The following is a 55,156-nucleotide window of genomic DNA, read 5'->3' on the forward strand; positions in this document are numbered from 1 at the left end:
CCGGCGGCGCCGCGCCGGGTCGGCGCCGACGCGGCGCCCGGCGCGGCCGTTGCGCCCGGCGCCAGCGGATCGGCGCCGCTCGGCCGCCAGGCGGACCAAGCGGCGCGCCGGCCGTATTCGAGCAGGAACAGCGCGCCGGCGACACGGATCAGCCCCAGCAGCGCGACGTTGCCGGCCACCAGCCGGCCGACGCTGCTCACGCCGAGGCCGATCAGCAGCATGTCGCAAGCCATGCAGACGGCGGCGCACAGCAACACATGGCGTCCCTGCAAGCCCTGCTTGAGCAGGAAGGCGTTCTGCGCGCCGATGGCGACGATCAGACCGCCGCCCAGGCCGATACCCTTGATAAATGTGCCGCTCAACATGACGTCCCCTCGGTTTGACAGGACGCCAGCATAAGCAAGCGAGGTGGATTAGTATAATGAATGATATTCACTATTCATTCAAAATTCTAATGAGCCTCATCGATTATCGCGGTCTGGCCGCGCTCGACGCCGTGGTTGGCAGCGGCAGTTTTGAACGGGCGGCGGCCCAGTTATCGATCAGCCAGCCGGCCGTGTCGCACCGGCTGCGGGCCTTGGAGGAGGCGGTCGGCGCGCTGCTGGTGGTGCGCAGCCAGCCGCCGCAGGCCACCGAGCGCGGCCTGCGCCTGATCGCCCACTTCCGCCAAGTGCGGCTGCTCGAATCGGCGCTGGAGATGGGGCCGGTGCCGGCGCGGACGCCGCCGCAGCTGGCCATCGCCGCCAACGCCGACAGCGCCGCCACTTGGCTGCCCGAGGCGCTCGCGCCGCTGCTGACGCCGACCAGCTGCCTGATCGACGTGCGCATCGCCGACCAGGACCACACCCTGCGCCAGTTGCGCGAGGGCCGCGTGGTGGCCTGCGTCACCAGCTCGGCCGAGGCGGTGGCCGGCACCGTGATGACGCCGCTGGGCGTGATGCGCTACCACTGCGTCGCCGCGCCGGCCTTCGCCGCCCGCTGCTTCGCCGACGGCTTGACGGCCGAGGCGGTGGCGCGCGCGCCGGCGCTGGTGTTCGACCAGCACGACGCGCTGCATCGCAACTACCTGCGCCAGCAGCTGGGCTGGGACGGCGCCTTCCCGCAGCACGCCTTCGGCACTTCGGAGGGAATAGTGCGCATGCTCGAAGCCGGCCACGCCTACGGCATGCTGCCGCTGCCGCAGGCGCGGGCGGCGTTGGCGTCCGGCGCGCTGGTCGACCTGACGCCGGGCGCGCATTTCGACGTGGCGCTGGCCTGGCACTGCTGGAACGTGCAGACGGCGTTGACGCGCGCCCTCAGCGACAGCGTGGTGGCGACGGCGGCGCGCTGGCTGCTGCCGGCTTGAGCCGGCGCCAGGCCTTATCGCAGCGGCTTGGCCGGCCAGCGCGCCCGCGCCGGCCATGACCCCGGCGCAGACGCGGCCGGTGCGGCGTTCATTTGAGCGGCGGCAAATTGTCGCGTGGCAATTGCCGCACAATGGACCTTTCCGCCGGCCCCGGCGGACGCCAGCAGGAGCCGCCATGACACCGCACTACGCCGCCGGATTGTTCGACCGCCTGATCGACGACCAGCCGCACGCCGCCCCGCGCGGCGGCCGCGCCGGCTGGACGCTGGAGCAGTTGAAGGACGCCGTGGCGCGCGATCTGGAGGCGCTGCTCAACACCCGCGCGGCGCTGCCGGCCGGGCTGCTCGACGCCTATCCCGAGGTCGCCAAGTCGATCGTCAACTACGGCCTGATCGACTTCGCCGGCATGTGCCTGACCAGCAGCGAGGACCAGAAACTGATCTGCGCGGCGGTGCAGCGCGCCATCGAACGGCACGAGCCGAGGCTGTACGCGGTCAGCGCCGCACTGCGCGTGCGCGAGGCGCGCGTCAACCGGGTCGACTTCCTGATCTCGGCGCGGCTGAAGGTGGACGCGGCGGCGGAACTGGTGCGCTTCGACGCGGTGCTCAAGCCGTCCACGCAGCAGTACGCGATCCGCCAGGCCAGCGGCGCGGACGGGGACGCGCCGTCCTGAGGCCGGCGCGCACTGGCGCTGGTGCTGGCGCTGGCGCTGGCGCTGGCGGGTGCCGCTGGGCGGCTGAAGTTGGCCGATGGGCGAGCGAATTTTTTCTGCGGCGGTGAACTGCGCCAGCCATCCACTGGTATGCTCGGACACTTCGCTGCGCATCGCATCGCCGCGCCCCCGCCACCCAAAGGACCGCCCAGTATGTCGACCCTGCTCAAACCCGGTATTGCCCTCGCCATCGCGGCCCTGTTCTGCCACAGCGCCGCCGCCCAGCAGCCGGCCGCGCCGGACAGCGTGGTGCAGGCCCAGCTCGACGCCTACAACGAGCGCGATCTGGAGCGCTTCCTGTCCATCTACAGCGAGGGCGCCGAACTGTACGCCTTCCCGGCCGCGCTGCAGACCAAGGGCAAGGCGGCGATCCGCCAGCGCTATCAGCCGCGCTTCGCCGACGCCAAGCTGGGCGTCAAGCTGGTCAATCGCATCGTCCAGGGCAACATCGTGATCGACCAGGAGCGCGTCCACGTGACGCTGCCGGACGGCCCGGGCGTGATCGAGACCATCGTCATCTACGAGGTGCGCGGCGCGCAGATCGTCAAGGCCACGCTGCTGCCCGGCCGTACGCTGCAGGGCGAAAAACTCTGATCGGCGCTCAGGCCTGGAAGCTGCAACTGGCGGTGAAGGTGTAGCGCTCCGGGCGGATGTGGAAGGTCGAGTGGTCGCAGCAGTCGCCGTTGGCGAAGCGCGAGGTGCGCGTCATCACCAGCAGCGCGCTGCCGCTGCGCACCCGTAGGAGTCTGGCCTGCTGGCGCTCGGCCAGCTGCGCGCCCACCGCCACGTCGGCCCGCGCCACGCCCTGGCCGTCGAGGCGGCGCAGCAGCGCGTAGTTGGGCTGGCACTCGGTCTCGGCCCAACTCAGCGCCGCCGCCTGCGCCGGCAGATAGCTGCTGCCCAGCGCGATCGGCTCGCCGTCCACCAGATGCAGGCGGCGCAGCAGCAGGCACTCGTCCACATCGGCGCCGAACAGCGCGCGCAAATGCTCGGGCAGCGGCACCAGCTCCTTGGTCAGCAGGCGCATGTTCGGCCGCAGCCCCTGCAACAACAGCGAGTCGTGGAAGCTGCGCACCGCGTCGAGCGCGTGGCGCACCTGCTTGCCCGCCACATACGTGCCCTTGCCCTGTTTGCGCTGCACCGTGCCTTCCTGCGCCAACTGGTCCAGCGCCAGCCGCACGGTGACGCGGCTGACGGCGAAGCGTTCGCCCAACTGGGCTTCCGACGGCATTTTCCCCGATGGCTCGTAGAGGCCGCCGAGCGCCTCGTTGCGCAACTGGTGGGCGATCTGCTCATACATCGAGGTGATGTTCTTGCGCACCAGCGGCGCGCTGGCGGGGATGACTGCGTTCATGGTGGCGGCTTCCGGTGGGGCTCAAAAATGCGCGGTTGGCATGCCTCGATTATTCCCGATCCGGCCGTTTCGCGCGCCCAATCAATTCGAATATGGATATGCGAAAGGCTTCGTTCGGTATTTCAAATTTAATACGTAGTATGACAAGCTGACACCCCGCCAAGGCAGCGCCGGCCGGGCTCCGAACGCAGTTCAGACTTGATCGGCACACCATGTCCACTCAGCAGATGGCCCAGTTATCCGTCAACGGCGTCAACTTCGCCTATCCCAACGGGCACACCGTGTTCCGCGACTTCTCGCTGCAGGTGCAACCGGGCGAATTCGTCGCGCTGCTCGGCCCTTCCGGCTGCGGCAAGAGCACCTTGCTCAACCTGTTGTCCGGTTTTCAGCAGCCGCAGCGCGGCAGCGTCACCATCAACGGCGTCGCGGTCACGCCGGAGGCGCCGGAGCTGGGCTATGTGTTCCAGTCGCCGCAGCTGTTCCCCTGGCTGAACGCGCTCGACAACGTGCGCTTCGGCCTGCGCATGGCCAAGCGCATCGGCGCCGCCGAGCAGCGCGAGCGCGCCCGCCACTATCTCGAGCTGGTCGGCCTGGGCGATGCGGCGCAGAAGCTGCCGTATCAACTGTCCGGCGGCATGCAGCAGCGCGTCGCGCTGGCGCGCACCCTGGTGATGGAGCCGACCCTGCTGCTGATGGACGAGCCTTTCGCCGCGCTCGACGCCATCTCGCGCAGCAGCATGAACGAGGAGACGCTGCGGCTCTGGTCCTCGCTGGGCCAGACGGTGGTGTTCATCACCCACGACATCGACGAGGCGGTGTTCCTGGCCGACCGCGTGGTGGTGCTGGGCGGCGCGCCGGAGGGCATCCGCAGCGAGCTGTCGATAGAGCTGCCGCGTCCGCGCAGCCAACGCGCCACGCGCAAACTGCCGCGCTTCCACGAGTACAGCAGCGCGCTGATGGACTGCATCGCCGACGCCGCCCTGGCCTGAGTCCTTCCTTGTCGTCCCCGATTGTGTCGCACACCGAAAGCCGAATATGTTCAAGATCCTTGCCCTGTCCTTCGCCGTTCTGTCGCTCACCCCCGCTCTGGCCCAGGCCGACAGCAAGCCGCTGCGCATCGGCTGGGTGCGCGCGCTGGCCAACGCGCCGGCGCTGATCGCCGAGAAGAACGGCTACTACGCGCAGGAGGGTTTGAACGTCGAGTTGAAGGCCTTTGGCGACGGTCCCATCGTGCAGCAGGCGCTGTCCTCGGGCGATCTGGACATGGCCTACATCGGCGCGCCGCCGGTGTTCCAGTGGGTCGCGCGGGGCCTGAACAGCCGCATCCTGGCCAAGGTCAACTACGGCCAGGCGGCCTTGATCGTCAACGCCAACAGCCCGGTCAAGAGCGTGGCCGATTTGCGCGGCAAGAAGGTGGCCGGCCTGGCCAAGGGCAGCGGCATGGACCTGCTGTTGCGCGGTTACGTCGCTAAGGAGCTGGGCGGCCTGGAGGCGGACAAGGACGTCGACATCGTCAGCATGCCCGCCGCGAACATGAACGCGGCGCTGGAGCGCGGCCTGGTCGACGCCGCCTTCACCTGGGAACCCTTCGTCTCGAGCGCGGTGCTGCGCGGCAGCGGCAAGGTGCTGGTGGACCTGAACCGGAAGCTGCCGAACTACCCGTGGTATGTGGTGATGGCGGTGCCGCGCACCTTGGCCGAGCGGCCGGACGAGGTGGTCAAGGTGCTGCGCGCGCACCGCCGCGCCATCGCCTTCCTCAATCTGCATCCGGCCGAGGCCAACCAGATCATCGCCGAGGCCTTCGAGATCGCGCCGATCAAGACCGCCGCCGGCGTCACCATCGCGCCGGCCGCCATCGTGCAGGAGGCGCGCAAGCGGCTCGGCTGGTCGGACAAGATCGAGCCGACCGACCTGCGCTTCATCCAGCGCTTGATGGACTACTCGCTCAGTCTGGGCCTGTTGAACCGGCCGCTGACGGCGGGCCAGCTCGTCGACCCTAGCTGGCAGCAGCGCGCCGAACAGCCGGCGCTGGTGCGCAAATGAGCGCCGTCGCCAGCGGGGCGGAGCTGGAGGGCTTGAACCGCGCCCATCACCCCGCCGAACCGCGCGGCGCGAGCAGCGGGCAGGCTGGGCCGGCACAATCCGGCACGCCGCCGCACGCAGGGGCAAGGGCGGACGGCGCTGCGTCAGCCATTGCGCTCAAGGCGAATGCGCTGGCGGGCGGCGGCAGCGGCGTATCCGCCACCGCCGTGGAGGTTGTCGGCGCGTCCAGCGTCGCGGCCGCAGGCCCGCGCCTGCCGACACCGTCGTGGAGCTGGGCCGCGCTACCATTTCTGCTGCTGGTGTGGAGCGCCGTGGCCAGCCGCTTCCCGTCCTACGTCCTGCCGCAGCCGTGGGAAGTGGCGCAGGAGGGCTGGCGCTGGATCGCCAACGGCAAGCTGTGGCCGCAACTGGCGGCCAGCCTGCTGGAGGAGCTGGGCGGCTTCGGCGCGGCCATCGTGGTGGCGCTGGTGTTGGGCACCAGCGCCGGCATCTCGAGCCGTTTCCGCGAGTTCGTCACGCCGCTCAACGGCCTGTTCATGGCGATCCCGCCGATCGCTTGGGCGCCGCTGACGATGATCGTGTTCGGCATCGGCTACATGGCGATCATCGCGGTGATCTTCATCGCCGCCGTGTTCCCGATGGCGCAGGTGATCCAGGACGGCGTGCTGGCGATCCGCAGCGGCGAGGTGCGCGCCGCCCGCGTGCTCGGCGCCAGCCGCGTCCAGCTGCTGCTGCACGTCTACCTGCCGGCCTCGCTGCCGGCGCTGACCAGCGCGCTGCGCGCCGGTTTCAGCCAGGCCTGGCGGGCGCTGGTGGCGGCCGAGATGATCGGCGCCTCGCGCGGCATCGGCTGGATGGTGGCTATGGGCGGCCAGGTCGGCAACGCCGCCCAGGTCCTGCTCGGCATCGCCATCATCGGGCTGACCGCTTGGCTGGCCGAGCTGTTGGTGTTTCGCCGTTTGGAACGGCGCCACCAAGGCTGGCGCGGCCACTGAGGCGCGGCGTTCAATAACATAAGGCCACCTCGAATGCCCGTCATTCCGCATCGGCGGACCGCCGCGCAGGCGGGAATCCATACCGTGCACGCTCATTGGCTCAGCATGGGTTCCCGCCTGCGCGGGAACGACAGTTTGGTGGTTTTTCGAAGTGCCCATAACAAAGGGAGTAGAGCATATGAGCAAGCAAACAACACCATTGGCGACGGCGCAAAGCTACGCCGCGCTGCGCGAAAAACTCGGCAAGCACTATGCGCCGGAAGGCCTCTACCTGCAGAACAAGCAACTGCCGTTCGTCGGCCGGGTCAACTGCAACGTCGAGCGTCTGGAGACCGGTAGCTGGAACGAGATCGTCATCGACTACGAGGTCGGCGCGGCCGGCCTGGCCGACGGCGGTTGGTTCAAGGCCACCTTCAAGTTCTATTCCGACTGGGCGCTGTTCCAGACCAGCGACCCGACGGCGGCCAACTACATCAGCGCCGAGTACCAGTCCGGCAAGCTGGTGGCCGGACAAAGCGCGGCCAGCGTGCAGTCGCTCAGCGTGCGCTTCGACCAGAAGGGCCACGAGCGGCCATACCAGAAATCGATCATCGTCGACGTGGTGGACGGCTATCTGAACGCCGGCGACCACATCATCATCCGCCTGGGCGACCGGCGCGGCGGCGGGCCGGGCACGCGGGTGCAGACCTTCACCGAAGACCGTTTCCGCTTCCGCTGCTACGTCGATCCGCTGGGCACCTCGCGCTTCGCCGCCGTGCCGGGCGATATCGTCATCGACATGGCGGCCGGTGCGCCGGCGCGGCTGCTGCTGGCCGGCCCGCGCTTCGTCCGGCCGGGCGAGCGCGTGCCGTTCCGTGTCTCGGCGCAGGACCGCTGGGGCAATGTCTGCCAGGCCGCCGGCGGCGCGATCCGCCTGCGCGCCTATGCGGCAACAGCAGCGGGCGAGGGCGTCGCCGACGCGCCGCTCTACGACAAGCTGTTGCCCTTGCCCGAGCAGGGCTGGGCCAGCGTCGGCGCCGACGACCTGCCGGCCGACGGCGACCTGCGCGTCGTCGCCGAACTGGTCGACAGCCGCGATGTCAAGCCGGCCAGCGCGCTGCTCAGCGTGAACCGGCGCTTCGGCGCGCCGCGCTCCTTCTACGCCGACCTGCACGTACACGCCGGCGACACGGTGGGCACCAACAGCCCGGCCTACAACGCGGCGTACGCGCGCGACGTCGGCGGCATCGACGTGCTGGGCTACACCGCCAACGACTTCCAGATCACCGACGCCAACTGGCAGTTGGGCGTCGACACGGTGGAGGAGTTCAACCGTCCCGGCCATTTCGTCTGCTATCCGGTGCAGGAGTGGTGCGGCAGCTCGACCGCCGGCGGCGATCATAACGTGGTCTTCCTCGGCGACGCCGCGCCCGACTTCCCCTACAACAAACGCGGTGAGCACAATCGTACTTTCCTGTGGAACGAGGACATGAAGGGCGCCGCCGTGGAGACGGGACGCTGGCCGGTGGAGGAACTGTGGGCCGCCTACGTCGACGAGCCGGAGCAGCATCTGATCATGCCGCACGTCGGCGGCCGCCGCTACATCCCCGATTGGCACCACCCCGAGCTGGAACGGCTGGTGGAGATCGCCTCTAGCTGGGGCCACTTCGGTTGGTTGTACCAGGACGTCATCGAGCGTGGCTACCAGATCGGCGTGGCGGCCAGCGGCGACGAGCATCGCGGCCGCCCCGGTGGCGGCCCGCCGGGCACCCAGGTGTTCGGCGTGCACGGCGGCCTGACCGGCGTGCTGGCCGAGCAGCTCGACCGCGCCAGCATCGGCCGCGCGCTGCGCGCCCGCCACACCTGGGCCACCACCGGCGAGCACACCGCCTTGCTGGTGCAGGCCGGCCGCCATGTGCAAGGCGACGCCTTCCGTTCCGACGGCCCGCTGACGGTCGACTACCAATTCCTCGGCGGCGCCGGCTGGGACGAGATCGCCGCCTACGACCACACGGGGCAGATCTGGCGGCGCAACCTGCACCAGGAGCTGGGCTTTTCGGAGCGGCTGATCCGCCTGCGCTGGGGCGGTGCGCGCATCCCGGACCGCTATCGCTGGGCCTCGTGGAAGGGCCGCATCACGATCAGCAACGGCACCGTCAACCGCTATCAGTCGCACGGCTTCGAGCATGGCGAGGAGGTCTGCTGGCGCGACGGCCCGACCGGCATCGCCTTCCGCAGCGACACCTACGGCGACGCCGACAGCATCGATCTGGACGTCAGCAATCTGCGCCACTGCACCATCAAGGTCGAGGGCACCATCGACAGCTACGTCAAGGTGGGCGATCCGCTGCAGCGCAACCCCTTCGTCCATGCGCCGGAATTCAGCTGGGAGATCAGCGGCGCGCAGTTGTTGGCGGAGGGCGGCCTGCGGCTGGAGCTGGGCGGCGCCGAATTGTTCCTGGCGCTGGAGCGTCTGACCGAGCAGGCCTTGCCGGCCGAGGTGTCCGGCACGCTGGAGATCGCGCCGCACAACGGCCCCTTTGGCCACCGCCCGGTCTACTTCTTCGGTCGCCAGCAGGACGACAGCAAGGTCTGGTCGTCGGCGATGTTCGTCACCTTCGAGTAGCCAGCCGGGCAGCCAGCCGAGTAGGTAGCCGAGTAGGTAGCTGTTTAGCCTGGGCGGGATTGTGACGCCGCTTGCTTGCGGCGCCACTGCTCGATCGCCTCGAACAGCAGCATGCCGGCCAACATGGCGCCGACGAACAGCAACATCTTCGGCAGCCCCATGCCGACGCCGACCAGCGCCGGGCCGGGGCAGATGCCGGCGATGCCCCAGCCGATGCCAAACAGGCTGCTGCCGACGATCAGGCGGCGGTCGATGGCCTGTGCCGTCGGCAGCTTGATCTCGGCGCCCAGCCAGGTACGGCTGCGGCGTCGTGCCAGTGCGAAGGCGATCACGCCGACGCCGATGGCGCCGCCCATCACCAACATCAATGACGGGTCCCAACCGCCGGCCAGGTCAAGGAAGCCCAGCACCTTGGCCGGATTGGCCATGCCCGAAACGATCAGACCCCAGCCGAACACCAGGCCGGCCAACAACGCGCTCACGATCAACATGGATGGCTCCTTACAACGACAACAAATGACGGCCGACGAAGACGGTGGCGAAGCCAGCCGCCATGAACGTCGCGGTGGCGGCGAGCGAGCGCCAGGACAGGCGCGACAGGCCACAGACGCCGTGGCCGCTGGTGCAGCCGGCGCCGTAGCGGGTGCCGACGCCGACCAGCAGGCCGGCCAGTAGCAGTGCGCCGTCGCCGGCCGCGATGCTGACCGGCGGCAGCGCGGCAAACAGGCCGTAGACGACGGGCGCGCCGACCAGTCCGGCGATGAAGGCGGCGCGCCAGCCGATGTCGCCGCGCAGCGGCCGCAGCAGGCCGCCGAGGATGCCGCTGATGCCGGCGATACGGCCGTTGAGCAGGATCAGCAGCGCGGCGGCCAAACCGATCATGGCGCCGCCGAGCAGGGCGGGCCAGGGTGTGAATGCGTTCCAGGCGATGGTCATGGGGTTTCCTTGTGTAGCGTGAACGATGAACGATGAACGATGAACGATGAACGATGAACGATGAACGGTGCGCAGTGAGCAGTGAGCAGCGCGCCCATGGGAGACGATGCTGGCGCCGGTCGGTTGGTCGGTTGAACGAAGCGCCGAGCCAGCGGCGGCGCGGGCTACGCCGCCGCAGCGGCGGTGGCGCGGCAGCGACCGCGCACAACTCCTTATAGCACGGACTTGGCCAGCAGCGCCGCCGCGACGGCCGCCGACAACAGCGCGAAAGCCTGTTGCAGCAACGGCCCGGCCAGTTTTCCGGCGACCACGCGGCCGGCCAGCATGCCGGCCATTGCGCCGGCCGAGAAGGGCAGCGCCACGCCCCACTGCAAATGGCCGTTGGCGGCGCTGGCGGCGACGCCGGACAGCGACACCAGCGCGATCACCGCCAGCGAGGTGGCCACCACCGACTGCACGGCCAGGTCGGTGTAGCGCTGCAGCGCCGGGATCATGACGAAGCCGCCGCCCACGCCCAGCAGGCCGGACAGGCCGCCGGCGATCAGGCCGGACACTGCCAGCGCGCGGGCGCAGGGCGCCGTCCATACCAGCTTGCCACGACCGGCATCGAACCGGCAGGGCGGCGTGGCGCGGGCGGCGTCGCGCGTCGCGTGGGCGCTGGCCGCCGCCGCGTCGGCGGCCGCCGCGACGTGCGGATGGGCGCGGCGCCAAGCGCGCCAGGCGACGTACAGCAGCACCAGCGCGAAGATGAAACTGAGCGGCCGGTTGGGCGCGCGCCGCGCCAGCCACAGGCCGAGCGGCGAGCAGACGATGCCGGCGCCGGCGATCAGCAGCGCCGCCTTGTAGCGAACGATGCCGGCCTTCAGCCCCAGCAGCGCGCCCAGGCTGGCCGCCAGGCCGACGGCGAGCAGGCCGATGGGGCCGGCGTCGGCCATGCCCAGGCCGGCGCCGAACACCAGCGCCGGCACCGCCAGGATGCCGCCGCCGGCGCCGGTCAGTGCCAGCACCACGCCGACGGCCAAGCCCAGCGCGGCGACCGTCGGCGTGGCGGCGAGTGCGGCGCCGGCGGCGGGAGCGGCGCCGGCCGCTGCCGGGAGTGCCGCCGCGGCGAGCAACAGCCAAACCCGCAAACCTGGGCTCGGACCCCGAGGGGTCTGACCCCGGCTCTGCGCCGCCGGGGTTTGCCAGCTTCGCCGGCGTCTCGGCCGGTTGCTGTGGTGGGCGCTCATCGCTCGCTCAACTCCGGCGTGGCCAGCCATTCGCGGCCCTTGAGCATGCCTTGCCAATACAGCGCCGGCAGCATGCGCGCCTTGAGCAGCCAGGCCAGGCGCGACGGCCGGGTGCCGTCGATCAGCCAGGACGGCAAGTTGGGCGCCAGCTTGCCGCCGTAGGTGAACTCGGCCAGCACGACTTTTCCGCGCGCGACGGTCAGCGGACAGGCGCCGTAGCCGTCGTACTGCGCCGCGCCGTCGAGCAGGCCGAGCGCCGCCAGCACGTTGTGCGCCACCACCGGCGCCTGCTTGCGCGCGGCGGCGGCGGTCTTGGCGTTGGCCGAGTTGCCGGCGTCGCCCAGGCCGTGGATGTTGGCGTAGCGGCGGTGGCGCAGACTGCTTGGGTCGATGTCGACCCAGCCGGCGGCGTCGGCCAGCGGGCTGACCCGGATGAAGTCCGGCGCCACCTGCGGCGGCACCACGTGCAGCAGTTCGTAGTCGCGTTCGAGGATCTCCTTGCTGCCGTCGGGCAGGACGCGGCTGAAGCTGGCGCGCTTGCGCGGACCGTCGACCGCGCACAGCGTGTGGCCGAAGTGCAGGTCGATGTCGTAGGCCATCACGTAGTCCATCAGCGCCGGCACGTATTCCGGCACGCCGAACAGCACCGGGGCGGCGCTGTAGAAATCGATCCGCATGCGTTCGAGCAGGCCGCTGCGGCGCCAGTGGTCGGCCGCCAAATACATGGCCTTCTGCGGCGCGCCGGCGCACTTGAACGGCATGGCCGGCTGGGTGAATATGGCGCTGCCGCCGCGTAGCTTCTGCACCTGCTGCCAGGTGTAGGGCGCCAGATGGTACAGGTAGTTCGAGGTGACGCCCTGGCGGCCGAGCGACTCGGCCAGGCCGGGAATGGCCTGCCAGTCCAGCTTGATGCCGGGGCAGACCACCAACTGCTGGTAGCGCACCACGCGGCAGCCGTCCAGGATGACGGCGTTGCGCTCCGGTTCGAAGGCGGCCACGGCGGCCTTGATCCAGTGCGCGCCGCGCGGGATGGTGGCGGCCATGGTGCGCGCCGTGCTGGCCGGCGCGAACACGCCGGCGCCCACCAGGGTCCAGCCGGGCTGGTAGTAGTGCACCTCGGCCGGGTCGATCAGCGCCACGTCCAGTTCCGGGTAGCGCGCCAGCAGGCTGGCGGCGGTGGCCACGCCGGCCGCGCCGGCGCCGACGATGACGACGCAGTGCTCGGCCTCGGCGACTTCCAACGGCGTGCGGCCTTGGTTGACGATGCGCCGCACCACGCCCTGCATGTCGTAGCCGGCCTGGCCGGCCGCCGTGACGATGTCCGGCAGCGACAGCCGGTGCGCCTGCGACAGCGCCCACATCGTGGTCGAGCGCATGCCGCTGCGGCAGTAGGCCAGCACCGGCTTGGGCAGGCTGTCGAACAGCGCGCCGAAGGCGTCGCCCTGGGCGTCGCTGACCTTGCCCGATTCGGCCGGCAGGTAGTGCGCCTGCAGGCCCAGTTCGCGCGCCGGTTTGGCGATTTCGGCGAACAGCGGCTGGTCGGCCGCCTCGCCGTCGGGACGGTTGCAGACGATGGCGCGGTAGCCGGCCTGGTGCAGCGCGACGATGTCGGCCGGCTCGATCTGCGGCGCCACCGCCAGGCCCGGCGCCAGAAGCCGGAGGTCCAATGATGATTGCATGGGGCTCTTCACGTCAGACCGCGTTGAGCGGGATTTTCAGGTAGCGGATGCCGTTGGCCTCCGGCTCCGGCAGCCGGCCGGCGCGCATGTTCACCTGCACCGACGGCAGGATCAAGGTCGGCATGTCCAGCGTGGCGTCGCGCGCCTTGCGCATGGCGACGAACTGCGCCTCGCTGATGCCGTCGCGGACGTGGATGTTGTGGGCGCGCTGCTCGGCCACGCTGCTGACGTAGCGCAGTTCGCGCCCGCCCGGCTGGTAGTCGTGGCACATGTAGAGCAGGGTGTCGGCCGGCAGGCTGAGCACGCGGTTGATCGAGCGGTACAAGGTGCGCGCGTCGCCGCCGGGGAAGTCGCAGCGCGCCGTGCCGTAGTCGGGCATGAACAGGGTGTCGCCGACGAAGGCGGCGCGCTGGCGGCCGTCGCCGACGACGTAGCTCATGCAAGCGGGCGTGTGGCCGGGCGTGTGCATAGCGCGGCAGCTCAGGCGGCCGATATGGAATTGCTCATTGTCGGCGAACAGATGGTCGAATTGGCTGCCGTCCTGCGCCGTTTCCGGGCCGGCGTTGAACAGCGTGCCGAAGGCGTGCTGCACCTCGGCGATGTGTTGGCCGATGCCGATGGCGCCGCCCAGTTGCTGCTTCAGGTAGGGCGCGGCCGACAGGTGGTCGGCGTGGACATGGGTTTCGAGTATCCACTGCACGCTGGCGCCAAGTTCGCGCACGCGGGCGATCAGGCGGTCGGCGTGGCGGGTGTTGCTGCGGCCGGATTTGTGGTCGTAATCGAGCACGCTGTCGATCAGCGCGCATTCGCCGCTGGCGCTGTCGAGCAGCAGATAGCTGATGGTCCAGGTGGCGGGGTCGAAGTAGCCTTCGACCAGCAGGGCGCTGCTACTGCTACTGCTGCTGCTACTACTGATGCTGCTGCGGGACATGATGGAGCTCCTGTAATGCTTGAGGCAAGTGAGCTGCATATCGCAATATGTGTGCCAGAGCACGCCAGGGTCCGAGCGATACCATAAGCGCTTGATTTGGCGGGATGTTGTATCAGGATCGCAGCAGCCAAGGGCGGTGTCACTGCCATTTTCCTTGGCGGTGGCAGTAATTTGGCAGTGCCATTGACAGTGTGGCAGCGATGGCGCACAGTGGCGGGCATTGTCTGGAGAGTCCATGTCGCGCACCATCCCCATCGTCCCGGCCGCCGTCGCCCGCGCCGCACACGCCGCCCGCGCCAGCGCCGCCGGTCCGGCGGCTGGCTCGCCCGTGGGCGCCCAGTTGCAGGCGCTGCTGTCGTACCTGGAGCACGAGGCGCAGCCGATGATCGTGCTCGACACGGAGTACAACATCCTCGCCGCCAACACCGCCTATCAACGCCAGTTCGCCAGCGTCGACCAGCCCTACATCGGCCACAAGTGCTACCGCATCTCGCACCACTACGATCTGCCCTGCGACCAGGCCGGCGAACACTGCCCGATGACGCGGGTGCGCGAGTCGCACGGGCCGGACCGCGTGCTGCACATCCACCACACGCCGCGCGGACCGGAACACGTCGAGGTTGAACTGCGGCCGATCCTCGACAGCGCGGGCGCGATCTGCGCCTACGTCGAGCGGCTGGTGCTGGTGCGCAGCGCCTCGGCGCGGCCCAACGGCGCCGGCCTGGTGGGACGCTCGCCGGCCTTCAATCAGGCCATCGCCGCGCTGCAGCGGGTGGCGCCGGCCATGCTGCCGGTGCTGCTGTTGGGCGAGTCCGGCACCGGCAAGGAGCTGTTCGCCCGCGCCGTGCACGAGGCCAGCGCGCGCGCCGGCGGCCCCTTCGTCGTGGTCGACTGCTCCGGCCTGACCGAGACCTTGTTCGAGAGCGAACTGTTCGGCCACGAGAGGGGCGCCTTCACCGGCGCCAGCGCACGCAAGCAGGGCTTGGTGGAGACGGCCCAAGGCGGCACGCTGTTCCTCGACGAGATCGGCGACGTGCCGCTGGCGATGCAGGTCAAGCTGCTGCGCCTGATCGAGAGCGGCACCTACCGACGCGTCGGCGGCGTTGAGAGCCTGCGCGCCGACTTCCGTCTAGTGGCCGCGACCCACAAGCCGCTGCCGCGCATGGTGGAGGAGGGCGTCTTCCGCACCGACCTGTACTATCGCATCAGCGCCTTCCCCATCCACTTGCCGGCGCTGCGCGAGCGGCGCGACGACATCCCGTTGCTGGTCAACTCCTTTCTGCAGCATGTCGAACCGGGCCGGCGTGCGCTGGCCATCACGGCCGAGGCGATGGCGCAGTTGCAGCGCCACGCCTGGCCGGGCAATGTGCGCGAGCTGCGCAATGTGCTGGAGCGGGCGCGCCTGTTCAGCGACGACGGCGTGATCCGCAGCGCCCAGCTGCCGCCCTTGAGCGGCTTGCCGGTGCGGGCGGCGCCGGCCGTGCCGGATGCGCTGGCGCTGACGACGGCGCATCACAGCATCAACGGCGGCGCCGCGCTGGAGCAGGCGGTACTTGATTTTCGCGGCACGCGGCGCGCGCTGGCCGCACACCTGGGCCTGAGCGAGCGCACGCTGTACCGGCGCTTGAAGGCGCTGGGACTGGCCTGAGGCGAGCAGCGTATCCATCGAATTTTTAGAAGTGAAAGCGGACTATGACAATGATTGAACTGGAATTTCGGGCCACCACCGAGCAGGCCTGCGACTGGCTGGCGCAGCAGACCGCCACGCCGTGGACCCTGGCGCGGTTGATCGAGAGCGAATTGATCCCCTACGTCTGGCTGGACTACGACGCCGCCTATCCCGACCTGTTCGGCGATGCCAATGGCGGTTACGCGGCGCCGATTTTCTTCGAGGGTGACACGCAACGGCTCGCCGCCGGCAGTGCGGACGTGCTCATCACCACCACCAAGGACGCCTACAAGATCGTCACCAAGCTGCCGGAACCTGGCTTCCGCCGCGAGCTGCACGAGCTGCGCTTCCAGAAGCGCGACCTGGAGCGGCTGGCCGCCAAGCTCAAACGCGAGGCCGAGCCGGTGCCGGTGAAGGTCGAAGCGGCCAAGGAGTCGCAGGCCGGCATCAACCGCGAGCAGGTGCTGGCGGCCTTTGCCGGCATGGCACGGCTGGATCTGGAGCAGGCCTTGACCGATGCGCTGGGCATCTTCAGCGACGACGGCGCGCGGGTGAAAAGCAGCGTCAAGAAAACCAAGAAGAACGCGGTGTGGAATCCGATCACGCTGGCGTTGGGCTTGAACGACGTTTACCGGGTGCCGATCTCGCGGCTGAAAAAGGCCTTCCAGCAGCACGAATTCCTGCACGAGTGGGTGCCGGAGTGGGAACAGTCGCTGGCGCTGCTAGGCAAGTAGGGCGTTCGCGCCGCATTGATGGAACCGCGCGGCGGCCGCCGCGCGGAACACTTTGTTGAGAGGTTTACCATGGTTTTGCTTGAATTTTCAATGTCGCCGATGAGCCAGGGCGAAAGCGTCAGCCGCTACGTGGCGCGCTCGCTGGACATCATCGACAAAAGCGGTTTGCCCTACCAGTTGACGCCGATGGGCAGCATCATCGAAGGCGAATGGGCCGAGGTGATGGCCGTCGTCACCGCCTGTTTCGAGGCGATGGAAACGGACTGCGAGCGCATCAGCACGCAGATCAAGATCGACTACCGCGCCGGCCCGGCCGGTCGTTTGAAATCGAAGGTCGATGCCGTTGAAAGCATACTCGGCCGCAAGCTGTCGACTTGATTGTTATTAAAACTGAGTGACCTGATATATGGCCGCATCGAATAAGCCGTCGTTCCGCATCGGCGGACCGCCGCATCGGCGGACCGCCGCGTAGGCGGGAACCCATGCTGCGCTAAACAAGATGCGACGTATAGGTTCCCGCCTGCGCGGGAACGACAATTTGGCAGTTTTTCGACGTGTCTATATGCTCGGGAGTTCCGCGCTGGCCGCGCCGCTCAGGCCTTGACGGGCAGCGTCAACACGAAGCGGGTGCCCACGCCCTGGGTGCTGTCGACCTCGATCTTGCCGCCCAGCAGGCCGTAGACGATGTTGTAGACGATGTTCAGCCCAAGTCCCGAGCCGCCCTTGCCCAGCTTGGTGGTGAAGAAGGGGTCGTAGATCCGCCCCATGTTCTCCGGCGCGATGCCGCCGCCGTTGTCGCTGACGCAGACCTCGATCATGCCGCCGTCGAGCTGGCGCGCCGTCACCAGCACCTCGCCGCTGTCGTGGCCGTCGAAGGCGTGGCTGAGGGCGTTGTTGATCAGGTTGATCATCACCTGGCCGAAGGGGCCGGGATAGCTGTCCATCTCGATGTTCAACGGCACCTCCTGGCGCACCGTGATGCCGCTTTTCTTGAAACTGGGCAGCAGCACCAGCAGGATCTCGTTGACCACGTCGTGCAGTTGGAACAGGCGGCGCTGCGAGGTGGTGCGGTCGACCGCCACCTGCTTGAAGCTGGCCACCAGGTCGACGGCGCGGTGCAGATTGCGCAGCACGATCTCGCCGCCGGCGCCGACGCTGTCGACGAAGGCCAGCAGCGCGGAACGCTTGAGCCCCTCGGCGCTCTGCTTGGCGAAGCTGTTGGTCTGGTCGATCAGGGTGCTGACGGCGAGCAGGCTGTTGCCGATCGGCGTGTTCAACTCGTGCGCCACGCCGGCCACCAGCGCGCCCAGCGCGGCCAGCTTTTCGCTGCGCACCAGCTCGTCCTGCGCCAGTTGCAGCGTGGCCAGCGAGTCGGCCAGCTCGGCGTTGGCGTGCAGCGTCTGCTCGGTGCGCACCTGCACCAGCTCCTCGAGCCGGTCGCGGTACTGCAGCAGCTCGACCTCGCCCTTCTTGCGCTCGCTGATGTCGGTCGACACGCCGCAGATGGCCCAGCTCTGGCCGTGTTCGTCGAACAGGGGGAACTTCTCGGACAGGTAGGTCAGCGGCACGCCGGTGCTGTCGGGCACCACCTCCTCGTAGGTGACGGCCTGGCCGCTCTGGCGCACCTGGCGGTCGTTCTCCAGGATCACGCCGGTGCTGTCTTCCGGGAAGAGCTCGGTGTCGCGCCGGCCGATCGGCTCGGGCGTGCCGGGCGGCAGGATCTGGCGGAAGCGCTGGTTGACCAGCAGGTAGCGGCCGTCGAGGTCCTTGACGTAGATGATGGCCGAGGTCTTCTCGATGATGCTGTTGAGCAGTGACTGGCTGCGCCGCAGTTCGGCCTCGCGCGCGGCGATGGTGGCGAGCATGGTGTTGAAGGCTTCGGCCAGGCGGCCCACCTCGTCGTGGGCGACGACCGGGGCGCGCAGGTCGAAGCGCTGCTCGCGGGTGACGCGGTCGGCCACGCGCGACAGCGCCAGCAGCGGCCGGGTCACCAGGCGGCGCAGGCTGAAGGCGTGCAGCAGGCTGCCGACGAACAGGGTCAGCAGCACCACCGCCAGCACCAGGCCGTACTGGCGCAGGCGGGCGCCCAGCGGCGGCATGGCGTAATCCACCTCGAGGTAGCCGACCACCTCGCGCTCGAAGCGCACCGGCACCAGCATGGCCAGAAAATCGCCGTGGAAGCGGTGGCCGAGGTTGGCCAGGTCGGCCGGCCATAGGCAGGGCGTGGCGCCGCCCCGGCTGTACTGGGCGAACAATTGGCGGCGCGCGTCGAACAGGCAGGCGCCGTGCACGTCCGGGCTGCCGCGCAGCGCCGCCAAGGTGCGCTTGGCGGCGCCGCGGTCGCCGAAGTTGAGGTCGACGTCGAGGTTCAGCGTGACCAGTTCCATGCGGCTGGCCAGGTCCTGCACCAGGCGCGGCCGCACCGCCAGCACGTCGTAGGAGGCCAGGCTCAGCAGGGCGGCCAGCATGGCCAGGCTCGCCGTCAGCACCGACACCAGCAGCAGCTTGCGTTGCAGCGCCAGGTCGCGCAGCGGGACCAGGGCGGGCCGCCCGCTCATTTGGCGGCGCCGCCGACGACGCGCTCGGCCAGGCCGAGCACGCGCGGATTGAGGCCCATGCCGGAATGCTTGGCGGCCGTCAGGTTGACTTCGAAGCGGATGCTGCCGTCGACCAGCAGCAGGTTGATCATGCCGCCGTCGTTGAGGAAACCGGCCGAGTCGCCGATGGTGAGCACGGCCTGGTCGCGCAGGCGCGCCAGCAGGGCGGCCTGGCGCGGCTTTTCGGCGGCGCTGATGTAGAGGGCGTGGCAGGCGGCGGCCTCCTCGCCGCGCGAGATGGTGCGCAGCTCGAGCGGGCGGGCGCCGGCGGCGCGGCTGTGCAGTTCGCGGCCGATCTCGGCGCTGCCCTGGCCCAGCAGGCACACCACCAGCGGCGCGCGCGGGTCGGCGAAGGAGGCGGCCGGCCAACTGGCGTAACGGGTGAAGTTGAGGATGTAGGCGGCCTTGATCTGCTGCTCGGGCAGGGCGGCCAGCTCGTCGCCGCGGGCCGCCATGGGGGGCGCCGCCAGCGTCGCCGCCAGCAGCCAGGCCAGCGGCCCGGCCCTCGTCCGGTGCGCCACGGCGGCCGCGCTCATCGTGGGACGGCGCGGCGTTGCGGGCGTGGCGGGGCGGCGCCGTCGCGGCGCGCGGCGTGCGACGACAGCCTCGGCATCTTGCCCTCCCTTCACGCAGGACTCGGTTGGCGGCGTTGAAAATGCTTCTTGGCCGCAACTTACTTTAAAGATTCTAGCCGAATCGTCCAGCCGTGAGTGGACATTTTTGTCGGCCGGCGCGGGCGCGCCGCCGGTGTCGCAAATCGTTCCCAAAAGACACGACCGTGCTTGTGATGCGGCGCGAATTGGGGAATACTTTGTGCAGCGGACCGCAACCGGGGAGGGCGCGCATGGCGAACGGCACAGCAGGCAGGCAGACGGCGCGGGCGCCGCGGCGCCAGCCGTCGACGATCCCGCTGTGTCTGGCGCTGGCCGCGCTCCTGGCGCCGCCGGCGCGCGCCCAGCAGGAGGCCGACTTCGACCTCAGCCTGGAACAGCTGCGCAACGTCAAGGTGCTCACCGCCACCAAGACCGCCACCCCGCTGTACGCCACGCCGGCCGTGGTCACCCTGATCACCGCCGACGACATCGCCCGCTACGGCTACCAGAGCGTGGCCGAGGCGCTGTCCCACGTCGCCGGCTTCGTCGAGAGCGACGACCGGCTCAACCACAACTTCGGCGTGCGCGGCATCAACGCCGGCGCCCAGTCGGCCAGCCGTTCGATCAAGCTGCTGCTGGACGGCCAGGCGATCGCCTTCCGCAGCACGCAGCAGCAGTGGAGCGGCCTCGAACTGGTGCCGATGAGCATGGTCGAGCGCATCGAGGTGGTGCGCGGCCCGGTGTCGGTGCTGTACGGCGCCGACGCCTTGCTGGGCGCCGTCAACATCATCACCCGCCGCGACGGTGCCGCCCAGCGCCTGGCGCTGGGCCACGAGTGGGGCCGCGACGGCCGCTCGGCCACGCTGCTGTCGGGCAGCGGCACGATCCAGTTCGACCAGCACGCCGTGGCCTGGGGTTTCCAGGGCGCGCAGGAGGACCGCGCCGGGCTGGCCTTGCCGCGCATCTCGCCCGACTACGCGCGCTTCGCCAGGACGGCCGCCGCGCCGGAGGACGCCAGCGCGCCGCGCAGCCTGTATCTGCGCGACCTGTGGAAGGGCCGGCGCGACGAGCTGCAGACCAGCCTGTTCTGGCAGCGCCAGGACAGCGACAACGTCTTCGCCAGCCTGAACCCGCTGCTGCGTCCGCCCAGCCACGTCACGCTGGAGCAGGGCTTCGTGCGGCTGAACTACAGCCACGCGCTGAGCGAGCAGAGCACGCTGCGCGCCAGTCTCAGCTATGGCCAGGGCAGCCCGGCCGCCGGCGACCTGTTGCGCACCGGCGCCGCCGACTACTATCTGGTGCGCAGCTTCGGCTACAAGGCGCTGGACGGCGGCGCCGAGTGGTTGTGGCAGCCGGCTGCGCAGAGCAGCCTGCTGCTGGGCATCGACCTGCTGCGCGACCGCGAGACGCTGGAATCGTTCCAGCGCCACAGCCTGGTCGACGGCAGCGACTTCCAGCTCAGCGAGCCGGGCCGGCGCACCCTGCGCAACACCGGCCTGTACGCGCAGTGGCAGTTCGGCCTGGGCGCCAACTGGCAGGCGATCCTGGGCGGGCGGCAGGACCGCCACGGCGTCTACGGCAGCCAGCGCTCGCTGCGCGCCGGCCTGGTCGGCACGCTGCCGGGCCAGTGGGGCTTGAAGCTGCTGGGCGGCACGGCCTTCCAGGCGCCGTCGGCCGAACTGCTGTACCGCACCGCCGTGCAGCCGGGCGACCTGCGCGGCAACCCCGAGCTGGCGCCGCAGAAGTCGAAGACCCTGGAGGCGCAGCTGAGTACGCCGCCGTCGGCGCACTGGAACGCCACGCTGGCGCTCTACCACACCAAGGTCAGCGACCTGGTCACGCTGGAGCAGGCCTTCTTCAACGTGGTGGCGCGCAACAGCAGCGACAGCACCGTCAACGGCGCCGAGCTGGAACTGCGTTACCAGCGCGACTGGTTCAACGCCTACGCCAACCTGAGCCGCGCCAACACCCAGCGCGGCCTCAACCGCTACACCCTGGCGCCGCTGGCGCAGCGGCCGGGCGGCGAGCTGTTCCCCAGCAACAGCGCCAACTTCGGCGCCAGCGCCAGCCTGCTGGAGCAAAGGCTGACGCTGAGCATCGACAACCGCTATGTCGGCGCGCGGCCGGCCGCCACCGCCAACGTGCTGCTGGCCAACCAGGACTACCAACTGGCGGCCTATGTGGACACCACCTTGACGGCGCGCTGGAGCGTCGACAAGCACGCGCAGCTGCGCCTGCAGGTGCGCGACCTGCGCAACAGCCGCTACGTCGATCCCGGCGTCGGCGGCATCGACTATCCTTCGCTGGGACGGCGCTATGGGCTGCAATATGAATACCGTTTCTAGGGGCGGCCGGCGCGCCGTGCCGGTGCTGCTGGCCGCCTGCGCCCTCGCCAGCTGCGGCGGCGGGAGTGGCGGCGGCGACGCGACGACGCCGCTGCCGGCCAACCCGCTGCAGGCGATGCTCGATCCGAACGCCATCAACATCGCCTCGGTCGGCTGGCGCACCTCGACGCGCGACGCCTTCCTGCTGGCGGCCAAGCAGATCAACGAGGCCGGCGGCGTGCTGGGCAAGCGCCTCAACGCCATCGCCCTGGTGGCGCGCGACAACGCCGAGGCGCAGGACATGGGCGCCCAGCTGATCGCCGCCGGCGTGCCCATCCTCAACGTGTCGACCTCGACCCGCGTGCTCAACCTGCTGCCGCTGGCGCTGGCCAAGGGCGTGCCCATCCTCACCGAGTCGAGCTCCTCGCCGACGCTGACCACCCTCGCCGACGCCGACCTGGTGTTCCGCGTCGGCGTCTCCGACGTCGACGCCACGCCGGTGCTGGCCAAGGTGGCCTTCGACGCCGGCAAGCGCCGCGCCGCGGTGCTGGTCAACGAGGGCGACGCCTTCGGTGCCGGCCTCAACAGTCTGTTCACGCCGGCCTTCCGGGCGCTGGGCGGGCAGGTGGTGGCGACGGTGGCCATCCCCTTCGGCCTGAAGAGCGGCTTCGCGCCGTATCTGCAGAAGGTGTTCGACGCCAAGCCGGACGTGGTGCTCAACGGCATTCTGGCGGCCGACATCTCGGCCAACGTGCTCAACGAAGCCTTGCCCTACCAGTACGCCGGCCTGTGGCTGCTGCCCGGCACGGCGGCCGGCAACCAGACCTTCATCGACAACCTGGCCGATCCCGGCAAGGTGGCCGGCGCCGCCAGCGGCTCGGCCGCCACCATCGGCCTGTACGGCAACGCCTCCTACCAGTTCTTCCGCCGCAGCTATATGGCGCAGTACGGCGGCGAGCCGCAGGACTTCACCGCGCCGACCTACGACATCGTGATGGTGATGGCGCTGGCGATCGAGCGCGCCGGCCTGGTCAACGGCAGCAAGAACCCCAGCGGCGCGATGATCCGCGACAGCCTGCGCCAGGTGATGAACGCGCCGGGCCGGAAGGTCGGGCCGGAGGACATCGCCGGCGCGCTGAGCCTGGTGCGGCAGGGCCAGGACGTCGACTACGCCGGCGCCTACGCCGACATCGACTGGGACGAGCACGGCGACATCGTCGGCCAGGTGCCGTTCACCGTGTTCCGCCTGGACGCCGCCGCGCGCCTGTGGGACGCCTCGCGGCAGATCGTCATCGGCCTGCCGCGCTGAGGCCGGGATCAGAAGAAGGGCAGCGGGATCTGCGCCATGCTGGTGCGGCTGGCCAGCGCCTTGTTCTTCAAGCCCAGCAGTTGTTTGACGGCGGTGGTGTCGCGGTTGACGCCGAAGCGCACCGCCACCACCTCGAATTTCTTGCGCTCCTGCCCCATCGGGTTTTTCGTGTCGGCGACGACGATGTCGTAGATGCCATGGCTGACGCTGCCGCTGCGCGCCTCGCGCATGAAATGGATGGCGAAGGGCAGGCGGCCGTCGAACTCCTCGGTCGATTCGCGCCGGCAGGTGTTAAGCAAGTGCAGCATGAAGCGGTTGAGCAAATACGCCTTGCCGAAATACGCCTCGCGGCAGAACAATTCGACCCTGCCGCCGCCATCCGGTTTCACACCGGCGGCCACCGCCCGCCGCACGCAATAGTGCATCGCCAGGCGCTGCGCCACCTCGCGGCATTGACTGTCGATCTGCCGCCAGATGTCGTGGCTGGCGCTGGGTAGGGTCCAGGTCGATTCCAGGCGGTGCTGCTGCTCGATCGACAGCAGGTAGGCGTACTCGCGTTCGAGCAGCACGCGCACGGCGTGGTCCTGCTTGAGCGCCTCGATGAACGCCAGCGGATGGTTGAATATGCTCAGCACGCGGAGGAAATCCTGCATGGCGCCGTCGCCGCCGCCAAAAATGCCGACCTGTTTGGTGTTCACCGCCGGTTGCCAGAGCGTGTCGTCCTTCCAGAACTTGATGCCCTCGACGCCCTCGACCAAGGTGCAGTTCTCCCGGCCCATGCCGGCGGCGAGGATGACGAAATCGGGCCGGATGTCGACGTCGGCGACGCTGCCGTCGGGCCAATGGCGCGCCGCCTTGAACTGCCCGGCCAGCGGCTTGCGCCCCTTGATGAAGGCAAGGACATACTGCCTGACCTGCGCGGCGGGCAGCGCCATCAAGAACTCCGGGTGCGGCTGGGCGGGCGTGGCCGGCGCGGCCAGCCGATCGCGCAGCCAGGTGTCGAGCTTGTCGGCCAGCACGTTCGAGGCCATCGGTTCGAGGGCGCGCCAACCGAACTCGGTGCGGAAGAATTTCGACATGGTTTTCGCGTCCGGCCAGTCCAGCGGCGGGAAGTGTTGCAGCTCGCTGAAGGCGGCCGGCCATTCGTACATATACGGTCCGACATAGCGGTGCGCGCTGACGTGTTGAAGCTGGAACGGCCGCTCGTTGCGGTCGACGCACACCACGCGGATCTCGTGTTTGGCCGCTTCCACCGCGGCGCAGGCGCCGGCGATGCCGGCGCCGACGATGAGGATCTCGCGGCAGGGTTCTTTGGAATGGACCAGATCGCGGATCAGCAGTTTGGCCCGGACCATTTGATCGCGGATGCTGACGTTGCTCAGGCCGGAAGACAGGTCGAAGGTGTTGTAGGCGCATTTCAACGCTAGCAGGGACAGGGTATTCATCGTTTATTCGAACTCTTCCAGCGCGGCGTCCAGGGTCAGGTCGAGGTCTTCCTCGCTGTAGGCAAATAGGATGGGGTGGGCCAGCACCTCGCCCAGGCCCGAGCCGCCGTCGCCGTCGCCGGCGCCGCCATCGGGTGGGCCGGGGGGCTGGTTGCCGGGCGGCGCGGCGCCCAGCGCGACGACGCCGTCGTTCAGCCATATGACCTTGAGGTCGGCCAGTTCCTGCATCAGTGGCGCCAGTTTTCGCTCCAGAGCATGGATGGCCTCCCGCTCGAACTGGTCGTCGCGGGCTCTCGTCACCGGCAATTTCCCCGGCTCGCCTTCGCCGGCGAGCAGTCGCCGCGCCAGCTCTGGCAGCGCGACGGGCCGGCCATCAAGCCCGGCCAAGAGGCGCAGGATGCCGACGATGTAGCTCTTCGATTTCATACGCCATCCATGTATCAATTGATTATCTTGCCAATTATCCATGAAAAATCCAACATTGCTGGAAATTGTGCCGGGGCCAGGTGGCAGCGATCATATGGTGATTTGATGTGGATCAAATACAACGCCCTTGCGCAATCGTCATAATGGATGCGTATCAAGTTGGCGCCGGGCGGATCGTGTCTTGCCGCCGCGCCCGATTGGCCGGAGCGTGTTCCGGCCGCCCCCTTGAAAGCAGCCAATGAGCACCACCACCACCATGCATGCCGCCGTCGTCGAAACCCTGGGCCAGCCGCTGGCGCTGCGCGAACTTCCCATCCCCGCCGTCGGTCCCGGCCAGATCCTGGTCAAGACCGAGGCCTGCGGCGTCTGCCACACCGACCTGCACGCCGCCAATGGCGACTGGCCGGTCAAGCCTGGCCTGCCCTTCATCCCCGGCCACGAGGGCATCGGCCTGGTGGTGGCCTTGGGCGAGGGCGTCACGGCCGTCAAGCTGGGCGAGCGCGTCGGCGTGCCTTGGTTGTTCTCCGCCTGCGGCCATTGCGAGCATTGCCTGACCGCTTGGGAAACCGTCTGCGGCGAGGCCCAGTTCGGCGGCTACACGCGCAACGGCGGCTTCGCCGAATACATCCTGGCCGACCCGACGTATGTCGCCCGCATCCCGGCCGGCCTGTCGGCCGCCGACGCCGCGCCCATCATCTGCGCCGGCGTCACCTGCTACAAGGGCATCAAGGAAAGCGGCGCCAAGCCGGGCCAGTGGATCGCCATCTCCGGCGTCGGCGGTCTGGGCCACCTGGCCATCCAGTACGCGCTGGCGATGGGCTTGCGGGTTTGCGCCATCGACATCGACGACGGCAAGCTGGCCCACGCCAGCCGCCTCGGCGCCGAGCTGGTGTTCAACGCCAAGCGCGGCGACCCGGTCGGCGACTTGCGCCTGGCCACCGGCGGCGGCGCCCACGGCGTGCTGATCACGGCGCCGTCGCTGAGCGCCTTCCAGCAGGGCGTGGCGATGACGCGCAAACGCGGCACCTGCGTGCTGGTCGGCCTGCCGCCGGGCGAATTTCCGACGCCGCTGTTCGACGTGGTGGCCAACTGCATCACGATCCGCGGCTCCTTTGTCGGCACCCGGCAGGATATGGCCGAGGCGCTGGCCTTCGCTGCGGCCGGCAAGGTCAAGGCCGACTACGAGCTGCAACCTTTGTCGGCGATTAACAACGTGTTCGAGCGCTTACAGAGCGGCCGTGTGCCGTCGCGCGTCGTGATCGATTTCACCGCCCCTTGAAGCGGAGAGCGGTTCGCAGAGCGGCCCGGAGGGCGGTCCGGACGGGCGATAGCCTGGCTTAATCGGGCTGGCCGGGATGTTGCTATAATACAATGCTCTGTTTAGTCAATACACTGTTACAATATGTATTAACGTAGTTGCTGACCATAGTGGCCGGCAAAGTCCGCACAGCATAGGGCCTGTGCCAGTGCCGGTTCGAATCGCGACCGTCTAGATGGGAGTGGTGCCATGATCCAAGCAATCAACAATTCGTCTGTAGCCGCCGCGGTGATCGCGGCGCGGCGTGCCGCGCCTATCCGCATGCCGGATCGCATGGACGAACCGTCCGAAGCCGCCTACCAGGCCGATCTGGCCGCCAGCGAGCTCGACCCCGCCGAGCAGGCCCGCTCGCAGTCCCTGGCCAGCGACAGCACGGCCAACACCACGCGGAACAACACCCAGTCGGACACCCAGTCGAAGTCGCAGGGCGGCATCGGCAGCGAAGACGCGGCGACCAAGTTGGCTTTGGAGCAATTTTTCGAGGGCCTGCAACAGCTGGCCAACCGTCCCGAGACGCAGATCTTCCAGGCCCGCTTCGGCCTGGCCGCCGCCAACGCCAAGGACGGCGTTGAAGCGTTGACCAAGCCGGACGCGTCCAGCGAGTTCCACGAGTTTGACAGTGCCAAGGCGGAAAAAGTGGCCGACACCAACTACGACGGCAAGGTCAGCGAAGACGAGCTGCGCCGCTATCAGATGCCGCTCACCTATCGCAGCGGCCGTTCCGACCATGTGGCCTTGACCGACAGTCCGTCCGCCTTCACCCTGGCCGAGGCCAACCGCGCCTACGGTGTGGTGGCCAGCGCCGTCGCGCTGCAGTAGGCGACCGGCCACCCCGCTCGGCCCAGCGGCCGGCACCTGGCGTTTGCGCGCCACGTGCCGGTTTTGTTTTTTGCGGCGGCGCATGCGTGTCTATCGGCCAGCCAAACCCAAGGGCGTAAAACTGGGGTCGGACCCGCGGGGTCCGACCCCGGCTGTGCGCCTTTGGGTGGTTTGGCCGCCGCCGTCAGACCGCTAGCTCAGTCCTTGAACTCGGCCGCGCGCTTGGCCATGTTGGCCATCATGGCTTCCTGCAGGTCGTTCGACATCAGCATCGCCGCGTTCCAGGTGGCGTTGTAGTTCAAACCGTCGGCCACCGTGTGGTCGCGCGCGTAGCCGAGCATCTCCTTGACGCCGCGCACCGACAGCGGCGACTTGGCGGCGATCGCGGCGGCGATCTCGCGCACGCCGGCGCGCAGCGCCTCCGGCGTGTCGAAGACGCGGTTGACCAGGCCGATCTGGCGCGCCTCGGCGCCGTCGACGCGGCGCGCCGTGTAGGCCAGCTCGCGCGCCATGCCGTCGCCGATCAGGCGCGGCAGGCGTTGCAGGGTGCCGACGTCGGCCACCATGCCGATGTCGATCTCCTTGATGCTGAACCAGGCGTCGGCCGAGCAGTAGCGCATGTCGGCGCAGACGATCAGGTCGATGCCGCCGCCGACGCAGGCGCCGTGCACCGCCGCCAGCACCGGCTTGCGGCAGCGTTCCAGGCTGCTCAGCGTGTCCTGCAGGTCGAGGATCAGGCGGCGCAGCGCCTCGCGGGTGCGGCCGTCGCAGTCGTCGCGGATCTGGCCGCCCAGGCTCATCATCATCTGCAGGTCGATGCCCGAGGTGAAGGCCTTGCCTTCGCCCTCCAGCACGGCGACGCGCACTTGCGGCGCGGCGTCGATCCACTGGAAGGCGGCGCGGATGTCGTGCCACATCGCCAGGTTCATCGCGTTCATCTTTTCCGGCCGGTTCAGGCGCACGGTGGCGATGTGATCTTCGACGCTCAGGGTCAGGGTGTCAAACGAGGGTAGGGTGCTGCTCATCGATGCTCTCCTAATGTGGCAAAGGGCGCGCGGCGGATGCCGTGCCCCTGTTGAAGCGGCCGCTTACAACGCGGCGGCCAGCTCGGTGCCCTGTTTGATGGCGCGCTTGGCGTCCAGCTCGGAGGCCAGGTCGGCGCCGCCGATCAGGTGCACCTGGCAGCCGGCCGCCAGCAGCCCGGCCTGCAGCTCGCGCTGCGGTTCCTGGCCGGCGCAGATGACGATGGTGTCGGCCGCGATGATGCTGTCCTTGCCGTCGACGGTGACGTGCAGGCCGGCGTCGTCGATCTTGCGGTAGTCCACCCCGGCGATCATCTGCACGCCCTGGTTTTTCAGCGAGGTGCGGTGGATCCAGCCGGTGCTCTTGCCCAGGCCCTCGCCGACCTTGCTGGCTTTGCGCTGCAGCAGGAAGACCTGGCGGATGCTGGCCTTCTGCTCGGCCTTCTGCAGGCCGCCACGGTTGCGGTTGCTGGTGTCGACGCCCCATTCGGCGAAGAACTGCGCCTTGTCCTGGCTGGAGCTGTGGCCGCTGTGCAGCAGGTATTCGGCGACGTCGAAGCCGATGCCGCCGGCGCCGACCACCGCCACCGTTTTACCGACCGCGCATTTGTCGCGCAGGACGTCGAGGTAGCCGACCACCTTCGGATGATCGATGCCGTCGATGGCCGGCGTGCGCGGCGTCACGCCGGTGGCCAGCACCACGTGGGCGAACTCGCCGGCGATCAAATCCTGCGCACAGACGCGGCGGTTCAATTCCAGCTTGACGCCGGTCAGCTCGATCTGGCGGCCGAAGTAGCGCAGCGTCTCGTAGAACTCCTCCTTGCCCGGCACCTGTTTGGCGATGTTGAACTGGCCGCCGATCTGCTCGGCGCCGTCGAACAGCGTGACGTCGAAGCCGCGTTCGGCGGCGGTGGTGGCGAAGCTCAAGCCGGCCGGACCGGCGCCGACCACGGCGATCCGCTCGCGCTTGGCGGCCGGCGTGATGGTCAGGATGGTCTCGTGGCAGGCGCGCGGATTCACCAGGCAGGAGGTGATCTTGCCGTTGAAGGTGTGGTCCAGGCAGGCCTGGTTGCAGCCGATGCAGGTGTTGATCTGGTCGGCCTTGCCTTCGGCCGCCTTGCGCACGAAGAAGGGATCGGCCAGGAAGGGACGGGCCATCGAGATCATGTCGCAGAAGCCGTCGGCCAGCAGTTGCTCGGCCACCTCCGGCGTGTTGATGCGGTTGGTGGCGATCAGCGGAATGCCGACCTTGCCCTTCAATTGCTGGGTGACCCAGGCGTAGGCGGCGCGCGGCACCTTGGTGGCGATGGTCGGGATGCGCGCCTCGTGCCAGCCGATGCCGGTGTTGATGATGGTGGCGCCGGCCGCCTCGACGGCCTGGGCCAGTTGCACCACCTCCTCGTGCGAGGAGCCGCCCTCGACCAGGTCGAGCATCGACAGGCGGTAGATGATGATGAAGTTGGCGCCGACCCGCGCACGCACGCGGCGCACGATCTCGACCGGGAAGCGCATGCGGTTGGCGTAGTCGCCGCCCCATTCGTCGTCGCGCTGGTTGGTGCGGGCGGCGATGAACTCGTTGATCAGATAGCCCTCGGAACCCATGATCTCGACGCCGTCGTAGCCGGCGTACTGGGCCAGGCCGGCGCAGCGGGCGAAGTCCTCGATGGTCTGCTCGACCTCTTCGCCGCTCAGCGCCTTCGGCACCACGGTGTTGATCGGCGCCTGCAGCGCGCTCGGCGCCACCGCGTTCTTCTGGTAGGCGTAGCGGCCGGTGTGCAGGATCTGCAGGGCGATCTTGCCGCCTTCGGCGTGGACGGCGGCGGTGACTTCCTTGTGGTGCTCGGCCTCTTCCTCCGTGCAGAGGGCGGCGGCGCCGCGCATGGCGCGGCCGGCTTCGTTGGGGGCGATGCCGCCGGTGACGATCAGGCCGACGCCGCCACGGGCGCGCTCGGCGTAGAAGGCGGCCATGCGGGCGTAGCCGTTCGGCGCCTCCTCCAGGCCGACGTGCATGGAACCCATCAGCACGCGGTTGGGCAGGGTGGTGAAGCCGAGGTCGAGTGGGGCCAGCAGGTGGGGATAGGTGGTCATGGCGGTCATGGCGGTCCTGGAAGAAAGAGGTGAAGGGGCTAGCTCAGGCTTGCGGCAAAGGGTGGATAAAAAAACACTATGCAACTAGTTTCATAATCGTAGGTCAAAATCCGTAATTACGCAACTGGTTGCATAATTGGATGGCCGGGTTTAGACTGCCGCGATGTCGCTCTCACACGCCTTGCTCACCTCGCTGCTGGAAAAATCGTCCTCGGGCTACGACCTGGCGCGCCGTTTCGACAAGTCGATCGGCTATTTCTGGCACGCCACCCACCAGCAGATCTACCGTGAACTGGGACGCATGGAGGAGGCGCTGTGGATAGCCTCGGTGACGGCGCCGGACGCCGGCAAGACGCGCAAGCGCATCTACAGCGTGCTGCCGTTGGGGCGCGCGGAGCTGGGCCGCTGGGTGGGCGAGGCCAGCCCGGTGATGGATCTGCGCGACGAGCTGACGGTGCGGCTGCGCGCCGACGCCGTCATCGGCCCGCTGGGGCTGGGCGTTGAGCTGGAGCGGCATATCCTGCTGCACCGGGACAGCCTGCAACGCTACCGCGAGATCGAGCAGCGTGACTTCCCGCCCGACCGGCCGCAAACGCGGCGGTTGCGCATCAACCACCTGATCCTGCAACGGGGCATCGCCTACGAGGAACATTCGATACTGTGGGCGCAGCAGATGCTGGCCGTGCTGGACGAAGAAGGCTGAGGCGGCGCCGGGCTATTTCTTCGGCGCCGGCGCCGGCGGCTGGTTCATTTGTTGTTGCAGCTTGCTCAGCAAAACTGCGGTCGCCTCGACTTGGTGTTGAAGTTCCGCTTGATTGGCCTTCATGTTCTTGCCAGACTCAAACGCGGCAAGCATGTTCGAGAGCAGGACGGCGTTGAACGCGGCGACGCCAAAAACAACGGCCAGAGCGGTGCTGATGGCCGTAATTAGCAAAGTCGATTTAACATTGCGCAGACTGTTCGCCAGATCGGACATGCTGGCTTCCAGTCCGGCCATGCGCTTGTCCATCCAGTGGGAGCGTTCGTTCATCAGGCTGGTGATTCCATCGATTTTCCCCTCGATGGTTACCATTCTCAGCTCAGACTGGGCGGCCTGTAGCTTCGTCTTGGCCTCGATGGTTGTTAATTTCGCATCCAGTTCTTCCCGCTGCAGCTCGCTCATACCGCCTCCCGTCGCGTCTTAGGCCCGTTCCACCAGTGTAGGCTAAAAATCGGCCGCATGAATCGAAGGAGGGCGGGGCTTGAGCCGGCTCTTGCCCCGCCGTGGCGGATCTACTGCTGCGCCATCGACTGCGCTTCGCGTTCCGGCGTCGAGGAGATGCGGTGGATGGCCAGGTCGGCGCCCTGGAACTCGTCCTCGGGGTCGAGGCGGATGCCGACCGCCAGCTTCAGGCCGCCGTAGATGATGAAGCCGCCGAGTACCGCGATGCCGGCGCCCAGCAGCGTGCCGATTAACTGCGCCGTGAAGGAGACGCCGCCGATGCCGCCCAGCGCCTTGCTGCCGAAGATGCCGGCCGCCAGGCCGCCCCAGGTGCCGCACAGGCCGTGCAGCGGCCAGACGCCGAGCACGTCGTCGATCTTCCACTTGTTCTGCGCCAGCGTGAACATCCAGACGAAGATGGCGCCGGCGATGCCGCCGGTGAGCAGCGCGCCCAGCGGATGCATCAGGTCCGAGCCGGCGCAGACGGCGACCAGGCCGGCCAGCGGGCCGTTGTAGGCGAAGCCGGGATCGTTCTTACCCATCAGCAGGGCGACCAGGGTGCCGCCGACCATCGCCATCAGCGAATTGACGGCGACCAGGCCGTTCATCTTGTCGAGCGCCTGTGCGCTCATCACGTTGAAGCCGAACCAGCCCACCGTCAGTATCCAGGCGCCCAGCGCCAGGAAGGGGATCGACGACGGCGGGTGGGCGGCGATGGCGCCGTTCTTCATGTAGCGGCCACGGCGCGCGCCCAGCAGCAGCACGGCCGGCAGCGCGACCCAGCCGCCGACGGCGTGCACCACCACCGAGCCGGCGAAGTCGTGGAACTCGGCGCCCATGGCCAGCTTGAGCCAGGCCTGGATGCCGAAGCGCTGGTTCCAGACGATGCCCTCGAAGAAGGGATACACCAGGCCGACCAGCAGCGCGGTGGCGGCCAGCTGCGGGTAGAACCTGGCCCGCTCGGCGATGCCGCCGGAGATGATGGCGGGGATCGCCGCCGCGAAGGTCAGCAGGAAGAAGAACTTGACCAGCTCGTAGCCGTTCTTGGCCGCCAGCACCTCGGCCGGGGCGAAGAAGTCGATGCCGTAGGCGACGCCGTAGCCGACGAAAAAGTAGGCGATGGTGGAGACGGCAAAGTCGACCAGGATCTTGACCAGGGCGTTGACCTGGTTCTTCTTTCTGACCGTGCCCAGCTCCAAAAAGGCGAAGCCGGCGTGCATCGCCAGAATCATGATCGCGCCGAGCAGGATAAAGAGTGCGTCGGCACCGTTGTTGCGTCCATCCATTGCGTAACTCCCCAAAATAAGGCATCAAAATAAGTGCGTGCACTATCAAAGCAATATCCATTCCATTTTGGTGCGAAATGTTAAGTGTTTGATTTTGAAGTTTATTCTTGGAATATCTTTGGGCGGAATTTGCCGCCAAATGGGGCGTGGCGCACCAAAACGGCGCGCTATGTTGGTGCGTGGTGGGGGCTGCGGGCGGCTACAAAACCACCCAGAGGCGGGAGCCAGGGTCAGACCCGAGGGTCTGACCCTAGATTTGCGCCGGTGGGTTTTCTTGGCTTGGCTACGTGCGCTTCAGGCCTTGGCCAGCGCGTGGATGCGGAAGGGCGGCCGTTGCAGCGTGCGTTCGCTGCGCAGCGATGGTGGCACCGGCACCGGCACCGGCTCACCCAGCGTCTGCTCGACATGCTGGCGCGCCAGCGGGAAGGTGTGCAGATACAGGTCGAGGCACAGTTCGTAGGCCGGCATGGCGGGCCAGTCCTGCGGCAGGAAGGCGCTGGGCAGCAGCGGATCGCTGGCGCGGCACTGGCGGTAGGTCTCGGCCACCAGCATGCGCAGGGCGAAGGCCTGGCGCGCGCTGAGCGTCTGGCCGTCGGCCAGGGCCTGGCGCAGCGGCGCGAAACGGCGCAGGAAGGCGTGGTAGGGCGCGGCGGCGGCGCTCAGGTTCCAGGCCTGCCGACCCATCTCGGACAGCGCGCCGAGACCGTCGACCTGCTGGCCGGCCACCTGTAGCACGCCACCCTGCCGCGTCAGTGCGTGGATCGGCAGGGTGTCGCCGGCGCAGCGTTGCGGCAGCGTCGGACGGGCCAACACCTGTGGCGTCAGCGCGCAGTAGCCCTGCTCGGCCAGGCTGCGGCGCAGCGCGGCGAAGGCCGGCGCGCTGCCGCCGCCGCCGGTGTTGATGAGCAGGGTCCAGCTGCCGTCCCAGGCGTAGTCGGGCGGCGCGCTGAGGGCGTGCCAGGCGCCGCGCAGCTGCTCGGCGGCGTCCGGCAGCACGGCGTAGGCGCTGCGCCGGCCGTAGCGGCGCGCGGTCAGGCAGCCTTGCTCGGTCAGGCGGAACACGCCGGTGCGGGTGGCGCGCGGGTCGACGCCGAACAGCGCCATCAGTTCGATCAAGTCGCTCAGCCAGATCGCCTCGCCGCGCGGCATCACGCTGTCGCCGAAGATTTGCTTGAGCAGGGCGTTGGCGGTCGGCGTGGCCTGGCGCAGGCAGGCGTCGAAGCAGTGCGGCTCGCGCTGGGCCGCCGGCGCCAGGGCCAGTTGCGGCGTGGCCGGCAGGCGGGCGGCGCGCGGCGCGCGCAGTTCGAGCGGCAGTGCGTTCATTGTGCGCCGCCGCTCGCCAGTGCAGCCTCGGCCGGCGCGCCGGCAGCCAGTGGCGCCGGCGCCGGCGACGGTTCGGGCGGCGCGTCGAGCTTGTCCATCGCCGCGATCAGCTCGGCGTGGCGCTCGGACAGGAAGCGGTCGATCATCGGGTAGAGGATGCCTTCCTCCTTCAGGTGGTGCTGGCGCATCAGCATGCGCAGCGCGTGGGCCAGGTCGAAGAAGTCGTCGCGCTGGTGGGCGCCGATGGTGGCGGCCATGCGCCGTACCAGTTCGCGCATCTGGCGGTGCTCGTCGCGCATCACGCTGGTCGGGCCGCAGTTGTGGCCCATGCAGAGCTCCAGCGCGGGGAACAGCACGGCCTCCTCGAGGCGCAGGTGGTGTTCCAGGCACTGGCGAAAATCGGCGAAATCGGCGCCGGCGCAGGGCCAGTTGCGGGTGGCGACGCGGGCCTCGGCCAACGTGTACAGATCGTCGCACATGCGGTGATCGCGTCCGAGAAAATTGCCGATGGTACTCATTTTCTTTGCCTCTTCATCATTGCTTTGGTGTCAGCCTGCATTGTCACATTTGGTCAAGATTGAAATCTTTGATTCACATCAAGGATTTGCTTACTTCCCGCGCGTTACAGTTCGGCCTCGTCATTTGTCGGGCCACACCATGCTGTTAAGCGTATTCGAGAGATTCAAAATCAAGGACCGGCTGTTGCTGCCGATCGTGCAGGGCGGCATGGGCGTTGGCGTTTCGGCGCACCGCCTGGCCGGCACGGTGGCGCGGCTCGGCGCGATGGGCACCATCGCCAGCGTCGATCTGCGCCGCCACCACGCCGACCTGATGGCGGCCACCGGCCGCAGCCGCGAACGCGCCCTGATCGACGCGGCCAACCTGACCGCGCTGGAACGCGAGATCGGCCAAGCCAAGGCGCTGGCCGAGGGCCACGGCATGGTGGCGGTCAACGTGATGCGCGCCGTCAGCCAGTATCCCCAGTTGGTGCGCAAGGCTTGCGAGGCCGGCGCCGACGCGCTGGTGGTCGGCGCCGGCCTGCCGCTGGACCTGCCCGAGCTGACCGCCGAGCATCCGCATGTGGCGCTGATCCCGGTGCTGTCGGACGCGCGCGGCATCGCCCTGCTGTTGAAGAAGTGGATGCGGCGCCAGCGCCTGCCGGACGCCATCGTCATCGAGAACCCGCGCTACGCCGCCGGCCACCTCGGCGCGCCGGACCGCGCCAGCGTGGCTGATCCGCGCTACGCCTTCCCGCGCGTGCTGGAGGAGACGCTGGCGCTGCTGCGCGAGCTTGGCATCGAACGCGAGCGGCTGCCGCTGATCGTCGCCGGCGGCCTGCACCGGCACGCCCAGGTGCGCGACTTGATCGGCCAGGGCGCCAGCGCGGTGCAGCTCGGCACGCCGTTCGCCGTCAGCACCGAGGGCGACGCCGACGCCGGCTTCAAGCGCGTGCTGCTCGACGCCGGGCCAAACGACACGGTCACTTTCATGAGCACGGCCGGCCTGCCGGCGCGCGCCGTGCGCACGCCCTGGTTGATGAATTACCTCGACAAGGAGGGCAAGCTGCAGGGCAAGGCCAAGCCCAAGGACTGCACGGTCGGCTTCGACTGCCTGCTGCAGTGCGGCTGGCGCGACGGCCTGGCCAAGGCCGGCCAGTTCTGCATCGACACCCAGCTGGCCTTCGCGCTGAAGGGCGACCACAAGCGCGGCCTGTTCTTCCGTGGCAGCGAGGCGCTACCGTTCGGCAAGGCGATGCGGCCGGTGCGCGAGCTGGTCGACTACATGCTTAACGGCGCAGCGCCGGGCACGGCGACGGCGCCCGCCTGAGCCGGGCGCCGCGTCCCATTCCGTTTGTTCCGGCCAGCGCGCCGGTTTTCCATTTGAGTGCAATCCCATGAACATGAGCCATACCGCCGTTCCCACACCGCCGATCGAGCTGGTTTGCCCGGCCGGCAGCCTGCCGGCGTTGAAGGCCGCCGTCGACAACGGCGCCGACTGCGTCTATCTGGGCTTCCGCGACGCCACCAATGCGCGCAACTTCGCCGGCCTGAATTTCGACGACGCTGCCATCGCCCAAGGCATCGACTACGCCCACCGCAAGGACCGCAAGGTGCTGCTGGCGCTGAACACCTATCCGCAGCCGGACAGCGCCGCGCTGTGGCGCAGCGCCATCGACCGCGCCGCCGAAGCCGGCGTCGACGCGGTGATCCTGGCCGATCCCGGCCTGATGCGCTACGCCGCCGACCACTATCCCGATCTACGCCTGCACCTGTCGGTGCAGGGCTCGGCCACCAATTACGAGGCGATCAACTTCTATCACAAGCACTTCGGCGTGGCGCGCGCGGTGCTGCCGCGCGTGCTGTCGATGGCCCAGGTGGAACTGGTCAAGGTCAACACGCCGGTCGACATCGAGGTGTTCGGCTTCGGCAGCCTGTGCGTGATGGTCGAGGGCCGCTGCGCGCTGTCGTCCTACGCCACCGGCGAGTCGCCCAACACCCACGGCGTGTGCTCGCCGGCCAAGGCGGTGCGCTGGCAGCAGACGCCGAAGGGCCTGGAGTCGCGCCTGAACGGCGTGCTGATCGACCGTTACACCGAAACCGAGAACGCCAGCTATCCGACCTTGTGCAAGGGCCGCTTCGACGTCGCGGGCGAGAACTACTACGCCATCGAGGAGCCGACCAGTTTGAACACGCTGGAGCTGCTGCCGCAGCTGATCGCCATGGGCATCCGCGCCGTCAAGATCGAGGGCCGCCAGCGCAGCCCGGCCTACGCGGCGCAGGTGACGCGGGTGTGGCGCGAGGCGATCGACCAATGCCTGCAAAACCCGGCGCGCTATTCGGTGCGGCCGGCCTGGATGAGCGAATTGAACAAAGTGGCGGAGGGGCAGCAGCACACGCTGGGCGCCTACCACCGCTCGTGGAAATGAATCAGGAGAGAACATGTTGAAACTCGCGTTGGGCCCCGTCCTGTACTACTGGCCGCGTGACACGGTATTGAAATTCTACGAGGAGGTGGCCGACAGCGCCGCCGACATCGTCTACCTCGGCGAGACGGTGTGCTCGCGCCGCCACGAGCTGCGCCTGTCCGACTGGCTCGACGTGGCCGAGCGGTTGCAGGCGGCCGGCAAGGAGGTGGTGCTGTCGACCCAGGTGCTGCTCGAATCGACCGCCGACATGAGCACGCTGCGCCGCATCACCGACAACGGCCGCTTCATGGTCGAGGCGAACGATATGGGCGCGGTGCATTGCCTGGCCGGCGAGGTGCCCTTCGTCGCCGGGCCGCACCTGAACATCTATAACCCGCCAACCCTGCAGTTGTTACAGCAAATGGGCGCCAGCCGCTGGGTGATGCCGCTGGAGATGGGCCGCATCGGCCTCGGCGTGATGCAGCAGCACCGCCCGGTCGGCATGCAGACCGAGTTGTTCGCCTACGGCCGCATGCCGCTGGCCTTTTCGGCGCGCTGCTTCACCGCGCGCCACCGCAATCTGCCGAAGGACAACTGCCAGTTCAGCTGCCTGGAGCACGCCGACGGCCTGCTGATGCAGACCCGCGAGAACGCCCCCTTCCTGGTGTTGAACGGCACGCAGACGCAGTCGGCGCTGGTCTACAACCTGGCCGGCGAGCTCGATCGCATCGCCGCGATGGGCGTTGACGTGGTGCGTATCAGCCCGCAGGCCGAACACAGTGTCAAGGTGCTCGATGCCTTCGACTCGGTGCGCCGTGGCGCCGCCACGCCGCAAGCCGCTTCGCACGCGCTGCGCCAGTGGATGCCGGCCGAGGCTTGCGACGGCTACTGGTATGGCCGCGCCGGACTGGAGCAGGGCGGCGAAGCCGAGCGCGCGATGGCGTTGGCCGGGAGCGAGGCATGACGTCCGCCGTCGCCACCGTGCCGGCCGCGCTGGCCGCCGTGTTGAGCAAGCTGCCGGCCTATCCCGGTTCGCTGCTGTTTGTCGGTGCGCTGAACCTGGCGCTGCGGCGCCACCTGCCGGACGACGTGCGCCAGTCGCTGCAGGGCAAGCGCATGCGCATCAGCGTGCGCGACGCCGGCCTGGCCTTCGACTTCAGTTGGGACGGCGACCGCTTCTGCGCCTGTCAGCGCGGCGCGGCGGTCGACCTGGTGGTCGGTGCCAGCGCGCGCGACTTCCTCGCCCTGGCGCGCCGCGAGGAGGACCCGGACACGCTGTTCTTCTGCCGCCGCCTGTCGATGGAGGGCGACACGGAGCTCGGTTTGCTGGTCAAGAACACCCTCGACGCCATCGACGCGCCGCTGCTCGAACTGCCGCCCTTGCCGGCGCCGCTGCGCTGGCTGGCGGCGCGTGCGCGGCATTTAAATCAATGAATTTGACGGAATTGATTGTCCTTGCCTGTTGCGGCGCGCGGCAGGCTTTTTCTTTTCGGTTCGGCCAATATTGATACGAACGGGTGTATTGTTACAGCATATGACGTAGCGGCCGGACGGACCGCGGGAGCGCGCGCATGCTTAAACAGATCGAGCCGGGCCAACTGGTCGTTGGCATGTATGTCGCCCGGCTTGGCTGCCGCTGGCTGGCGTCGCCGTTCTGGAAAAAGTCCTTCCTGATCGAGAGCGGGGATGAACTCGCCAAGATCCGCGAGGCCCACATCGGCGAGCTGTGGATAGACACCAGCAAGGGGCGCGACGTGCCATCGGCCGACCACGCCGGCGCGCCTTCGCCGGTGGCGCCGGAGGCTGCGGCTGCGCCATCGGTCGCGGCGGCCGTGCCGGCCGCGCCGGTCGGGGCGCCCGCCGTGGTGCCCGCGCCACCGTCTCCCTTGGTCGCTGCGCCACCATCGGCCACCGTCCGACCAGTCGCCACCGTCCGTCCGCGCAGCGGCACGCGCCTGGCGACACAGGCGCCGGCGTCGATCCGCGCCGAGATGGGCCGCGCCAGCAAGACGCTCGATAGCAGCAAGTCGGCGGTGCGTTCGATGTTCGGCGAGGCGCGCATGGGCCACGCGGTGGAGGTCGGCGAGGCGCTGCTGCTGGTGGAGGATATCGCCGGCTCGGTGATGCGCAACGCCAACGCCCTGATTAGCCTGGCGCGTTTGAAGACCGCCGACGACTACACGTATATGCACTCGGTGGCGGTGTGCGCGCTGATGATCGCGCTGGCCCGCGAGTTGAAGCTGGGCGACGACCAGGTGCGCGAGGCCGGCCTGGCCGGGCTGCTGCACGACGTCGGCAAGATGGCCATTCCGCTGGCGATCCTCAACAAGCCCGGCCGCCTGACCGAGGACGAGTTCGACGTGGTGCGCACCCATCCGATGGAGGGCTATCGCATGCTGCTGGCCTCGATGGACATCGGCGCGGCGGCGCTCGACGTCTGCATGCACCACCACGAGAAGATGGATGGCGGCGGCTATCCGCTGGGCCTGAAGGGCGAGCAAATCAGCTTGCTGGCGCGGATGGGGGCGATTTGCGACATCTACGACGCCGTCACCTCGAACCGGCCGTACAAACAGGGCTGGTGTCCGACCGAGTCGCTGCGCAAGATGGCCGAGTGGCGCGGCAACCACCTCGATGCGGACCTCTTCATGGCCTTCGTCAAATGCGTCGGCATCTACCCGGTCGGCACGCTGGTGCGCCTGCGCAGCGGCCGGCTCGGCGTGGTCTGCGAGCTCACTCCCGGCAAGCCGCTGACCCAGCCGAAACTGCGCGTGTTCTTCTCGATCAAATCGGCCACCTACATCGCGCCGGAGTGGCTGGACCTGGCCTCGGCGGGCTGCCAGGACGCCATCGTCTGCCATGAGGAGGCGGCCACCTGGAAGCTGGTCGACATCGACCGCTACTGGATGGGCGAGTAGGCGCCGCCTGGCGCCACGCGTCAGGGGCGCAGCTCGGGCAGCAGGTGGGCCTCCCACAAGGACTGCTGGAAGGCCGGCTTGAAGAAGCCGAAGTGGCCGATGCGGCGCACGCCGATCTGCTCGGGCGCGATGCGCCGCATGTCGCGTGGCGCGTTGGCGTAGCTGCTGTGGATCGCCTCGATGTTACGGGCCGACATAAACTCGTCGTCGGTGAAGGACAGCGAGACGATCGGCTGGCGGATGGCGTTGTAGCGCGCCCGCGCGCTTGGCCCCTCGGCGCCGACCGCGTAGTCGCGGTGCAGGCACCAGCGGCGCCACTGCTCGATCACGCCGCGCGGCAGGTCGCCCACCATGCCCAGTCGTTTGCCGGGGAAGTAGCCGCACAGCGGCACCGTCAGCGGCACGAAGAAATACCACATCGACCATACCGTGCGCTTGAGCGAGGGCGTGTTCTCGCGCCAGTAGCCGCTGCCGGTGGCGATGGTCAGCACCTTGCTCACCCGTTGGTTGTTGGGCACGAAGGGCAGGATCTGTCCGCCCAGGCTGTGGCCCAGCCAGTACAGCGGCAGCCCGGGGGCGCGGGCGCAGACCGCGTCGATCATGGCGGCGCAGTCGCGCGTGGCCCAACTGAGCACGTCGGCGTCGAGCTCGCGCAGGTGGCCGCGGCGCGACAGGCCGATGCCGCGATAGTCGAAGGTGGCCACCAGCAGGCCCTGGCCCGCCAGCCATTCGGCGAAGGCGGTGTAGTAGTCCTGCGGTACGGCCATGGCCGGCGCCAGCAGCACCGCGCCGCGCGCCGCGCCGATGGGCGTGAAGAAGCGGGCGACGATATGCTCGCCGCCGCCCAGATCAATTTCCTGTTGCTCGAACGTTTGCATGGACTGCTCCTCAATGGTCGGGCTGGTGGCAATACTAGGGGAGGGTGGCTGGCGCGGCCTGGCCGGCCGGACCTTGGAAGTCGAGCTGTCTGGCGTGTTCGAGGAAGCGGGCGACGGTGGCCGTCTCCTCGGCGGAGAAGCCGGCCAGTAGCTGGGCGTTGATCGACTGCAGCAGCGGCCGCGCGGCGGCGATCACCTCGGCGCCCTGTGGGCTGAGGTTGAGCAGGCTGGCGCGGCCGTCGGTGCTGGACGGCGTCTTGTGTACCAGGCCGTTCTCCTCCATGCGTCCGACCAGGCCGCTGATGGCCGAGTTCTGCAACTGTAGCAGCTGGGCCAGGTCCTTGAGCTGGCAGTCGGGATGCTCCTTGATGGCGAACAGCGCCACCACCTGGGTGCCGGAGACCTTCAGCTCCTCGGTGAATAGGCGGTCCGCCGAGCGGAACAAATTCTGCTTGGCCTGGGCCAGCAGATGGAAAAGCCGGGGTTTCTTGCTCACGTGCGCTCCGCGTCAAATGCCGATTTATTACACATGCGGAGTATATTACTACGCATGCGTAATAAAAACCAAGCGATTCGGCGGCAGGCCGGGGGCGGGGCCAGATGCCCCGGGCGTGCGCAACAAAGTTCAAATTCCGATATTATTAGCGCGCTGATAATGTTCCAAGAAATCCCCCATACAGGAGAAAACCATGTCCGATTCCACGCTGCGCCATCTGGTGCTGTGCCGCTTCACCGAACAAACCTCGGCCGCCGAGGTGGCCAGCATCAGCGCCGACTTCGCCACGCTCAAACACAGCGTCCCCGGCGTGCTGCTCTTTGAATGTGGTGTCAACGTCAGTCCCGAGGGGCTGGACCAGGGCTATACGCACTGCTTCCGCCTCGACTTCGCCGGTACGGCCGAGCGCGACGGCTATCTGGTGCATCCGACCCACCTGGCCTTTGTCGAACGCTTCAAGCCATGGCTGGCGCAGGTGCTGGTGCTCGACTACGTGGCCGGCTAAGCCACGCTCGCCTCGGCGAACGGCAGCTTCGCCGGCAGGTTTGTTTAGGTGAGTTTAAACCGGCACGGCCTGCGTCACCACTGCGCGCGGCGTGGCCAGCGCCTGCTGCACCACGTCGCCGATCAGGTCGGCGGTGGCGGCCGACAGGGTCCAGCCGAGGTGGCCGTGGCCGGTGTTGTAGAACACGCAGGGCGCCTTGCCCCGTCCGACGCGCGGCATCAGGTCCGGCATCATCGGCCGCAGGCCGGCCCAGGGCACCACGCTGCGCGTGCTGATGCCGGGGAAGCACTGCTCGACCCAGGCCAGCAGCGGGCGGATGCGGTCGGCGCGGATGTCGCGATTGTGGCCGTTGAACTCGGCCGTGCCGGCGACGCGGAAGCGCTCCTCGCCGAGCCGGCTGGAGACCAGTTTGGTGGCGTCGTCGAGCAGGCTGACGTTGGGCGCGGCGGCGCGGCTGGCGGCGTCGTTCAGGTTGACGGTGATCGAGTAGCCCTTGACCGGGTAGACGTTGACCCGGTCGCCCAGCGCGGCGGCCAGCTCGCGGCTGGCGGTGCCGGCGCAGATCACCACGCCGTCGTAGCTGTCGCTGTCGGCCAGGCCGTCGCGCAGCGCGGTGACGCGGGCGCGCTCGCCGATGGTGTCGATGCCCTGCACCTGCTGGTCGAAGCGGAAGTGCACGCCAAGCCGCTCGGCGGCGCGCGCCAGGCCGTTGGTGAACTTGTGGATGTCGCCGCTGCTGTCGCTCTCGGTGTAGTGGCCGCCGTAGTAGTCGCCGGCCAGCGCAGGTTCGATGGCGCGCATCTCCTGCGGCGTGACGGCGCGGCGCGGCAGGCCGCCCAGGGCCAGCAGCTTGGAAACCTCGGCGGCGCGTTCGAAGCCGGCCTTGTCGCGGTAGATGTGCAGGATGCCCTCGCGCCGATGGTCGAAGTCGATGTCCTCCTCGGCGGCCCAGGCGTACAGGTGCTCGCGCGCGGCCACGGCCAGGCGCGCGGTGGCGATGGTGTTGGCGCGGTACTGCGGGATGGCGGCGACGAAGCTGGCGAACCAGGTCAGCTTGTGCCAGCTCGGCTTGGGGTTGACCAGCAGCGGGGCGTCGCTCTTGAGCATCCACTTGAGGCCCTTGAGGATGGTCGACCAGTGGTTCCACACCTCGGCGTTGGAGGCCGACAGCTGGCCGCCGTTGGCGAAGGAGGTGTCCATCGCCGGATAGCGGTGCTGTTCGTAGACGGTGACGGCGAAGCCGCGCTTGGCCAGCGCGTAGGCGGTGGTGACGCCGGTGATGCCGCCGCCGATGACTGCTATGCTTTTCATGTGTACAGGTCCGTATCGTCGAAGGGCCAGGCCGGGGCGCGATATGCGCCGCGACACCCCCTCTGTTTTGGACCTGAGAGATTCACGAGCCGCCGTGGTGGGCGGTTCTCGTTTGCTCCTTCGGTGCGCCGGGCGACGTCTGCGCCGGCAGCTCTTCAGAGTTCAAATGCGATATCGGTCCTTTTGCCTGAGAGTTTCCGGGGCGGTTGCTCCTTCGGCGCTGTCCAACGGGCGACCGATCTGACAGGCTCTCCCGATATCACGTGCGGCTTGTGGCCATGCTTGCTCCGCGCCGGCGGCCGGCGAGGTGCGGCAACAGCTTACCGCACTTTCGGCCCGGCCTTCAACAGGTATTTTCGGCCGCGCCGATTTGCCGGCAACGTCGGGCATATCGCTTTCTGTTGCCACTATCGCCCTGCAAAATCGGCCCGGCCGGGCGAATTTGCCGAGCCCGCCGGGCAGGTTGTATACTGTCGCCTTTCCATCCGGCTCCAGCCTTACACAGGACGATCATATGAGCGCTTTACCTCCCTGCCCGAAATGCAATTCCGAATACACCTACGAGGACGGCGCCAACTACGTTTGCCCTGAGTGCGCCCACGAGTGGAGCGCGCAGGCCGGTGCCGAGGCGGCCGAAGAAGGTCCCAAGGTCTACCGCGACTCGACCGGCACGGTGCTGCAGGATGGCGACACGGTCACCGTCATCAAGGATCTGAAACTGAAGGGTGGTGGCGGCACCGTCAAGATGGGCACCAAGGTCAAGAATATCCGCCTGGTCGACAGCGACCACGACATCGACTGCAAGATCGAGGGTTTCGGCTCGATGAGCCTGAAGACCGAGTTCGTCAAGAAGGTCTGATGGCGCGGGCCGGAACGGCCCGGCCCGGCCCAGTTTCACACCATCACGCCATCAAACGCGCGCAGCCTTTGGCCCGCGCGTTTTTTTACGTCCGGCGGCGGCGCTCAACAACCCCAGGCCGGCGAGCAGCAGGGCATAGCCGCCCGGTTCCGGCACGGCGGTGGCGATGGCTTGCACGCCCTGATACTGGCTCACGCTGTTGACGCCGTCGACGCGCCAGCTGGAGGCGGAGTAGGTGTCGATGCCGCAGCCGCCGTAGCGCGCGTCGAGGCACCAGAAGTGCTGGCCCGAGCCGATGAAGGGATGCTGGAACAAGGCGATCGCGCTGCCGTCGAAATCGAAGGACAGCGCGGTGTTCGAGGCCAGCCAGCTGGACGCGCCGAACACCTGCGAATTGAGGCTGTTCAGCGTGAAGCTGCCGACGCCGTCCTTCAACTCCAGGCTCCAGTCGAGCACATCGGCCGCGCCGATGCTGCCGAGGTGGCCGTTGGTGGTGATGCTGCCCTTGATCGAGCCGGCGCCGGCGTTCTGGTCGACCGTGTAGACGATGCTGGCCTGGGCCATGCCGGCCATGCCCAACGACAGCGCGATGGCGGCGAGGGTCTTGCTTGGCAGTTTTGGGCTGAACACGATGCGCCTCCGGAGGCAAGGGGGAAGTGGTTTAATGGCAATACTTATGTCATTGTAGTACTTTTACTTACCCCGGAGGTGGTATTTCGGTCACACCGGCGGCGGCCCGCCGGCCAGCAGCGGCTCGATGATGCTGGAGAAGTCGCGCGCGCCGGCGCCGGCCAGGCTGTGCATGCCATACAGGTTGCGCGCCAGTTCGCCCAGCGGGATGGCGCTGCGGCTGCTCAGCGCCGTCTGCGCCGCCAGGCCCAGGTCCTTCAGCATCAGGTCGACGCCGAAGCCGCCCTGGTAACCGCGCGCCGCCGGCACGTTTTCCATCACGCCGGGATAGGGGTTGTACAGCTCCAGCGCCCAGTTGCGGCCCGAGCTCTTGGCCATGATGTCGGACAGGATCTTGGCGTCGAGGCCGTTGGCCACGCCCAGCGCCAGCGCCTCGGCGGTGCCGGCCATGAGTATCCCGAGCAGCATGTTGTTGCAGATCTTGGCCGTCTGGCCCGCTCCGCTGGCGCCGGCGTGGAAGATGTTCTTGCCCATCGCCGCCAGGTAGGGGCGGGCGCGTTCGAGCGCCTCGGCGGCGCCGCCGACGATGAAGGTCAGCGTGCCGGCCTGGGCGCCGGCGGTGCCGCCGGAGACCGGCGCGTCGAGCATGTCCAGCCCGCGCGCGGCGCAGGCGCGCGCCACCGCCTGCGCGCTGGCGGCGGCGATGGTGCTGCAGTCGATCACCAGCGCGCCGGCCGGGATGTGGCCGGCGATGCCGTCGGCGCCCAGGTAGAGCTGCTCGACGTGGTGGCTGGCCGGCAGCATGGTGATGAGCAGGTCGGCGCCTTCGAGCGCGGCGCGGGCCGAGGGCGCGGCCTTGGCGCCGGCCGCCGTCAGCTGGGCGATGGCGTCGGCCGACAGGTCGAACACCTGCAAGGCATGGCCGGCCTTGACCAGGTTCAGCGCCATCGGCGCGCCCATGTTGCCAAGGCCGATAAAGGCGATCTTTTTGCTGGCTTGGTTCATGCCGCTTTCCTTTCATGGCCGCGCAGCGCGGCCGGTTGCAGATCGGGTGACAAATGGCTTAGCGGATGCAGCTGCGCCGGCCACGGACTGGCGAAGTAGCCCTCGCACCAAACGGCGTCGAGCTCGCGCACGCTGGCGGCCTGCCAGGCCGGCTGCATGTCCTTGTCGATGATGAGGGCGCGGATGCCCTCGACGAAGTCGGCCCGCGCCGCGCAGCGCAGCGAGATACCCAGCTCCAGTTTGAACACTTCCAGCAGCGACAGGTGTTTGCAGCGTTGCTGGACCGTGTAGGCCAGCCAGGCGGCGGCAGGCGAGCCTTTGCGCACGGCGGCGGCGGCCTTTTGCAGCCAGCGGTCGCCGCCGTCGAGCAGGGCGATGTGCTCGATGATGCGTTCCAGGTCGGCGCCGACACACAACAGCTCGATCAGGTCGAAGTGCTGGCGCAGCGGGCCGGGCGGATCGTCCGGCGCGACGCGCTGCGCCTGGGTCAGCAGCACGCCGAGCTGGCGGTGGTTGTCGGCCGCCTGCGCGCTCCAGTGCTGGCGTTGCAGCTCTTCGAACAGCGCGGCCTTGTCGCCGTGGTGCAGGTGGAAATCGGCCAGGCGGGCGAAGCGGGCGTCGCTGGCATTGAGCGGGGCGCCGGTCAGCGCCAGGAACAGGCCGACGTGGCCGGGCATGCGGTTGAGGAACCAGCTGCCGCCGACGTCGGGATACAGGCCGATGGCCACCTCCGGCATGGCCAGCCGCGAGCCCTCGGTCACCACGCGATGGCTGGCGCCGGCCAGCAGGCCGATGCCGCCGCCCATGACGATGCCATGGCCCCAGCACAGCACCGGTTTGCGGTAGGTGTGGATCTGGTAGTCGAGCGTGTATTCCTGGCTGAAGAAGTCCAGCGCGTAGGTGTTGGCGCAGACGTCGTCGCGCTCGGCCGAGGCGTGGTGGGCGCGCATCGAGCGGTACAACTGCTGCAGGTCGCCGCCGGCGCAGAAGGCCTTCTCGCCGGCGCCCTCCAGCACCACCAGGGCGATGGCCGGATCGTCCTCCCAGGCCTGCAACTGGATGCGCAGCAGCGCGATCATGTTCAGCGACAGGGCGTTCAGCGTCGCCTCGGCGTTCAGCGTGGCGACGCCGATGGCGCCGCCGCCGGCGCAGTCCAGGGTGCGGAACAGGACGGGCAGGGTGCTCATGCCTGGCTCCAGACCGGCGCGCGTTTCTCCAGGAAGGCTTGCACGCCCTCGCTCTGGTTGGCGCCGCCGAACAGGCCGACGAAGGCCTCGCGTTCGCGCGGCAGCAGGCTGGCCGGCGGCTGCTGGCGCGCACCCTGGATCAGTTGTTTGCAAGCCCGCACGCTGCTCGGGCTTTGTTTGCCGGCTTGCCGCGCCAGGGCCAGCGCGCGGTCCAGCGCGGCGCCGCTGGCGACCACTTCTTCGACCAGGCCGATGCGCAGCGCGGTGGCGGCGTCGATGCGTTCGCCACACAGGATCAGGCGCTTGGCCCAGCCTTCGCCGACCAGCCAGGCCAGGTTCTGCGTGCCGCCGGCGCAGGGCAGCAGGCCGACCGAGGCTTCCGGCAGCGCCATCTGCGCCTGCGTCTCGGCGATGCGCAGGTCGCAGGCCAGCGCGCATTCCAGCCCGCCGCCCATGGCGTAGCCGTTGATGGCGGCGATCGACACGCCACGGAAGGCGGACAGCGCCTCGAAGGCCTCGCCGAAGCGCTGCGCCATGTCGTGGGCGACGGCGATGTCGCCGTAGGCGAACAGTTTCAGGTCGGCGCCGGCGGAGAAGAACTTCTCGCCCTGGCCGGTCAGCACCAGGCTGTAGACGGCCGGGTTGGCGTTCAGGTCGTTCACCAGGCGGCGCAGGTCGGCCAGGCCGGCGCTGGTCCAGGTGTTGGCCGGCGGGTTGGCGATGCTGACCAGCGCCGTGTGTTCGATGATTTCCAGGGTTAGATTGGTGTAATTCAAAGGGCCTCCTCGGCGGGTGCGTGTTGCAGTAAATGGCGCGCGACGATCACGCGCATGATTTCGTTGGTGCCTTCCAGGATCTGGTGCACCCGCACGTCGCGCAGGTAGCGCTCCAGCGGGTAGTCGCGCAGATAGCCGTAGCCGCCGTGGATCTGCAAGGCCTCGTTGCAGACGGCGAAGCCGGTGTCGGTGGCCAGCCGCTTGGCCATGGCGCAGTAGATCGAGGCGTTGGCGGCGCCGGCGTCGAGCTTGGACGCGGCCAGGCGCACCATCTGGCGCGCCGCCACCAGCGTGGTCTGCATGTCGGCCAGCTTGAACTGCAGCGCCTGGAACTGGGCCAGCTTCTGCTTGAACTGGCTGCGCTGGTTCATGTGCGCCTGGGCGCTCAGCAGGGCCGCCTGGGCGGCGCCGATCGAGCAGCTGGCGATGTTGATGCGGCCGCCGTCCAGGCCGCGCATGGCCAGCTTGAAGCCGTCGCCCTCGGCGCCCAGCAGGTGCGAGCGCGGCACGCGCACCTGGTCGAAGCCGATGGCGCGGGTCGGCTGGCTGTTCCAGCCCATCTTGTCCTCCTTGCGGCCGTAGGCCAGGCCGGCGGCGTCGGCCGGCACCAGGAAGGCCGACACGCCGCCGGCGCCGGCGCCGCCGGTGCGCGCCATCACCACCAGCGCGTCGGTGGCGCCGGCGCCGGAGATGAAGGCCTTGCTGCCGTTGATGACGTAGTCGTCGCCGCACAGCTCGGCCGAGGTGGTCAGCGCGGCGGCGTCGGAGCCGGCGCCCGGCTCGGTCAGGCAGTAGGAGGCCAGCTTGCGGCCGCCGGCCAGGTCGGCGACCCAGCGCTGGCGCACTTCGGCGCCGGCCGACTGCGCGATCATCGCGCTGGCCATGTTGTGGATGCTCAGGTAGGCGGTGGTCGAGGGGCAGGCGCGCGCCAGCTCCTCGAAGACGATGGTAGCGTCCAGCCGCGACAGGCCGAGGCCGCCGAGCGCCTCCGGCACGTACATGCCGCAAAAGCCCAGCTCGCCGGCGTGGCCGATCATCTGCCGGGGGAAGATAGCCTCGGCGTCCCACAGCGCCGCCTGGCCGGCCATTTCGCTGGCGGCGAACTGGCGCGCGCAATCGCGGTAGGCGCGTTGGTCCTCGTTCAGTTCGAAGTCCATGACGGCCTCCTTACTTGAGCGAGATGGTGGTGTTGACCTTGCCGGCGCTGGCGGCGTCGTCGAACCAGCGCGAAGTGATGGTTTTGGTTTGGGTGTAGAAGGACAGCACCTGCTTGCCGTAGGGGCCAAGGTCGCCCAGCTTGGAAGCGCGCGAGCCGGTGAAGGAGAACAGCGGCACCGGCACCGGGATCGGCACGTTGATGCCGATCTGGCCGACGTCGACCTCCTCCTGGAAGCTGCGCGCGGCCGCGCCGGACTGGGTGAACAGGGCCACCCCGTTGCCGTTCGGGTTGGCGTTGACGATGGCGATGGCGTCCTTCAGCGTGGCCGCCTGCATCACGCACAGCACCGGGCCGAAGATCTCCTCGGTGTAGATGCGCATGCTGCTGGTGACGTCGGCGAACACGGTGGGGCCGACGAAATTGCCGTCCCGGTAGCCGGCCACCGTCGGCGCGCGGCCGTCCAGCAGCAGCGTGGCGCCTTCCTCGATGCCCTGGCCGATCAGCTTGACCACGCGGGCCTTGGCGGCCGGCGAGATCAACGGGCCGATGTCGGCGCCGGCCTCGGCGCCGCCGTTCACGCTCAGGGTCTGGGCGCGCGCCACCAGTTCGGGCAGCCAGTCGCGCGCCTCGCCCACCAGCACCAGCACCGACAGGGCCATGCAGCGTTGGCCGGCCGCGCCGAAGGCGGCGCCGGCCAGGTTGTCGATGGTTTGCTGGCGGTTGGCGTCGGGCAGCACCACGGCGTGGTTCTTCGCCCCCATCATGCACTGGGCGCGTTTGCCGGCCTGGGTGGCGCGCTGGTAGACGTGGCTGCCGACGCGGGTCGAGCCGACGAAGGAGACCGCCTTGATGTCCGGATGGTCGCAGATGGCGTTGACCACCGCCTCGCCGCCGTGCACCACATTGAGAACGCCGGCCGGAACGCCGGCCTGCAGCGCCAGCTCGGCCAGGCGCATGGTGACCATCGGGTCCTGCTCGGAGGGCTTGAGGACGAAGGTGTTGCCGCAGGCAATGGCCATCGGGAACATCCACAGCGGGATCATGGCGGGGAAGTTGAACGGCGTGATGCCGGCGCAAACGCCGAGCGGTTGCATCAGGGTGTAGGTGTCGACGCCGTTGGCGACGTTGTTGGCCAGCTCGCCCATTTGCAGCTGGCCGATGCCGGCGGCGTACTCGACCACCTCAAGGCCACGGAAGATGTCGCCCTCGGCGTCGGCCAGGGTCTTGCCCTGTTCGGCCGTCAGCAGGGCGGCCAGCTCGGCCATGTTTTCGCGGATCAGCTGCTGGTACTTGAGGAAGACGCGGGCGCGCGCGCCGATCGGCGTCTTGCGCCAGGTGGCGAAGGCGGCCTTGGCGCCGGCCACGGCGCGCGCCATCTCGTCCGGCGTGGCGAAGGGCACCCGCGCCAGCACTTGCTGGGTGGCCGGATTGACGACGTCGCGCCATTCGCTGGTGGTCGATTCGATGAACTGGCCGTCGATCAGCAGTTTGACGGTGGGGATGGTGTGCTTGCTCATGATGTGCTTCCTCGTTGGCGCGGCGCTTCCTGCGCCGGCGCTTGTCTGCATAGAATGTCGGGGGGGGGGGNCCCCCCCCCCCCCCCCCCCACGCCCGTTACGCACCTTCCGTACGTAACCAGACCCAGGGAAAAACCGCGACAGCATGCGCCAAGGCGTCGCCGGCGCGGGGCGCGGGGACGCGTCGGAACACCGCCTGCCGCGATGCTTCCTTGAAGATCAACAGGCCGGTATCCGGGCTCGCAAGTTTTGTCGCTCCGCCTTCCCAGCCGATTCGACCAGTGGCTTGAATGGAGCGACCGCACTCGCACACCGTTGCGGAGGCAGCAGCGGCATGGCGCCGGGCGAAATATCGCCGCCCCGCGCGTACCGCTTTCCCGTTTAACGCCGCCCATGGAGATGGGTCAGCGCACCTGTTGCATGAAATATATCACAAGATCTTACGTTTACGTAAACGTCATTTGAGAGCCTCGGCCGCTAGCCCGGCGCGCGCAGGAAGTGCTCGATGGTGTTGCGGATTTCGCCGTCCTGCTTCATTTCCTTGATGACGGCGTTGAACTTGCGGATGAAGTCTTGCTTGTAGGGGAAGCGGCCGGCGTCGCGGTTGGTGTAGCCGAGGTAGCCTTGTTCGGCGCTCAGCGCGATGGTCTCGGCGACCGCCAGCGCGCCCGCTTCGGCCAGCCCCTCGTGGTGGATGCGGCCGAGTTCCCAGACGATCGAGGAGCGGTCGTTGAGAAAGCAGTCGATGCGGCCCTTCATCAGCTTGAGCAGGTTGGTGCGGCTGCTGCGCGCCGGCACGGCGCTCAGCTGGCCGTCGCGCACGGCCTGGTCGAACTGCTTGCCGCCGCTGAGGAAGCCGGCGTTCAGGCCGATGCGCAGGCCGGCGTAGTCGTCCGGCCAGACCTTGCGCGGGCGCCGCTCGATCACCGGCTGGCTGCAGTAGACCACCAGCTGCTCGGCCAGGATGCTGTCCGAGTAGTCCATGTACGGCCGCTCGGCCGGCCGCAGATACGGCGGATAGAGGGCGAAGCCTTCGCCCGTCTCCAGCTTGACCAGGCCGCGCTTCCACGGGATCGCTTGCAGGCTGACGCGGTACTCCGGCATGCGCTTGACGGCGGCGTGGATGATGTTGGTGTAGATCCCCTTCATCTCGCCGTTCTCCAGGTAGGAGTAGGGCGGATAGCCGTCGTCGCCGTAGATGGTGACGGCGATCTGCGCCGACGCCACGCTGCCGTCGGCGCTCGCCAGCGGCGTCAGCGGCGCGAAGGCCGGTGCCGGCGCCGGCGCGGCCCTGGCCGGCGATGGCGCCAGCATCGCTAGCATCGCCAGCATCGCCAGCGGCGCCAGTGCGGCGCGCAACGCCGACAACGGCGCCGGCAGAAGATGCCGGCGCCGGCCAGGTGGCTGACGCGGGCGCAAGGGCGGCGCGCCCGGGGACGGACGGGGTGTGAGCATCAGCGCTATTTGATGTCCTTGATCGCGTCCAGGTACTCTTTGGACTTGCGCACCTTGCCGATGGCCGTCCACAGCGCCTCGACCTGGTCCTTGTGCGCGGCGTAGTAGGCCTTGTTGAAGGGGACGTAGAAGTCGGCCGTCATGAACTTGGCCGGGATCATCTCGACCTTGTCGGCGATGTCCTGGTGGCTGGCGATCAGCGCGTTCATCTCGATGTCGAAGCCGAGGATCACCTCGCCCTGGCCGGCGATCATCTTGTAGAAATTGCGCAGCGGTTCCTTGGTGTTGTCGTCGTAGCTGACGCTCATCGATTTGAGCTGGTCGGAGATGGTGGCGAAGCCCGACGGGATCAGCACCGGCTTGCCGACGTTGGAGAATTTGCTGCCGTCCCAGCCGACTTTGCTGCCCTTCATGCGGTAGGCCATGATGTCCATGCGCGCCAGCGATTGCGCGGTGTTGGCTTTGCCGCCGCTCATGGGGAAGGCGGCGTAGTCGGCGTGGAAGGGCGTGTAGCCGGCGTTGAGCAGGCCGTTCAGGGCGCCGCCGCGCACGTCCTCGATGCAGCGCTTCCACTGCTGGACCTTGAAGGTGACGGGTTGGTTGATTTGTTTGGCGGCCATCTTGATCAGCACCTGCATGGTGCCGTCCTTGGTCGGGAAGGTGTAGGGCGCGGCGGCCTGGTCCTCGACACACAGGACCATCGCGTCCTGGCTGAAGGCGGCCATGGGTAGGGTCAGCAGAATTGCCGATACGAGTGCTTTCATGATGGGTGCTCTCCCGGGAACGGTGCGTGGTTGGATGTGGCCTTGAAAATGACCTCAAAGCCGCCGTTAAAATTTGTGGTACATGCCCAGCGCCAGGCCGCGCGTGCCGCTGCCGCTTTCGACCGCGTTGCCGACGGTGAAGGGGGCGCCGTTGTCGTTGCGCAGGCGCGAGTAGGAGCTGTACAGGTTGGTGCGCTTGGACAGCGCGTGGGTGTAGCCGATGGCGGCCTGGCGCGCATCCTGGCGCAGCGCGCTGCTGTCGCGGTGGTCGATCAGCGACAGCATCCAGGTGTCGGCGCCGCGCGTGGTGGAGGCGCCGACGATGATGTCGCGCGAGTCGAGCGCGGCGTCGTCCTTGTTGCGGGCATAGCCCAGCGCCGCCTTGAAGGGGCCGAAGTCGTAGGTGGCGCCGGCGAAGCTGACCTTGTGGGTGTTGGTGTCGGTGAGATTGTTCAAGCTGCGGTGGGCCAGCACGGCGAACACCCGGCCGCCGGTGTACTCGACGGCGTAGCCGATCTCGCGCTTGGCGGCGCTGCTGCCGGCCACCTCGCCGGGCGCCCAGGTCAGGTTGGCGGTGACGCCGTTGATGGCCGGCGTGGTGTAGTAGACGCCGTTGCTGGTGCGGTAGTCGGAGAACATGACGTTGGAGTAGGCGCCCTCGTGGCCGCCGCCGAAGGGGTCGACGTCGTTGAGCGCGTTGGTGACCAGGTTGAACTGGCGGCCCAGCTTGACGGCGCCGAACGGGCCGCTCAGGCCGACCAGGGTTTGCCGGCCGAAGGTCAGGCCGGTGGGGCGGTTGCCGCCGGTGTCGCCGGCGATGCCGCCTTCGATGACGAAGTGGGCCGACAGGCCGTTGCCGAGGTTCTCGCTGCCCTTGAAGCCGAGCCGCGAACCGGCTTGCACGCCGCTTTCCAGGTTCCAGCTGCCGCCGGCCGGGCCGCCGCTCTCGTGGACCACGCCCAGATCCATCGAGCCATACACCGTCACGGCGCTTTGCGCGCAGGCGCTCGCCGCGAAAGCGCCACACACCAGCATTGCGAACAGGTTCTTGTTCATCGCACTTACCTCCGGATCTGATGTCGGGATGGGTAGGGCTGTCACGGCCCGGTGTTTCATTATCCGCGCGGATTTCTGTACTGCAAGAACTACTTGTTTCAGTGTTGTGTTTTGGAGAGTGTCAGCCGGCGCGCGGCTTGCCGCGCTGTTGGCGCCGCCAGGGTGGCGCCGTGCCTCAGGCGCGCGCCGGCGCGGCCGGGCAGCCGCTCCAGTAGCTGGCGGCGGGGATGTGCTCGCCCTTCATCACCAGCGTCAGCGGGCCGAGGCGGGCGTTGTCGCCGACGGTGGCGCTGTACAGCACGGCGCTGCGCGGCCCCATGTAGACCCGTTTGCCGATGCGCACATGGTCGATCTTCATCACGCGGTCTTCGAACAAATGGGTCTGCGGGCAGCACAGCGCGTTGAGCTCGCTGTACTCGCCGATGCTGACGCAGTCGAACTCGGTGATGTCGGTGGTGTCGAGGTAGACGCCACGGCCGATCTTCGCGCCCAGCAGGTTGAAGGCCAGCGGCAGCCACGGCGTGCCGCGCAGGTAGCGCATGAAGTTGGGCACGGCGATGCCCTCGTACAGATTGGTCACGCCCTCGGAGAGCCAGACGAAGGGCGTCCACATCGGCTCCGACTGCTTGCGGTAGCGGCCCAGCAGCAGCCATTTGAAACCGACCACGAAGACGTAGTTGCCGATGCCGTAGAGCAGACCGGCGATGGTCAGGTCCCAGGTCACCTCGGCCCAGCGGCCGGCGCCGGCGGCCGGCATCACCGCCAGCACCAGGGTGTAGCCGACGGCGATCACCAGCGCGTGCGGCGCGACGATGCGGAAGGCCTCGATCAGGCCGCGGCCGAGACGGCGCAGCGGCGAGGGGTGGAAGGTCAGGTTCTCCGGGTAGCCGCTGGTCTGCTCGCGCGCGGGCAGGCTGATCGGCGGCGAGCCGAGCCAGGTCTCGCCGCTGCTCATCTCGGCGTTGTCCGGCGCGCGCGAGTGCACGCCGATCAGCACGCGCTCGGGCAGCACGGTGCCGTCCGGGATGTAGGCGCCGTTGCCGACGAAGCTGCGGTGCGAGATGACGGTCGGCTGCATGGTCATCCAGCCGCCGTCGATCTCCTCGTCGCCGAGCATGACGGCGTCGGCGATGAAGGTCTCGTCGCCCAGGGTCAGCATGTCCGGCACCACGCCGAGCGCGGTGGAGATCTCGGCGTCGCGGCCGACCTTGGCGCCGAGCAGGCGATACCAGTAGGGCGCGTAGATGGTGGCGTAGATGCCGTGCAGGACGTTCAGGCTCGATTCCTGGATCTGGCTGACCAGCCACTTGGCGCAGTAGGTGTTGCTGTGCACGGCGAAGCGGCCCGGCTTGAGGCGCGGCAGCACGCTCCAGCGGATGCCGGCCGACAGCAGCGCCGTCAGCACGATCAGCACGGCGCTGGCCGGGAAGGCCAGCAGGAAGTAGCGCAGCAGCTGGATGCGCAGGTCGTCGCCCTGCACCCAGGGCAGCCAGCCGGCCTCGTCGAACCAGTCGATCAGCACGAAGCTGGGGAACACCGGCATGAAGAACAGCGTGACGATGAGCACGATGCCGAGCATGAAGAAGACGGCTTCGGCGGCGCGCCGCGCGGCGCCCACCTGCGGCCGGGGCGGCAGGCGTTGCGGGTCGAAGGCGCCGCCGTCGCGCGCCGGCGAACCGCTCCAGATGCGCCCGGCCGGCACCCCGGCGCCGTCGCCCAGCGCCGACTGGCCCTCCAGGTGGCCGGCGGCGC

At 68.5% G+C, this 55,156-nt stretch carries 51 protein-coding genes, 2 pseudogenes and 3 riboswitches (2 of these 56 running past the window's edge); of the genes and pseudogenes, 23 read left to right on the forward strand and 30 right to left on the reverse strand.

Features of this window, described 5'->3' with window-relative positions; genetic code table 11:
- On the reverse strand, window positions 1-365 hold the 5' portion of the coding sequence (locus H7U20_RS30950; protein ID WP_370593186.1) for a LysE/ArgO family amino acid transporter. The gene continues 52 nt to the left of window position 1, outside the view; 365 of the gene's 417 nt are visible here — the first part of the coding sequence; it begins with the start codon at window positions 363-365; its stop codon lies off the left edge, out of view.
- Between the two features lie 89 nt (window positions 366-454).
- Between H7U20_RS30950 and H7U20_RS18655 the strand changes: the two genes are divergently transcribed.
- The 3 genes from H7U20_RS18655 to H7U20_RS18665 all read left to right on the forward strand — a co-directional run bounded on the left by H7U20_RS18655 (window position 455) and on the right by H7U20_RS18665 (window position 2,651).
- Entirely contained in the window at window positions 455-1,345 is an 891-nt protein-coding gene (locus H7U20_RS18655) for an ArgP/LysG family DNA-binding transcriptional regulator (protein WP_199760648.1), read from the forward strand.
- Between the two features lie 175 nt (window positions 1,346-1,520).
- The gene (gene tssE, locus H7U20_RS18660) at window positions 1,521-2,018 is read left to right on the forward strand and encodes a type VI secretion system baseplate subunit TssE (protein ID WP_199760649.1); all 498 of its coding nucleotides are present in this window, start codon (window positions 1,521-1,523) and stop codon (window positions 2,016-2,018) included.
- 192 nt (window positions 2,019-2,210) lie between these two features.
- A complete protein-coding gene (locus H7U20_RS18665; RefSeq protein ID WP_199760650.1) occupies window positions 2,211-2,651 on the forward strand; it encodes a nuclear transport factor 2 family protein in 441 nt (146 codons plus the stop codon).
- Window positions 2,652-2,658: 7 nt separating this feature from the next.
- On the opposite strand, the gene H7U20_RS18670 is transcribed toward H7U20_RS18665, so the two are convergent.
- Complete coding sequence (locus H7U20_RS18670; RefSeq protein WP_199760651.1) at window positions 2,659-3,411, reverse strand: GntR family transcriptional regulator; 753 nt, start codon at window positions 3,409-3,411, stop codon at window positions 2,659-2,661.
- 212 nt (window positions 3,412-3,623) lie between these two features.
- Between H7U20_RS18670 and H7U20_RS18675 the strand changes: the two genes are divergently transcribed.
- From H7U20_RS18675 to H7U20_RS18690, 4 genes are all read left to right on the forward strand, one after another.
- On the forward strand, window positions 3,624-4,400 hold the full coding sequence (locus H7U20_RS18675) for an ABC transporter ATP-binding protein (RefSeq protein ID WP_199760652.1): 777 nt from the start codon (window positions 3,624-3,626) through the stop codon (window positions 4,398-4,400).
- Between the two features lie 46 nt (window positions 4,401-4,446).
- Window positions 4,447-5,454, forward strand: coding sequence for an ABC transporter substrate-binding protein (locus H7U20_RS18680; protein WP_199760653.1), 1,008 nt, complete (start codon window positions 4,447-4,449; stop codon window positions 5,452-5,454).
- Window positions 5,451-6,449, forward strand: a complete 999-nt coding sequence (locus H7U20_RS18685) for an ABC transporter permease (RefSeq protein ID WP_233410886.1) — start codon at window positions 5,451-5,453, stop codon at window positions 6,447-6,449. The genes H7U20_RS18680 and H7U20_RS18685 overlap by 4 nt, the downstream gene beginning before the upstream one ends.
- Before the next feature lie 178 nt (window positions 6,450-6,627).
- Entirely contained in the window at window positions 6,628-9,054 is a 2,427-nt protein-coding gene (locus H7U20_RS18690; protein ID WP_199760654.1) for a CehA/McbA family metallohydrolase domain-containing protein, read from the forward strand.
- A 44-nt stretch (window positions 9,055-9,098) separates the two neighbouring features.
- Here H7U20_RS18690 and H7U20_RS18695 read toward each other — a convergent pair whose 3' ends face one another.
- The 5 genes from H7U20_RS18695 to H7U20_RS18715 all read right to left on the reverse strand — a co-directional run bounded on the left by H7U20_RS18695 (window position 9,099) and on the right by H7U20_RS18715 (window position 13,829).
- Window positions 9,099-9,545: a YeeE/YedE family protein gene (locus H7U20_RS18695; protein ID WP_199760655.1), complete on the reverse strand. Its 447-nt coding sequence runs from the start codon at window positions 9,543-9,545 to the stop codon at window positions 9,099-9,101.
- A 10-nt stretch (window positions 9,546-9,555) separates the two neighbouring features.
- A complete protein-coding gene (locus tag H7U20_RS18700) occupies window positions 9,556-9,990 on the reverse strand; it encodes a YeeE/YedE family protein (protein WP_199760656.1) in 435 nt (144 codons plus the stop codon).
- Between the two features lie 212 nt (window positions 9,991-10,202).
- A complete protein-coding gene (locus H7U20_RS18705) occupies window positions 10,203-11,018 on the reverse strand; it encodes a sulfite exporter TauE/SafE family protein (protein ID WP_233410891.1) in 816 nt (271 codons plus the stop codon).
- A gap of 197 nt (window positions 11,019-11,215) precedes the next feature.
- Window positions 11,216-12,886: a bifunctional protein tyrosine phosphatase family protein/NAD(P)/FAD-dependent oxidoreductase gene (locus H7U20_RS18710; protein WP_199760707.1), complete on the reverse strand. Its 1,671-nt coding sequence runs from the start codon at window positions 12,884-12,886 to the stop codon at window positions 11,216-11,218.
- 25 nt (window positions 12,887-12,911) lie between these two features.
- Complete coding sequence (locus tag H7U20_RS18715) at window positions 12,912-13,829, reverse strand: MBL fold metallo-hydrolase (protein ID WP_199760658.1); 918 nt, start codon at window positions 13,827-13,829, stop codon at window positions 12,912-12,914.
- A 382-nt stretch (window positions 13,830-14,211) separates the two neighbouring features.
- Between H7U20_RS18715 and H7U20_RS18720 the strand changes: the two are divergent.
- From H7U20_RS18720 to H7U20_RS18730, 4 genes and pseudogenes are all read left to right on the forward strand, one after another.
- Window positions 14,212-15,288: pseudogene (locus H7U20_RS18720) on the forward strand (sigma-54 interaction domain-containing protein); the annotation flags it as partial.
- A gap of 21 nt (window positions 15,289-15,309) precedes the next feature.
- Window positions 15,310-15,477, forward strand: coding sequence for a helix-turn-helix domain-containing protein (locus H7U20_RS30955; RefSeq protein ID WP_370593188.1), 168 nt, complete (start codon window positions 15,310-15,312; stop codon window positions 15,475-15,477).
- Between the two features lie 44 nt (window positions 15,478-15,521).
- Window positions 15,522-16,232, forward strand: a complete 711-nt coding sequence (locus H7U20_RS18725; RefSeq protein ID WP_199760660.1) for a hypothetical protein — start codon at window positions 15,522-15,524, stop codon at window positions 16,230-16,232.
- Window positions 16,233-16,301: 69 nt separating this feature from the next.
- Window positions 16,302-16,610, forward strand: coding sequence for an MTH1187 family thiamine-binding protein (locus H7U20_RS18730; protein WP_199760661.1), 309 nt, complete (start codon window positions 16,302-16,304; stop codon window positions 16,608-16,610).
- 215 nt (window positions 16,611-16,825) lie between these two features.
- Here the strand turns inward: H7U20_RS18730 and H7U20_RS18735 are convergent, their stop codons facing one another.
- Both H7U20_RS18735 and H7U20_RS18740 read right to left on the reverse strand, forming a co-directional pair.
- Window positions 16,826-18,790 (reverse strand): ATP-binding protein, encoded by a 1,965-nt coding sequence (locus H7U20_RS18735; protein ID WP_199760662.1) that lies wholly within the window; start codon window positions 18,788-18,790, stop codon window positions 16,826-16,828.
- Complete coding sequence (locus H7U20_RS18740; protein ID WP_199760663.1) at window positions 18,787-19,365, reverse strand: YfiR family protein; 579 nt, start codon at window positions 19,363-19,365, stop codon at window positions 18,787-18,789. Before H7U20_RS18740 ends, H7U20_RS18735 begins: the two co-directional genes overlap by 4 nt.
- Before the next feature lie 308 nt (window positions 19,366-19,673).
- Here H7U20_RS18740 and H7U20_RS18745 point away from each other — a divergent pair, with 308 nt between their 5' ends.
- Both H7U20_RS18745 and H7U20_RS18750 read left to right on the forward strand, forming a co-directional pair.
- Window positions 19,674-21,767, forward strand: coding sequence for a TonB-dependent receptor plug domain-containing protein (locus H7U20_RS18745; protein ID WP_199760664.1), 2,094 nt, complete (start codon window positions 19,674-19,676; stop codon window positions 21,765-21,767).
- Complete coding sequence (locus tag H7U20_RS18750; protein ID WP_199760665.1) at window positions 21,751-23,055, forward strand: ABC transporter substrate-binding protein; 1,305 nt, start codon at window positions 21,751-21,753, stop codon at window positions 23,053-23,055. Before H7U20_RS18745 ends, H7U20_RS18750 begins: the two co-directional genes overlap by 17 nt.
- Before the next feature lie 8 nt (window positions 23,056-23,063).
- Here the strand turns inward: H7U20_RS18750 and H7U20_RS18755 are convergent, their stop codons facing one another.
- Entirely contained in the window at window positions 23,064-24,500 is a 1,437-nt protein-coding gene (locus H7U20_RS18755; RefSeq protein ID WP_199760666.1) for an NAD(P)-binding protein, read from the reverse strand.
- Between the two features lie 3 nt (window positions 24,501-24,503).
- Window positions 24,504-24,926, reverse strand: a complete 423-nt coding sequence (locus tag H7U20_RS18760) for a hypothetical protein (RefSeq protein ID WP_199760667.1) — start codon at window positions 24,924-24,926, stop codon at window positions 24,504-24,506.
- A 238-nt stretch (window positions 24,927-25,164) separates the two neighbouring features.
- Here H7U20_RS18760 and H7U20_RS18765 point away from each other — a divergent pair, with 238 nt between their 5' ends.
- Window positions 25,165-26,205, forward strand: coding sequence for a zinc-dependent alcohol dehydrogenase (locus tag H7U20_RS18765; RefSeq protein WP_233410888.1), 1,041 nt, complete (start codon window positions 25,165-25,167; stop codon window positions 26,203-26,205).
- A 228-nt stretch (window positions 26,206-26,433) separates the two neighbouring features.
- Complete coding sequence (locus H7U20_RS18770) at window positions 26,434-27,063, forward strand: hypothetical protein (protein WP_199760668.1); 630 nt, start codon at window positions 26,434-26,436, stop codon at window positions 27,061-27,063.
- 197 nt (window positions 27,064-27,260) lie between these two features.
- Here the strand turns inward: H7U20_RS18770 and H7U20_RS18775 are convergent, their stop codons facing one another.
- Together H7U20_RS18775 and H7U20_RS18780 are read right to left on the reverse strand one after the other, a co-directional pair.
- Window positions 27,261-28,088 (reverse strand): crotonase/enoyl-CoA hydratase family protein, encoded by an 828-nt coding sequence (locus H7U20_RS18775; protein ID WP_199760669.1) that lies wholly within the window; start codon window positions 28,086-28,088, stop codon window positions 27,261-27,263.
- Between the two features lie 63 nt (window positions 28,089-28,151).
- Window positions 28,152-30,173 carry an oxidoreductase gene (locus H7U20_RS18780; RefSeq protein WP_199760709.1) on the reverse strand — a complete coding sequence of 674 codons (2,022 nt, stop codon included), beginning with the start codon at window positions 30,171-30,173 and terminating at the stop codon, window positions 28,152-28,154.
- Window positions 30,174-30,336: 163 nt separating this feature from the next.
- On the opposite strand from H7U20_RS18780, the gene H7U20_RS18785 reads away from it, so the two are divergent.
- Window positions 30,337-30,876: a PadR family transcriptional regulator gene (locus tag H7U20_RS18785; protein ID WP_199760670.1), complete on the forward strand. Its 540-nt coding sequence runs from the start codon at window positions 30,337-30,339 to the stop codon at window positions 30,874-30,876.
- A 12-nt stretch (window positions 30,877-30,888) separates the two neighbouring features.
- Here the strand turns inward: H7U20_RS18785 and H7U20_RS18790 are convergent, their stop codons facing one another.
- The 4 genes from H7U20_RS18790 to H7U20_RS18805 form a co-directional block, all read right to left on the reverse strand.
- The gene (locus tag H7U20_RS18790; protein ID WP_199760671.1) at window positions 30,889-31,335 is read right to left on the reverse strand and encodes a hypothetical protein; all 447 of its coding nucleotides are present in this window, start codon (window positions 31,333-31,335) and stop codon (window positions 30,889-30,891) included.
- 110 nt (window positions 31,336-31,445) lie between these two features.
- The gene (locus H7U20_RS18795) at window positions 31,446-32,660 is read right to left on the reverse strand and encodes an ammonium transporter (protein WP_199760672.1); all 1,215 of its coding nucleotides are present in this window, start codon (window positions 32,658-32,660) and stop codon (window positions 31,446-31,448) included.
- 294 nt (window positions 32,661-32,954) lie between these two features.
- Window positions 32,955-33,983: a PaaX family transcriptional regulator gene (locus H7U20_RS18800; RefSeq protein ID WP_199760673.1), complete on the reverse strand. Its 1,029-nt coding sequence runs from the start codon at window positions 33,981-33,983 to the stop codon at window positions 32,955-32,957.
- Window positions 33,980-34,501, reverse strand: coding sequence for a hemerythrin domain-containing protein (locus H7U20_RS18805; protein ID WP_199760674.1), 522 nt, complete (start codon window positions 34,499-34,501; stop codon window positions 33,980-33,982). Before H7U20_RS18805 ends, H7U20_RS18800 begins: the two co-directional genes overlap by 4 nt.
- Window positions 34,502-34,640: 139 nt before the next feature.
- Here H7U20_RS18805 and H7U20_RS18810 point away from each other — a divergent pair, with 139 nt between their 5' ends.
- The 5 genes from H7U20_RS18810 (at window position 34,641) to H7U20_RS18830 (ending at window position 39,806) form a co-directional block, all read left to right on the forward strand.
- The gene (locus H7U20_RS18810) at window positions 34,641-35,810 is read left to right on the forward strand and encodes an NAD(P)H-dependent flavin oxidoreductase (protein ID WP_199760675.1); all 1,170 of its coding nucleotides are present in this window, start codon (window positions 34,641-34,643) and stop codon (window positions 35,808-35,810) included.
- 73 nt (window positions 35,811-35,883) lie between these two features.
- Window positions 35,884-36,909 carry a ubiquinone anaerobic biosynthesis protein UbiU gene (gene ubiU, locus H7U20_RS18815; protein WP_458351870.1) on the forward strand — a complete coding sequence of 342 codons (1,026 nt, stop codon included), beginning with the start codon at window positions 35,884-35,886 and terminating at the stop codon, window positions 36,907-36,909.
- 13 nt (window positions 36,910-36,922) lie between these two features.
- Window positions 36,923-37,852, forward strand: coding sequence for a ubiquinone anaerobic biosynthesis protein UbiV (gene ubiV, locus H7U20_RS18820; protein WP_199760677.1), 930 nt, complete (start codon window positions 36,923-36,925; stop codon window positions 37,850-37,852).
- The gene (gene ubiT / locus H7U20_RS18825) at window positions 37,849-38,322 is read left to right on the forward strand and encodes a ubiquinone anaerobic biosynthesis accessory factor UbiT (protein ID WP_199760678.1); all 474 of its coding nucleotides are present in this window, start codon (window positions 37,849-37,851) and stop codon (window positions 38,320-38,322) included. The genes ubiV and ubiT overlap by 4 nt, the downstream gene beginning before the upstream one ends.
- 137 nt (window positions 38,323-38,459) lie before the next feature.
- Window positions 38,460-39,806: an HD-GYP domain-containing protein gene (locus H7U20_RS18830; protein WP_199760679.1), complete on the forward strand. Its 1,347-nt coding sequence runs from the start codon at window positions 38,460-38,462 to the stop codon at window positions 39,804-39,806.
- Window positions 39,807-39,826: 20 nt separating this feature from the next.
- Here H7U20_RS18830 and H7U20_RS18835 read toward each other — a convergent pair whose 3' ends face one another.
- Window positions 39,827-40,684 carry an alpha/beta hydrolase family protein gene (locus H7U20_RS18835; RefSeq protein WP_199760680.1) on the reverse strand — a complete coding sequence of 286 codons (858 nt, stop codon included), beginning with the start codon at window positions 40,682-40,684 and terminating at the stop codon, window positions 39,827-39,829.
- A 34-nt stretch (window positions 40,685-40,718) separates the two neighbouring features.
- The gene (locus H7U20_RS18840) at window positions 40,719-41,180 is read right to left on the reverse strand and encodes a MarR family winged helix-turn-helix transcriptional regulator (RefSeq protein WP_199760681.1); all 462 of its coding nucleotides are present in this window, start codon (window positions 41,178-41,180) and stop codon (window positions 40,719-40,721) included.
- Between the two features lie 193 nt (window positions 41,181-41,373).
- Here H7U20_RS18840 and H7U20_RS18845 point away from each other — a divergent pair, with 193 nt between their 5' ends.
- Window positions 41,374-41,685 carry a Dabb family protein gene (locus H7U20_RS18845; RefSeq protein WP_199760682.1) on the forward strand — a complete coding sequence of 104 codons (312 nt, stop codon included), beginning with the start codon at window positions 41,374-41,376 and terminating at the stop codon, window positions 41,683-41,685.
- A gap of 54 nt (window positions 41,686-41,739) precedes the next feature.
- Here H7U20_RS18845 and H7U20_RS18850 read toward each other — a convergent pair whose 3' ends face one another.
- The gene (locus H7U20_RS18850) at window positions 41,740-42,996 is read right to left on the reverse strand and encodes a D-amino acid dehydrogenase (RefSeq protein WP_199760683.1); all 1,257 of its coding nucleotides are present in this window, start codon (window positions 42,994-42,996) and stop codon (window positions 41,740-41,742) included.
- Between the two features lie 60 nt (window positions 42,997-43,056).
- Window positions 43,057-43,157, reverse strand: a riboswitch (glycine riboswitch).
- Window positions 43,158-43,161: 4 nt separating this feature from the next.
- Window positions 43,162-43,262, reverse strand: a riboswitch (glycine riboswitch).
- A 248-nt stretch (window positions 43,263-43,510) separates the two neighbouring features.
- On the opposite strand from H7U20_RS18850, the gene H7U20_RS18855 reads away from it, so the two are divergent.
- Window positions 43,511-43,855: a zinc ribbon domain-containing protein YjdM gene (locus H7U20_RS18855; RefSeq protein WP_093386711.1), complete on the forward strand. Its 345-nt coding sequence runs from the start codon at window positions 43,511-43,513 to the stop codon at window positions 43,853-43,855.
- 51 nt (window positions 43,856-43,906) lie between these two features.
- Here the strand turns inward: H7U20_RS18855 and H7U20_RS31105 are convergent.
- The 10 genes and pseudogenes from H7U20_RS31105 to H7U20_RS18905 form a co-directional block, all read right to left on the reverse strand.
- Window positions 43,907-44,017 (reverse strand): annotated as a pseudogene (locus H7U20_RS31105) (PEP-CTERM sorting domain-containing protein); the annotation flags it as partial.
- A gap of 558 nt (window positions 44,018-44,575) precedes the next feature.
- A complete protein-coding gene (gene mmsB, locus H7U20_RS18865; RefSeq protein WP_199760685.1) occupies window positions 44,576-45,490 on the reverse strand; it encodes a 3-hydroxyisobutyrate dehydrogenase in 915 nt (304 codons plus the stop codon).
- Entirely contained in the window at window positions 45,487-46,677 is a 1,191-nt protein-coding gene (locus H7U20_RS18870) for an enoyl-CoA hydratase/isomerase family protein (protein WP_199760686.1), read from the reverse strand. The genes mmsB and H7U20_RS18870 overlap by 4 nt, the downstream gene beginning before the upstream one ends.
- Window positions 46,674-47,453: an enoyl-CoA hydratase gene (locus tag H7U20_RS18875; RefSeq protein WP_199760687.1), complete on the reverse strand. Its 780-nt coding sequence runs from the start codon at window positions 47,451-47,453 to the stop codon at window positions 46,674-46,676. Before H7U20_RS18875 ends, H7U20_RS18870 begins: the two co-directional genes overlap by 4 nt.
- Entirely contained in the window at window positions 47,450-48,610 is a 1,161-nt protein-coding gene (locus H7U20_RS18880) for an acyl-CoA dehydrogenase family protein (protein ID WP_199760688.1), read from the reverse strand. The genes H7U20_RS18875 and H7U20_RS18880 overlap by 4 nt, the downstream gene beginning before the upstream one ends.
- A 10-nt stretch (window positions 48,611-48,620) precedes the next feature.
- Window positions 48,621-50,129, reverse strand: a complete 1,509-nt coding sequence (locus tag H7U20_RS18885) for a CoA-acylating methylmalonate-semialdehyde dehydrogenase (protein ID WP_199760689.1) — start codon at window positions 50,127-50,129, stop codon at window positions 48,621-48,623.
- A gap of 208 nt (window positions 50,130-50,337) precedes the next feature.
- A riboswitch (cobalamin riboswitch) is annotated at window positions 50,338-50,561 on the reverse strand.
- A gap of 45 nt (window positions 50,562-50,606) precedes the next feature.
- Window positions 50,607-51,488, reverse strand: a complete 882-nt coding sequence (locus H7U20_RS18890; RefSeq protein ID WP_233410889.1) for a substrate-binding periplasmic protein — start codon at window positions 51,486-51,488, stop codon at window positions 50,607-50,609.
- A gap of 101 nt (window positions 51,489-51,589) precedes the next feature.
- The gene (locus H7U20_RS18895) at window positions 51,590-52,348 is read right to left on the reverse strand and encodes a hypothetical protein (RefSeq protein ID WP_199760691.1); all 759 of its coding nucleotides are present in this window, start codon (window positions 52,346-52,348) and stop codon (window positions 51,590-51,592) included.
- A gap of 66 nt (window positions 52,349-52,414) precedes the next feature.
- Window positions 52,415-53,404 (reverse strand): porin, encoded by a 990-nt coding sequence (locus tag H7U20_RS18900; RefSeq protein ID WP_199760692.1) that lies wholly within the window; start codon window positions 53,402-53,404, stop codon window positions 52,415-52,417.
- Between the two features lie 175 nt (window positions 53,405-53,579).
- Window positions 53,580-55,156 carry the 3' end of a Pls/PosA family non-ribosomal peptide synthetase gene (locus H7U20_RS18905; RefSeq protein WP_199760693.1) on the reverse strand. 2,458 nt of this gene lie beyond the right edge of the window, so 1,577 of the gene's 4,035 nt are visible here — the last part of the coding sequence; its start codon lies beyond the right edge, outside the window; its stop codon occupies window positions 53,580-53,582.

This window comes from Rugamonas violacea (assembly GCF_016461825.1).
Taxonomy (GTDB): domain Bacteria; phylum Pseudomonadota; class Gammaproteobacteria; order Burkholderiales; family Burkholderiaceae_D; genus Rugamonas.

What these genes read in the sequence shown, in the direction of transcription:
- H7U20_RS18655 (WP_199760648.1), top strand. Translation starts at nt 455, where the DNA reads ATGAGCCTCATCGATTATCGCGGTCTGGCCGCGCTCGACGCCGTGGTT.
- tssE (WP_199760649.1), top strand. Translation starts at nt 1,521, where the DNA reads ATGACACCGCACTACGCCGCCGGATTGTTCGACCGCCTGATCGACGAC.
- H7U20_RS18665 (WP_199760650.1), top strand. Translation starts at nt 2,211, where the DNA reads ATGTCGACCCTGCTCAAACCCGGTATTGCCCTCGCCATCGCGGCCCTG.
- H7U20_RS18670 (WP_199760651.1), bottom strand. Translation starts at nt 3,411, where the DNA reads ATGAACGCAGTCATCCCCGCCAGCGCGCCGCTGGTGCGCAAGAACATC.
- H7U20_RS18675 (WP_199760652.1), top strand. Translation starts at nt 3,624, where the DNA reads ATGTCCACTCAGCAGATGGCCCAGTTATCCGTCAACGGCGTCAACTTC.
- H7U20_RS18680 (WP_199760653.1), top strand. Translation starts at nt 4,447, where the DNA reads ATGTTCAAGATCCTTGCCCTGTCCTTCGCCGTTCTGTCGCTCACCCCC.
- H7U20_RS18685 (WP_233410886.1), top strand. Translation starts at nt 5,451, where the DNA reads ATGAGCGCCGTCGCCAGCGGGGCGGAGCTGGAGGGCTTGAACCGCGCC.
- H7U20_RS18690 (WP_199760654.1), top strand. Translation starts at nt 6,628, where the DNA reads ATGAGCAAGCAAACAACACCATTGGCGACGGCGCAAAGCTACGCCGCG.
- H7U20_RS18695 (WP_199760655.1), bottom strand. Translation starts at nt 9,545, where the DNA reads ATGTTGATCGTGAGCGCGTTGTTGGCCGGCCTGGTGTTCGGCTGGGGT.
- H7U20_RS18700 (WP_199760656.1), bottom strand. Translation starts at nt 9,990, where the DNA reads ATGACCATCGCCTGGAACGCATTCACACCCTGGCCCGCCCTGCTCGGC.
- H7U20_RS18715 (WP_199760658.1), bottom strand. Translation starts at nt 13,829, where the DNA reads ATGTCCCGCAGCAGCATCAGTAGTAGCAGCAGCAGTAGCAGTAGCAGC.
- H7U20_RS18725 (WP_199760660.1), top strand. Translation starts at nt 15,522, where the DNA reads ATGACAATGATTGAACTGGAATTTCGGGCCACCACCGAGCAGGCCTGC.
- H7U20_RS18730 (WP_199760661.1), top strand. Translation starts at nt 16,302, where the DNA reads ATGGTTTTGCTTGAATTTTCAATGTCGCCGATGAGCCAGGGCGAAAGC.
- H7U20_RS18735 (WP_199760662.1), bottom strand. Translation starts at nt 18,790, where the DNA reads ATGAGCGGGCGGCCCGCCCTGGTCCCGCTGCGCGACCTGGCGCTGCAA.
- H7U20_RS18740 (WP_199760663.1), bottom strand. Translation starts at nt 19,365, where the DNA reads ATGAGCGCGGCCGCCGTGGCGCACCGGACGAGGGCCGGGCCGCTGGCC.
- H7U20_RS18745 (WP_199760664.1), top strand. Translation starts at nt 19,674, where the DNA reads ATGGCGAACGGCACAGCAGGCAGGCAGACGGCGCGGGCGCCGCGGCGC.
- H7U20_RS18750 (WP_199760665.1), top strand. Translation starts at nt 21,751, where the DNA reads ATGAATACCGTTTCTAGGGGCGGCCGGCGCGCCGTGCCGGTGCTGCTG.
- H7U20_RS18755 (WP_199760666.1), bottom strand. Translation starts at nt 24,500, where the DNA reads ATGAATACCCTGTCCCTGCTAGCGTTGAAATGCGCCTACAACACCTTC.
- H7U20_RS18760 (WP_199760667.1), bottom strand. Translation starts at nt 24,926, where the DNA reads ATGAAATCGAAGAGCTACATCGTCGGCATCCTGCGCCTCTTGGCCGGG.
- H7U20_RS18765 (WP_233410888.1), top strand. Translation starts at nt 25,165, where the DNA reads ATGAGCACCACCACCACCATGCATGCCGCCGTCGTCGAAACCCTGGGC.
- H7U20_RS18770 (WP_199760668.1), top strand. Translation starts at nt 26,434, where the DNA reads ATGATCCAAGCAATCAACAATTCGTCTGTAGCCGCCGCGGTGATCGCG.
- H7U20_RS18775 (WP_199760669.1), bottom strand. Translation starts at nt 28,088, where the DNA reads ATGAGCAGCACCCTACCCTCGTTTGACACCCTGACCCTGAGCGTCGAA.
- H7U20_RS18780 (WP_199760709.1), bottom strand. Translation starts at nt 30,173, where the DNA reads ATGACCACCTATCCCCACCTGCTGGCCCCACTCGACCTCGGCTTCACC.
- H7U20_RS18785 (WP_199760670.1), top strand. Translation starts at nt 30,337, where the DNA reads ATGTCGCTCTCACACGCCTTGCTCACCTCGCTGCTGGAAAAATCGTCC.
- H7U20_RS18790 (WP_199760671.1), bottom strand. Translation starts at nt 31,335, where the DNA reads ATGAGCGAGCTGCAGCGGGAAGAACTGGATGCGAAATTAACAACCATC.
- H7U20_RS18795 (WP_199760672.1), bottom strand. Translation starts at nt 32,660, where the DNA reads ATGGATGGACGCAACAACGGTGCCGACGCACTCTTTATCCTGCTCGGC.
- H7U20_RS18800 (WP_199760673.1), bottom strand. Translation starts at nt 33,983, where the DNA reads ATGAACGCACTGCCGCTCGAACTGCGCGCGCCGCGCGCCGCCCGCCTG.
- H7U20_RS18805 (WP_199760674.1), bottom strand. Translation starts at nt 34,501, where the DNA reads ATGAGTACCATCGGCAATTTTCTCGGACGCGATCACCGCATGTGCGAC.
- H7U20_RS18810 (WP_199760675.1), top strand. Translation starts at nt 34,641, where the DNA reads ATGCTGTTAAGCGTATTCGAGAGATTCAAAATCAAGGACCGGCTGTTG.
- ubiU (WP_458351870.1), top strand. Translation starts at nt 35,884, where the DNA reads ATGAGCCATACCGCCGTTCCCACACCGCCGATCGAGCTGGTTTGCCCG.
- ubiV (WP_199760677.1), top strand. Translation starts at nt 36,923, where the DNA reads ATGTTGAAACTCGCGTTGGGCCCCGTCCTGTACTACTGGCCGCGTGAC.
- ubiT (WP_199760678.1), top strand. Translation starts at nt 37,849, where the DNA reads ATGACGTCCGCCGTCGCCACCGTGCCGGCCGCGCTGGCCGCCGTGTTG.
- H7U20_RS18830 (WP_199760679.1), top strand. Translation starts at nt 38,460, where the DNA reads ATGCTTAAACAGATCGAGCCGGGCCAACTGGTCGTTGGCATGTATGTC.
- H7U20_RS18835 (WP_199760680.1), bottom strand. Translation starts at nt 40,684, where the DNA reads ATGCAAACGTTCGAGCAACAGGAAATTGATCTGGGCGGCGGCGAGCAT.
- H7U20_RS18845 (WP_199760682.1), top strand. Translation starts at nt 41,374, where the DNA reads ATGTCCGATTCCACGCTGCGCCATCTGGTGCTGTGCCGCTTCACCGAA.
- H7U20_RS18850 (WP_199760683.1), bottom strand. Translation starts at nt 42,996, where the DNA reads ATGAAAAGCATAGCAGTCATCGGCGGCGGCATCACCGGCGTCACCACC.
- H7U20_RS18855 (WP_093386711.1), top strand. Translation starts at nt 43,511, where the DNA reads ATGAGCGCTTTACCTCCCTGCCCGAAATGCAATTCCGAATACACCTAC.
- mmsB (WP_199760685.1), bottom strand. Translation starts at nt 45,490, where the DNA reads ATGAACCAAGCCAGCAAAAAGATCGCCTTTATCGGCCTTGGCAACATG.
- H7U20_RS18870 (WP_199760686.1), bottom strand. Translation starts at nt 46,677, where the DNA reads ATGAGCACCCTGCCCGTCCTGTTCCGCACCCTGGACTGCGCCGGCGGC.
- H7U20_RS18880 (WP_199760688.1), bottom strand. Translation starts at nt 48,610, where the DNA reads ATGGACTTCGAACTGAACGAGGACCAACGCGCCTACCGCGATTGCGCG.
- H7U20_RS18885 (WP_199760689.1), bottom strand. Translation starts at nt 50,129, where the DNA reads ATGAGCAAGCACACCATCCCCACCGTCAAACTGCTGATCGACGGCCAG.
- H7U20_RS18895 (WP_199760691.1), bottom strand. Translation starts at nt 52,348, where the DNA reads ATGAAAGCACTCGTATCGGCAATTCTGCTGACCCTACCCATGGCCGCC.
- H7U20_RS18900 (WP_199760692.1), bottom strand. Translation starts at nt 53,404, where the DNA reads ATGAACAAGAACCTGTTCGCAATGCTGGTGTGTGGCGCTTTCGCGGCG.